Annotated in this window: 55 protein-coding genes, 1 other RNA gene and 1 pseudogene (2 of these 57 only partly in view); 14 read left to right on the plus strand and 43 right to left on the minus strand. The window is 65.6% G+C overall.

What is annotated here, in order from left to right; all coding sequences use genetic code 11:
- Nucleotides 1–491, plus strand: partial view of a multidrug efflux RND transporter permease subunit gene (locus tag AB5S05_RS09560; protein ID WP_369287279.1) — the 3' end only. The gene continues 2575 nt to the left of window position 1, outside the view; the window shows 491 of its 3066 coding nt (coding positions 2576–3066); its start codon lies off the left edge, out of view; it ends in the stop codon at nucleotides 489–491.
- A gap of 78 nt (nucleotides 492–569) precedes the next feature.
- On the opposite strand, the gene AB5S05_RS09565 is transcribed toward AB5S05_RS09560, so the two are convergent.
- From AB5S05_RS09565 to AB5S05_RS09590, 6 genes are all read right to left on the minus strand, one after another.
- Entirely contained in the window at nucleotides 570–794 is a 225-nt protein-coding gene (locus AB5S05_RS09565) for a hypothetical protein (RefSeq protein WP_369287280.1), read from the minus strand.
- Nucleotides 791–1480 (minus strand): lipopolysaccharide kinase InaA family protein, encoded by a 690-nt coding sequence (locus tag AB5S05_RS09570; protein ID WP_369287431.1) that lies wholly within the window; start codon nucleotides 1478–1480, stop codon nucleotides 791–793. Before AB5S05_RS09570 ends, AB5S05_RS09565 begins: the two co-directional genes overlap by 4 nt.
- A gap of 410 nt (nucleotides 1481–1890) precedes the next feature.
- Nucleotides 1891–3543, minus strand: coding sequence for a chaperonin GroEL (gene groL, locus AB5S05_RS09575; RefSeq protein WP_369287281.1), 1653 nt, complete (start codon nucleotides 3541–3543; stop codon nucleotides 1891–1893).
- 48 nt (nucleotides 3544–3591) lie between these two features.
- Nucleotides 3592–3885: a co-chaperone GroES gene (locus AB5S05_RS09580; protein WP_090447605.1), complete on the minus strand. Its 294-nt coding sequence runs from the start codon at nucleotides 3883–3885 to the stop codon at nucleotides 3592–3594.
- Nucleotides 3886–4211: 326 nt separating this feature from the next.
- A complete protein-coding gene (locus AB5S05_RS09585; RefSeq protein WP_369287282.1) occupies nucleotides 4212–4697 on the minus strand; it encodes an FxsA family protein in 486 nt (161 codons plus the stop codon).
- A gap of 96 nt (nucleotides 4698–4793) precedes the next feature.
- Complete coding sequence (locus AB5S05_RS09590; RefSeq protein ID WP_369287283.1) at nucleotides 4794–5510, minus strand: HugZ family pyridoxamine 5'-phosphate oxidase; 717 nt, start codon at nucleotides 5508–5510, stop codon at nucleotides 4794–4796.
- 103 nt (nucleotides 5511–5613) lie between these two features.
- Between AB5S05_RS09590 and AB5S05_RS09595 the strand changes: the two genes are divergently transcribed.
- Nucleotides 5614–6372 carry an SDR family oxidoreductase gene (locus tag AB5S05_RS09595; protein WP_369287284.1) on the plus strand — a complete coding sequence of 253 codons (759 nt, stop codon included), beginning with the start codon at nucleotides 5614–5616 and terminating at the stop codon, nucleotides 6370–6372.
- Between the two features lie 85 nt (nucleotides 6373–6457).
- Here AB5S05_RS09595 and AB5S05_RS09600 read toward each other — a convergent pair whose 3' ends face one another.
- Nucleotides 6458–7462 carry a DUF481 domain-containing protein gene (locus tag AB5S05_RS09600; RefSeq protein ID WP_369287285.1) on the minus strand — a complete coding sequence of 335 codons (1005 nt, stop codon included), beginning with the start codon at nucleotides 7460–7462 and terminating at the stop codon, nucleotides 6458–6460.
- A gap of 231 nt (nucleotides 7463–7693) precedes the next feature.
- Between AB5S05_RS09600 and AB5S05_RS09605 the strand changes: the two genes are divergently transcribed.
- Together AB5S05_RS09605 and AB5S05_RS09610 are read left to right on the plus strand one after the other, a co-directional pair.
- Nucleotides 7694–8050: an MGMT family protein gene (locus AB5S05_RS09605; RefSeq protein ID WP_369287286.1), complete on the plus strand. Its 357-nt coding sequence runs from the start codon at nucleotides 7694–7696 to the stop codon at nucleotides 8048–8050.
- A 43-nt stretch (nucleotides 8051–8093) separates the two neighbouring features.
- On the plus strand, nucleotides 8094–9638 hold the full coding sequence (locus AB5S05_RS09610) for an AmpG family muropeptide MFS transporter (protein ID WP_369287287.1): 1545 nt from the start codon (nucleotides 8094–8096) through the stop codon (nucleotides 9636–9638).
- A 43-nt stretch (nucleotides 9639–9681) separates the two neighbouring features.
- Here AB5S05_RS09610 and AB5S05_RS09615 read toward each other — a convergent pair whose 3' ends face one another.
- Together AB5S05_RS09615 and AB5S05_RS09620 are read right to left on the minus strand one after the other, a co-directional pair.
- Nucleotides 9682–10509: a mechanosensitive ion channel family protein gene (locus tag AB5S05_RS09615; protein ID WP_369287288.1), complete on the minus strand. Its 828-nt coding sequence runs from the start codon at nucleotides 10507–10509 to the stop codon at nucleotides 9682–9684.
- A 116-nt stretch (nucleotides 10510–10625) separates the two neighbouring features.
- The gene (locus AB5S05_RS09620) at nucleotides 10626–11105 is read right to left on the minus strand and encodes a YajQ family cyclic di-GMP-binding protein (protein ID WP_369287289.1); all 480 of its coding nucleotides are present in this window, start codon (nucleotides 11103–11105) and stop codon (nucleotides 10626–10628) included.
- A gap of 113 nt (nucleotides 11106–11218) precedes the next feature.
- Between AB5S05_RS09620 and AB5S05_RS09625 the strand changes: the two are divergent.
- From AB5S05_RS09625 to AB5S05_RS09640, 4 genes and pseudogenes are all read left to right on the plus strand, one after another.
- Nucleotides 11219–12217: pseudogene (locus AB5S05_RS09625) on the plus strand (GGDEF domain-containing response regulator); the annotation flags it as partial.
- A 72-nt stretch (nucleotides 12218–12289) separates the two neighbouring features.
- A complete protein-coding gene (locus AB5S05_RS09630) occupies nucleotides 12290–13201 on the plus strand; it encodes a putative 2-dehydropantoate 2-reductase (RefSeq protein WP_369287291.1) in 912 nt (303 codons plus the stop codon).
- Nucleotides 13202–13249: 48 nt separating this feature from the next.
- Nucleotides 13250–15268: an ATP-binding protein gene (locus AB5S05_RS09635; RefSeq protein WP_369287292.1), complete on the plus strand. Its 2019-nt coding sequence runs from the start codon at nucleotides 13250–13252 to the stop codon at nucleotides 15266–15268.
- Nucleotides 15269–15270: 2 nt separating this feature from the next.
- Nucleotides 15271–15852: a cob(I)yrinic acid a,c-diamide adenosyltransferase gene (locus AB5S05_RS09640; protein ID WP_369287293.1), complete on the plus strand. Its 582-nt coding sequence runs from the start codon at nucleotides 15271–15273 to the stop codon at nucleotides 15850–15852.
- Between the two features lie 7 nt (nucleotides 15853–15859).
- Here the strand turns inward: AB5S05_RS09640 and AB5S05_RS09645 are convergent, their stop codons facing one another.
- From AB5S05_RS09645 to AB5S05_RS09670, 6 genes are all read right to left on the minus strand, one after another.
- Entirely contained in the window at nucleotides 15860–16753 is an 894-nt protein-coding gene (locus AB5S05_RS09645) for an RluA family pseudouridine synthase (RefSeq protein WP_369287294.1), read from the minus strand.
- A gap of 63 nt (nucleotides 16754–16816) precedes the next feature.
- Entirely contained in the window at nucleotides 16817–17212 is a 396-nt protein-coding gene (locus tag AB5S05_RS09650) for a diacylglycerol kinase (RefSeq protein ID WP_369287295.1), read from the minus strand.
- Nucleotides 17202–17936, minus strand: coding sequence for a lipopolysaccharide kinase InaA family protein (locus AB5S05_RS09655; protein WP_369287296.1), 735 nt, complete (start codon nucleotides 17934–17936; stop codon nucleotides 17202–17204). The genes AB5S05_RS09650 and AB5S05_RS09655 overlap by 11 nt, the downstream gene beginning before the upstream one ends.
- Before the next feature lies 1 nt (nucleotide 17937).
- Entirely contained in the window at nucleotides 17938–18627 is a 690-nt protein-coding gene (locus AB5S05_RS09660) for a class I SAM-dependent methyltransferase (protein WP_369287297.1), read from the minus strand.
- A gap of 86 nt (nucleotides 18628–18713) precedes the next feature.
- A complete protein-coding gene (locus AB5S05_RS09665; RefSeq protein ID WP_369287298.1) occupies nucleotides 18714–19982 on the minus strand; it encodes a sensor histidine kinase in 1269 nt (422 codons plus the stop codon).
- A complete protein-coding gene (locus AB5S05_RS09670; RefSeq protein WP_369287299.1) occupies nucleotides 19972–20655 on the minus strand; it encodes a response regulator transcription factor in 684 nt (227 codons plus the stop codon). Before AB5S05_RS09670 ends, AB5S05_RS09665 begins: the two co-directional genes overlap by 11 nt.
- Nucleotides 20656–20868: 213 nt before the next feature.
- Between AB5S05_RS09670 and AB5S05_RS09675 the strand changes: the two genes are divergently transcribed.
- Nucleotides 20869–21618, plus strand: coding sequence for a phosphatase PAP2 family protein (locus AB5S05_RS09675; RefSeq protein ID WP_369287300.1), 750 nt, complete (start codon nucleotides 20869–20871; stop codon nucleotides 21616–21618).
- Nucleotides 21619–21649: 31 nt separating this feature from the next.
- Here the strand turns inward: AB5S05_RS09675 and AB5S05_RS09680 are convergent, their stop codons facing one another.
- From AB5S05_RS09680 to AB5S05_RS09700, 5 genes are all read right to left on the minus strand, one after another.
- Nucleotides 21650–22591 carry a Nudix family hydrolase gene (locus AB5S05_RS09680; RefSeq protein WP_369287301.1) on the minus strand — a complete coding sequence of 314 codons (942 nt, stop codon included), beginning with the start codon at nucleotides 22589–22591 and terminating at the stop codon, nucleotides 21650–21652.
- On the minus strand, nucleotides 22588–23220 hold the full coding sequence (locus AB5S05_RS09685) for a glutathione S-transferase family protein (protein WP_369287302.1): 633 nt from the start codon (nucleotides 23218–23220) through the stop codon (nucleotides 22588–22590). Before AB5S05_RS09685 ends, AB5S05_RS09680 begins: the two co-directional genes overlap by 4 nt.
- Before the next feature lie 138 nt (nucleotides 23221–23358).
- Entirely contained in the window at nucleotides 23359–24576 is a 1218-nt protein-coding gene (gene argJ / locus AB5S05_RS09690; protein ID WP_369287303.1) for a bifunctional glutamate N-acetyltransferase/amino-acid acetyltransferase ArgJ, read from the minus strand.
- Between the two features lie 148 nt (nucleotides 24577–24724).
- Nucleotides 24725–27460: a preprotein translocase subunit SecA gene (secA, locus tag AB5S05_RS09695; RefSeq protein WP_369287304.1), complete on the minus strand. Its 2736-nt coding sequence runs from the start codon at nucleotides 27458–27460 to the stop codon at nucleotides 24725–24727.
- A 117-nt stretch (nucleotides 27461–27577) separates the two neighbouring features.
- Complete coding sequence (locus AB5S05_RS09700; protein ID WP_369287305.1) at nucleotides 27578–28504, minus strand: M23 family metallopeptidase; 927 nt, start codon at nucleotides 28502–28504, stop codon at nucleotides 27578–27580.
- 80 nt (nucleotides 28505–28584) lie between these two features.
- Here AB5S05_RS09700 and AB5S05_RS09705 point away from each other — a divergent pair, with 80 nt between their 5' ends.
- Nucleotides 28585–29040, plus strand: a complete 456-nt coding sequence (locus AB5S05_RS09705; RefSeq protein ID WP_369287306.1) for a DciA family protein — start codon at nucleotides 28585–28587, stop codon at nucleotides 29038–29040.
- Nucleotides 29041–29132: 92 nt separating this feature from the next.
- Here AB5S05_RS09705 and lpxC read toward each other — a convergent pair whose 3' ends face one another.
- The 18 genes from lpxC to rsmI all read right to left on the minus strand — a co-directional run bounded on the left by lpxC (nucleotide 29133) and on the right by rsmI (nucleotide 48543).
- On the minus strand, nucleotides 29133–30044 hold the full coding sequence (lpxC, locus tag AB5S05_RS09710) for a UDP-3-O-acyl-N-acetylglucosamine deacetylase (RefSeq protein WP_369287307.1): 912 nt from the start codon (nucleotides 30042–30044) through the stop codon (nucleotides 29133–29135).
- A 112-nt stretch (nucleotides 30045–30156) separates the two neighbouring features.
- Nucleotides 30157–31341, minus strand: coding sequence for a cell division protein FtsZ (gene ftsZ / locus AB5S05_RS09715; protein ID WP_369287308.1), 1185 nt, complete (start codon nucleotides 31339–31341; stop codon nucleotides 30157–30159).
- Between the two features lie 43 nt (nucleotides 31342–31384).
- On the minus strand, nucleotides 31385–32632 hold the full coding sequence (gene ftsA / locus AB5S05_RS09720; RefSeq protein WP_369287309.1) for a cell division protein FtsA: 1248 nt from the start codon (nucleotides 32630–32632) through the stop codon (nucleotides 31385–31387).
- A gap of 20 nt (nucleotides 32633–32652) precedes the next feature.
- Nucleotides 32653–33510, minus strand: a complete 858-nt coding sequence (locus AB5S05_RS09725) for a cell division protein FtsQ/DivIB (RefSeq protein WP_369287310.1) — start codon at nucleotides 33508–33510, stop codon at nucleotides 32653–32655.
- A gap of 3 nt (nucleotides 33511–33513) precedes the next feature.
- Nucleotides 33514–34464 carry a D-alanine--D-alanine ligase gene (locus AB5S05_RS09730; RefSeq protein WP_369287311.1) on the minus strand — a complete coding sequence of 317 codons (951 nt, stop codon included), beginning with the start codon at nucleotides 34462–34464 and terminating at the stop codon, nucleotides 33514–33516.
- Nucleotides 34461–35906: a UDP-N-acetylmuramate--L-alanine ligase gene (gene murC, locus AB5S05_RS09735; RefSeq protein ID WP_369287312.1), complete on the minus strand. Its 1446-nt coding sequence runs from the start codon at nucleotides 35904–35906 to the stop codon at nucleotides 34461–34463. Before murC ends, AB5S05_RS09730 begins: the two co-directional genes overlap by 4 nt.
- Entirely contained in the window at nucleotides 35899–36969 is a 1071-nt protein-coding gene (murG, locus tag AB5S05_RS09740) for an undecaprenyldiphospho-muramoylpentapeptide beta-N-acetylglucosaminyltransferase (RefSeq protein ID WP_369287313.1), read from the minus strand. Before murG ends, murC begins: the two co-directional genes overlap by 8 nt.
- Nucleotides 36959–38215, minus strand: a complete 1257-nt coding sequence (gene ftsW, locus AB5S05_RS09745; RefSeq protein ID WP_369287314.1) for a putative lipid II flippase FtsW — start codon at nucleotides 38213–38215, stop codon at nucleotides 36959–36961. Before ftsW ends, murG begins: the two co-directional genes overlap by 11 nt.
- Nucleotides 38215–39561: a UDP-N-acetylmuramoyl-L-alanine--D-glutamate ligase gene (gene murD / locus AB5S05_RS09750; RefSeq protein WP_369287315.1), complete on the minus strand. Its 1347-nt coding sequence runs from the start codon at nucleotides 39559–39561 to the stop codon at nucleotides 38215–38217. Before murD ends, ftsW begins: the two co-directional genes overlap by 1 nt.
- 6 nt (nucleotides 39562–39567) lie before the next feature.
- Nucleotides 39568–40650 (minus strand): phospho-N-acetylmuramoyl-pentapeptide-transferase, encoded by a 1083-nt coding sequence (gene mraY / locus AB5S05_RS09755; RefSeq protein ID WP_369287316.1) that lies wholly within the window; start codon nucleotides 40648–40650, stop codon nucleotides 39568–39570.
- Nucleotides 40651–42030 (minus strand): UDP-N-acetylmuramoyl-tripeptide--D-alanyl-D-alanine ligase, encoded by a 1380-nt coding sequence (locus tag AB5S05_RS09760; RefSeq protein ID WP_369287317.1) that lies wholly within the window; start codon nucleotides 42028–42030, stop codon nucleotides 40651–40653.
- A complete protein-coding gene (locus tag AB5S05_RS09765) occupies nucleotides 42023–43486 on the minus strand; it encodes a UDP-N-acetylmuramoyl-L-alanyl-D-glutamate--2,6-diaminopimelate ligase (protein WP_369287318.1) in 1464 nt (487 codons plus the stop codon). Before AB5S05_RS09765 ends, AB5S05_RS09760 begins: the two co-directional genes overlap by 8 nt.
- Nucleotides 43486–45216 (minus strand): peptidoglycan D,D-transpeptidase FtsI family protein, encoded by a 1731-nt coding sequence (locus AB5S05_RS09770; RefSeq protein WP_438943562.1) that lies wholly within the window; start codon nucleotides 45214–45216, stop codon nucleotides 43486–43488. The genes AB5S05_RS09765 and AB5S05_RS09770 overlap by 1 nt, the downstream gene beginning before the upstream one ends.
- Nucleotides 45213–45506: a cell division protein FtsL gene (ftsL, locus tag AB5S05_RS09775; protein ID WP_369287319.1), complete on the minus strand. Its 294-nt coding sequence runs from the start codon at nucleotides 45504–45506 to the stop codon at nucleotides 45213–45215. The genes AB5S05_RS09770 and ftsL overlap by 4 nt, the downstream gene beginning before the upstream one ends.
- A complete protein-coding gene (rsmH, locus tag AB5S05_RS09780; RefSeq protein ID WP_369287320.1) occupies nucleotides 45503–46450 on the minus strand; it encodes a 16S rRNA (cytosine(1402)-N(4))-methyltransferase RsmH in 948 nt (315 codons plus the stop codon). The genes ftsL and rsmH overlap by 4 nt, the downstream gene beginning before the upstream one ends.
- Nucleotides 46447–46902, minus strand: a complete 456-nt coding sequence (gene mraZ, locus AB5S05_RS09785) for a division/cell wall cluster transcriptional repressor MraZ (RefSeq protein WP_369287321.1) — start codon at nucleotides 46900–46902, stop codon at nucleotides 46447–46449. Before mraZ ends, rsmH begins: the two co-directional genes overlap by 4 nt.
- Before the next feature lie 308 nt (nucleotides 46903–47210).
- Nucleotides 47211–47569: RNase P RNA component class A (gene rnpB, locus AB5S05_RS09790), an RNA gene on the minus strand.
- A gap of 41 nt (nucleotides 47570–47610) precedes the next feature.
- On the minus strand, nucleotides 47611–48543 hold the full coding sequence (rsmI, locus tag AB5S05_RS09795) for a 16S rRNA (cytidine(1402)-2'-O)-methyltransferase (RefSeq protein ID WP_369287322.1): 933 nt from the start codon (nucleotides 48541–48543) through the stop codon (nucleotides 47611–47613).
- A 64-nt stretch (nucleotides 48544–48607) separates the two neighbouring features.
- On the opposite strand from rsmI, the gene AB5S05_RS09800 reads away from it, so the two are divergent.
- Genes AB5S05_RS09800 through AB5S05_RS09815 form a run of 4 tightly spaced genes read left to right on the plus strand, consistent with a single transcriptional unit; the run spans nucleotide 48608 to nucleotide 51938 of the window.
- Nucleotides 48608–50422, plus strand: coding sequence for a penicillin-binding protein activator (locus AB5S05_RS09800; RefSeq protein WP_369287323.1), 1815 nt, complete (start codon nucleotides 48608–48610; stop codon nucleotides 50420–50422).
- Nucleotides 50413–50784, plus strand: coding sequence for a YraN family protein (locus tag AB5S05_RS09805; protein WP_438943565.1), 372 nt, complete (start codon nucleotides 50413–50415; stop codon nucleotides 50782–50784). Before AB5S05_RS09800 ends, AB5S05_RS09805 begins: the two co-directional genes overlap by 10 nt.
- 30 nt (nucleotides 50785–50814) lie before the next feature.
- Nucleotides 50815–51408 carry a phosphoheptose isomerase gene (locus AB5S05_RS09810; protein ID WP_369287325.1) on the plus strand — a complete coding sequence of 198 codons (594 nt, stop codon included), beginning with the start codon at nucleotides 50815–50817 and terminating at the stop codon, nucleotides 51406–51408.
- On the plus strand, nucleotides 51405–51938 hold the full coding sequence (locus AB5S05_RS09815) for a BON domain-containing protein (RefSeq protein ID WP_369287326.1): 534 nt from the start codon (nucleotides 51405–51407) through the stop codon (nucleotides 51936–51938). Before AB5S05_RS09810 ends, AB5S05_RS09815 begins: the two co-directional genes overlap by 4 nt.
- A 44-nt stretch (nucleotides 51939–51982) precedes the next feature.
- Here the strand turns inward: AB5S05_RS09815 and AB5S05_RS09820 are convergent, their stop codons facing one another.
- From AB5S05_RS09820 to petA, 5 genes are all read right to left on the minus strand, one after another.
- Entirely contained in the window at nucleotides 51983–52393 is a 411-nt protein-coding gene (locus AB5S05_RS09820; RefSeq protein WP_369287327.1) for a ClpXP protease specificity-enhancing factor, read from the minus strand.
- A 16-nt stretch (nucleotides 52394–52409) separates the two neighbouring features.
- Complete coding sequence (locus tag AB5S05_RS09825) at nucleotides 52410–53027, minus strand: glutathione S-transferase N-terminal domain-containing protein (RefSeq protein ID WP_369287328.1); 618 nt, start codon at nucleotides 53025–53027, stop codon at nucleotides 52410–52412.
- 91 nt (nucleotides 53028–53118) lie between these two features.
- The gene (locus AB5S05_RS09830) at nucleotides 53119–53901 is read right to left on the minus strand and encodes a cytochrome c1 (protein ID WP_369287329.1); all 783 of its coding nucleotides are present in this window, start codon (nucleotides 53899–53901) and stop codon (nucleotides 53119–53121) included.
- Entirely contained in the window at nucleotides 53901–55112 is a 1212-nt protein-coding gene (locus AB5S05_RS09835) for a cytochrome b (protein ID WP_369287330.1), read from the minus strand. Before AB5S05_RS09835 ends, AB5S05_RS09830 begins: the two co-directional genes overlap by 1 nt.
- Nucleotides 55112–55342 carry the final stretch of a ubiquinol-cytochrome c reductase iron-sulfur subunit gene (gene petA / locus AB5S05_RS09840; RefSeq protein WP_369287331.1) on the minus strand. 363 nt of this gene lie beyond the right edge of the window, so only the last 231 of its 594 coding nucleotides appear in the window; the start codon falls outside the window, past its right edge — the gene reads right to left on this strand; the stop codon is at nucleotides 55112–55114. Before petA ends, AB5S05_RS09835 begins: the two co-directional genes overlap by 1 nt.

The raw sequence follows: 55342 nt of genomic DNA on the forward strand, positions 1-55342 counted from the left end.
TGGTCCTGGCCGCGCAGTTCGAGAGCTTCCGCGACCCGCTGGTGATCCTGGTCACGGTGCCGCTGTCGATCTGCGGGGCACTGGTGCCGATTTTCCTCGGTTTTTCCAGCCTGAACATCTATACCCAGGTGGGCCTGGTGACCCTGATCGGGCTGATCAGCAAGCACGGCATCCTGATCGTCGAGTTCGCCAACCAGTTGCGCCGCGACCAGGGCCTGAGCGTGCGCGAAGCCATCGAACAAGCCGCGGCGATTCGCCTGCGACCGGTACTGATGACCACGGCCGCCATGGTCTTCGGCATGCTGCCGCTGATCCTCGCCAGCGGCGCCGGTGCGGTCAGCCGCTTCGACATCGGCCTGGTGATCGCCACCGGTATGTCGGTGGGCACCCTGTTCACCCTGTTCGTCCTGCCCTGCGTGTACAGCCTGCTGGCCAAGCCGGACGCAGCGCCAGCGCCGGCGCCGGCGCCACAAGCCATGAGCGCCCACTGAGCAGGCGCAAAAAAGCCGCTCACCGCGTGCCGGTGAACGGCTTTTTCGTTGCCCAGCCTGGCCGGCTGGCGATCTCGCTCAGCCTTGCGGCCCCATGCCCTGGGACAGACCGAACATCAGCAGCAGCAGGTCCTGGTCCGGGTGAAGCTGCTCGGCCATGCCGATCTTGGCCGGCAGCGGGCAGTAAGCCAGTCCCTTGCCGCTGAGCACCGCGGGGCCGGGTTCATGCCAGGCGGCGGCGGCCAAGGTCGCCACGCCCAGCGCAGCGACGAGGAACAAACCTCGAGCAATTTCTAACTTCATGATTGCAACCCCTTGATAGCGCTGCCAAACGCTTGTTGGTAACAGTAGATCAAGCGCGCCCAGTCGCCAGCGGCCCACGACGAATGGCGTTTGAGTTGCAACATGTCGTGGCGCGCGGCCCGCTGTCGACTGAGGCGCCGCCGGCTTTTCTCCAGGTCGAGCAACGCGGTCTCGATTTCAACCTGCGCCCCGACCTGCTCGACGCGCACGAACACATGCTTCTGGTACAGGCATCCATGCTGCCAGCCGGCTCGATGAAACCGCGCCAGCATCTGCGCGATCTGCTCCAGCAGGCGATGATTGACCTCGGGACCAAAACGCTCGCGCCCGCCCTCGGCGTACCAGCGATTGACCTCCTGAAAGCCTTCTAGTTCCTCCGACACCAGCAGCCCGCGCCAGGTGCCGGCGGCGTCTTTCCGGACCTCGCAGAACAGCAGGTTGGGCGCCTTGACCCCAATCCGCGCCAGCGCCAGCAGGGCATCGCGCTCGCGCAGCACGGTCGGGCGACCGAGGGGATGGCGCAGGCTGCGGTAGAAGTGGCCGACCTGGCGTTTGGCATAGAGCACCCGCCCTTGCTCCAGCTGCAGGCGCTGTACACCGCTCTCGCCGCCGCGACGCCGATTCGGCTCCTCGACCCACTCACCCTGAAGTTGCCACCACTGCTCGAACGCCATCGCTGCTGTCATCGAATTCACAACCCTTGTCCTACCAAAAACCAAGCGAACCTCGCCGCGACCGGACCCAGAATGGTCCATGGCGGTCACCCACGGTAACAAAAGGTTCACCCTGTAACCCCATGGAACGACCGCCGGAGCAGTCTTCGCGCAGGCGGGCAGGCCAGGCACCAGGGTGCTATCGGCCCGCTGTGCCGGGGTATTGGCGCCGACCCGCGGGCCGGCGAGAAGCAATGGGACGCAAGTTTCACGCCATGACTCTGGCGCCGCAGGCCGGCGCACCCGCATGCCGGCCCCCTTGTCAGGGCGCGGAGCCATCCCACGGGCGCGGCGCCCAGGTGCCGAAGCGCTGGGCAGCAGACAAAAAAAACCCCGCGCCAAGGGCGCGGGGTTTTTCGGTGTTTCCGGGAAGGCCGGTCGGCTTACATCATGCCGCCCATGCCGCCCATGCCACCCATGCCACCCATGTCCGGCATGCCACCGCCGGCCGGCTTGTCGTCGGCGGCATCGCCGACCATGGCTTCGGTGGTGATCATCAGGCTGCCGATCGAGGTAGCGGCCTGCAGCGCGGAACGGGTGACCTTGGCCGGATCGAGGATACCCATCTCGATCATGTCGCCGTAGACACCGGTCGCCGCGTTGTAGCCGAAGTTGCCTTCGCCTTGCTTGACCTTGTCGACCACCACGCTCGGCTCGTCACCAGCGTTGGCGACGATCTGGCGCAGCGGCGCTTCGACGGCGCGACGCAGCAGCGCGATACCGACGTTCTGGTCTTCGTTGTCGCCCTTCAGGCCGGAGATGGCCTGCAGTGCACGCACCAGGGCCACGCCACCGCCAGGTACCACGCCTTCTTCCACTGCCGCGCGGGTCGCGTGCAGGGCGTCTTCGACGCGGGCCTTCTTCTCTTTCATCTCGACTTCGGTACCGGCACCGACCTTGATCACGGCAACACCGCCGGCCAGCTTGGCCAGACGCTCTTGCAGCTTCTCCTTGTCGTAATCGGAGGAAGTGTCTTCGACCTGCTTGCGGATCTGCGCCACGCGCGCTTCGATGTCGACCTGCTGGCCGGCACCGTCGATGATGGTGGTGTTTTCCTTGCTCAGCACGACGCGCTTGGCGTTACCCAGGTGCTCCAGGGTGGCGCCTTCCAGGCTCAGGCCGACTTCTTCGGAAATCACGGTACCACCGGTCAGGATGGCGATGTCCTGCAGCATGGCCTTGCGACGATCGCCGAAGCCCGGCGCCTTGACCGCAGCGACCTTGACGATGCCGCGCATGTTGTTGACCACCAGGGTGGCCAGGGCTTCGCCTTCGACGTCTTCGGCGACGATCAGCAGCGGACGACCGGCCTTGGCGACGGCTTCCAGCACCGGCAGCATTTCGCGGATGTTGGAGATCTTCTTGTCGACCAGCAGGATCAGCGGGGTCTCAAGCTCGGCCACCATGGTGTCCGGCTTGTTGATGAAGTAAGGGGACAGGTAGCCGCGGTCGAACTGCATGCCTTCGACGACCGACAGCTCGTTCTCCAGGCCCGAGCCTTCCTCGACGGTGATCACGCCTTCTTTACCGACCTTCTCCATGGCTTCGGCGATGATGTCGCCGATCGAGCTGTCGGAGTTGGCGGAGATGGTGCCGACCTGGGCGATGGCCTTGGTGTCGGCGCACGGCTTGGACAGCTCCTTGAGCTCCTTGACGATGGCGATGGTGGCCTTGTCGATGCCGCGCTTGAGGTCCATCGGGTTCATGCCGGCAGCCACGGCCTTGAGGCCTTCGCTGACGATGGCCTGGGCCAGTACGGTAGCGGTGGTGGTGCCGTCACCGGCTTCGTCGTTGGCCTTGGAAGCGACGTCCTTGACCAGCTGCGCGCCCATGTTCTCGAAGCGGTCTTTCAGCTCGATTTCTTTGGCGACGGAAACGCCGTCCTTGGTGATGGTCGGAGCGCCGAAGCTCTTCTCGAGAATCACGTTGCGACCTTTCGGGCCCAGGGTGGCCTTCACGGCGTCAGCCAGGACGTTAACACCGGTGAGCATCTTCTTGCGGGCGGAGTCGCCGAATTTGACTTCTTTAGCAGCCATGTTGATTGATCCTTAAATTCTTGACGGTTGAACGGAGATTCGCAGGAATCAGGCTTCGATGACGGCGAGGATTTCGCTTTCGCCCATCACCAGCAGGTCTTCGCCGTCGACCTTGACGGTGTTGCTGCCCGAGTAAGGGCCGAACACCACCTTGTCACCGACCTTCACGGCCAGCGGGCGAACTTCGCCGTTGTCCAGCACGCGACCGGTGCCGACGGCGACGATCTCGCCCTGATTCGGCTTCTCGGCAGCGGAGCCCGGCAGCACGATGCCGCCTGCGGTCTTGGTTTCTTCTTCGCTGCGACGGATCACGACGCGGTCATGCAGAGGACGAAGCTTCATTGTCGATCTCTCCCAGTAGGTTGTTTTCATCGGCCGGTGCCTTCACCGGCGGGTTAGCAAAATCCGGCGGTGCCGGTTGCGTGCCGAGGCGATCGCTACGACCAGTCACTCGACTGCCCCTATCGACTACCCGCGCCACGCTGAAGTCTGTTCTGCCGAAACCGGCAGAAAACCTTGCGGTGTCCGCTACATAAGGGCGTACAAGGGGATTTCAAGGGCAGGCGAGGAAAATTTTTTCGCCGCCGAACGAACGCCGGCGCTGCCCCGAGCGCTCTCGAGGCCAGACCAACAGGACCGGCCAAATGGCAGGGTCACGGCCGGCGGAACTAGTCGCGGCGCTCGTACTCGCCCTCGATCACATTCGGTCGGGGCGCGTCCGGTCGAGCCGCGTCCGGCCGAGCCGAACCTGGCCGAGTCTGCCTGGCCAGCTCATCGGCGAAGGCCCGCTGGCGCATGGCCTGCTCGGCGGCACGCTGGCGCAGCTTGTTGACCAGCAGGCGGCGGGTAAAGGGGATCAGGCAGAACACACCGAAGATGTCACTGATGAACCCCGGCAACAGCAGCAGACCGCCACCGAGCGCGATCGTCAGGCCCTCGAGCATTTCCTGTTCGGGCAACTCGCCGCGCGCCAGCTTCTCGCGAGCGCGCCAGGCCGTCGCCAGGCCAGCGACCCGCAGCAGGACGCTCCCCAGGATCGCGCTGCCTATCACCAGCAGCAGGGTCGGCAACACGCCAATCGCACTCCCCACCTTGATCAGCAGGGCCAGCTCGACGATCGGGAACAGCAGGAACAACAACAGAAAAACGCGCATCAAGGATTCCTTAGCGGAAGAACGGCTTCCAGTAAGAGTGAAATAGGGGGTCGCCGGGCTAATTCAAGCCGGCTCCTCGCCGCTGGTCGGCAAGAGCTACGCGCGAGCCAGCTGGATCAGGGCCTGCCGCACCTCGGCGGGAGTGTTGCAAGATGTTGGGAATGCCAGCCAGTGCAGGCTCTGGCCGATACGCAGGTGGAAGCCCTCGCTGTCGATCCCGACCATCTGCGCCGCCTCCTGGCCAGGCAGGTCGGCCAGCTCGACGTAATGGGCAATGGCGGCGGCATGGTCCTGGTTCATGTGCTCGAGCATGCCCTGTTCCGTCTCATCGCCAGCACCGGCTGCCGCGGCGAAGGGGTTGGCCAGGGCCACCTGGTCCAGCCAGTGGATCGCGCCGAAGCCGCCGATATAGCGCCAGCGCACCGGTTCCAGACGCCAGAAATCGAAGTCATGCGCCCGATGGTAGTCGCGCGACTGGGGGAAAAAGCGGTAATAACGCAGTGCGGCCGCCTCGATCTCGTCTTGGTCACACAATTGTCGCGCTTCGGCGAGCAGAGTGAGACGGCCGACCGCCTGCACATCCTCGGCGCCGCGCTCGCCCACCAGCAACGAGCACTTGGCGTCCTGCCTGAGGTTATGGGTGTGCTGGGCGATACGGCTGATCAGGATCAGCGGGCGCCCCTGGGCATCCAGGCAGTAGGGCACCACCGATCCGAACGGAAAGCCCGGCATGGCTTGCGAATGGGTGGAGAGCACCCCCCGGTATTCCTTGAGCAGCAATTCTCGGGCATGCTTGCCGGCTTTCACGCTCACCTTATGACTCCTCGCTTAGAATTCGTCACGAACGGACAGGTGCCTAGAATAGCGGTTTGCGGGCACCAGCGGGGCAAACGCACTACTTCGAGGGGATATCGCGATGCAACTGCAAGATAAAGTGATCATCATCACCGGCGGCTGTCAGGGCCTGGGGCGGGCCATGGGCGAATACCTGGCCGGCAAGGGCGTAAAACTGGCCCTGGTCGATCTCAACCAGGAAAAACTCGACCAGGCCGTGGCCGCCTGCAAGGCGCTTGGCGTCGAGGCACGCGCCTACCTGTGCAACGTCGCCAATGAAGAGCAGGTGACCCACATGGTCGCCCAGGTGGCCGAGGACTTCGGCGCCATCAATGGCCTGGTGAACAACGCAGGTATCCTGCGCGACGGCCTGACCATCAAGGTCAAGGACGGCGAACTGAGCAAGATGAGCCTGGCCCAGTGGCAGTCGGTGATCGACGTCAACCTGACCGGCGTGTTCCTCTGCACCCGCGAGGTGGCGGCGAAGATGATCGAACTGAAGAATCAGGGCGCGATCGTCAATATTTCTTCGATCTCCCGCGCCGGCAACATGGGCCAGGCCAACTACTCCGCGGCCAAGGCCGGGGTCGCCGCCGACACCGTGGTCTGGGCCAAGGAGCTCGCGCGCTACGGCATTCGCGTGGCCGGCGTCGCCCCGGGCTTCATCGAGACCGAGATGACCCTGAGCATGAAGCCCGAGGCGCTGGACAAGATGACCGCCGGCATCCCGCTGCGGCGCATGGGCAAGCCGGACGAGATTGCCCACTCGGTGGCCTACATCCTGGAGAACGACTACTACACCGGTCGTATCCTGGAGCTGGACGGCGGCCTGCGCCTGTAACCCCAGCACTGCCAAGCCATAACCAAGAAGCCCCGCAACTGCGGGGCTTCTTGGTTATGGTCGCCGTCCACAGGACGGGTTCGGCTTACCAACCGACGCCGAAGCCCAGGCTGTAATGGGTCTCGTCCACGTCACCTTGCGAGCCGCTGACCAGGTCCTTCTCGGCTTTCATGTTCAACGAGGCCCAATCGGTCATCTTGTAACGCAGGCCCGCCTCGGCATCCAGGGTGTACTCGGCGACATTGGTCAGCGGCTTGCCCAGCTCGCCACTGCTGAACAGTTCCACCGACCTGCCGATCAGGTAGCGGTTGTAGTCCCACTTGGCGCCCAGGGCGTAGAAGTCGTCCTCGTCGCCATCGGCGTAGCGATAGTCGCTGCGGTTGAGTAGCCCGGCCACCGAGAATGCCCCCAACTGGTTGTCCCAGAACTGGTAACCCGGACCACTGCCGACCGTGCGCTGGCGCGCCAGCTCCTCGAGCTGGTCATGCTTGTATTCCAGTCGCCCCTGCCAGAACCAGTGCTCGTCGAGGAAGCGGTCCAGGGCGTACTCGGCATTCCAATTGTCGGTGGCCACCACCCCGTCCTGGTACTCGCGGTTATAACCGGCCTCGCCGTTGTGCCGCCACAGGCCGTGGCGCGCCTGGGTCTTGAGATCGACGTCATAGTCGTCGGTATCGCTTTCGGCCCGCTTGTAGTCCAGCGCCGCGTCTATATTGCCCCTCCAGGTCCAATCCTCGACCAGCGGCTTGGGCTTCATGATCTGGCGGATGCTGGCCAGCTCGATGGTGCGCGGCGCCTCGCCATTGGCCAGCACCACCTTGCCCGGTTCGGCGGCGTGCAGGGACTTGGCGCGTTCGCCGACCTGCGCATCCTCCTTGATCAGCAGCTCACGGTCGCTTTCCAGGGTGGCGACCTTGCGCCAATCCAGGGCGATGGCGCCGCCATAATCGGTTTGCAGCAGGAGTTTGCCTCCGTCGAAGAACTTGATCTGGCCGCTTAGGCGATCGCCATTCTTCAGCCACACGGTATCGGCCAGCAGGGGGGCGGCTGTCAGGGAGAGGGCTAGGCACAGCAGGGTTCTGGAAAACATGGGACGAGGACTGTTTGGCTGAGCGAAAAAACCGGGCATTATCCGTAGGTCCGGCACCTGAGCAAGGACTGACCGTCGGAATCCGGTCGAGTTCAACCCGCCCGCCTGAGCAGCCGTAGACCCTGGCGAGCCCCCCCGGAACTCAGGCCGCCACCTGCCCTCCAATCGATCGGGCCCGACGGCAACTGCAAGGGTGGATTTATGGGTGCCGGTAACGGCAGGATGGGGGGCATGAACGATCGACACGCATCAGGGCCGAGCGCCAGCCACGAGGCCCGCCGCGAGGCGCTCTACGCCGTGCTGGCCCAGGTTCCCGCCGGCAAGGTGGTCAGCTACGGGCAACTGGCCGAAATGGCCGGGCTCGGCCGCGCCGCGCGCTGGGTCGGCCGCACCCTTGGCCAGTTACCCGACGGCAGCCGCCTGCCCTGGCATCGGGTGCTCGCCGCCGGCGGGCGCCTGAGCCTGCCCGCCGGCAGCGTTTCGGGCGAAGAGCAACGGGCACGCTTGCGCGCCGAAGGCGTGCTTATCCATGCCGATCGCGTGGATATCCGACGGCACGGCTGGCGCCCGACGGAGCACAGCGGTTAGAGTGCGCCCTTTATTAGCTCATCCCCAGGCTGACTCCCGCCCAATGCCTCGTAAAAGCTGGCGCGATGCGATCGCTGCCTACTCCAGCCCCGCCACGCTGGTGCTCCTGCTGCTCGGCTTTGCCGCCGGCCTGCCCTATATGCTGGTGTTCTCGACGCTATCCGTCTGGCTGCGCGAAGCCGGCGTGGCCCGCGAGACCATCGGCTTCGCCAGCCTGATCGGCCTGGCCTATGCCTTCAAATGGGTCTGGTCGCCGCTGCTCGACCAATGGCGCCTGCCATTGCTCGGGCGCATGGGCCGGCGGCGCTCCTGGCTGGTCCTGTCCCAGGTGCTGATCGCCACCGGCCTGGCCGGCATGGCCCTGTGCGACCCGCAGACCAAGCTGACCTGGCTGATTTCCCTGGCGGTGCTGGTGGCCTTCGCCTCGGCCACCCAGGACATCGCCATCGACGCCTACCGCCTGGAGATCGTCGAGCAGACCCGCCAGGCCGCGTTGGCCGCCAGCTATATGGCCGGCTACCGGGTCGCGGCCCTGCTGGCCACCGCCGGCGCGCTGTATTTCGCCGAAGGCTTCGGTTCCACCGTGCAGCTCTACCAGCATGGCGCCTGGGCCGGCACCTACCTGGTATTCGCCCTGCTGATGCTGCCCGGCCTGGCGACCAGCCTGTGGATGCGCGAACCGCCGGTGCCGCTGAAGACCCAGTTGGACGCCGCCCGCTACGGTTTCACCCACCAGATCGTCTCGGTGCTGGTGCTGATCGTCCTGCTGATCTCGGTGCCGGCGATGTTCACCCAGCTCTACTACACCGATTTCGCCAGCGTGGTGCGCGGCGAAGCGAGCATGCTCGACCTGCTGCTGGTCGACCGCGCCTTCCTGCGCGCCCTGCTCTACACCATCCTCACCGGCCTTTGCCTGTCGAACATGGGCCGGCGCGGCCTGGCGCCGGTGCTGACCCCGGTCAACGACTTCATCGTCCGCTACCGCTGGCAGGCCCTGGTACTGCTCGGCCTGATCGCTACCTACCGGATGTCGGACACTGTGATGGGGGTGATGGCCAACGTCTTCTATATCGACCAGGGCTTCACCAAGGACCAGATCGCCAGCGTCAGCAAGCTGTTCGGCCTGTTCATGACCCTGTTCGGCGCCGGCGTCGGCGGGCTGCTGATCGTGCGCTTCGGTATCCTGCCGATCCTGTTCATCGGCGGCGCCGCCTCGGCGGCGACCAACCTGCTGTTCCTGATGCTGGCCGGCATGGGCGCCAACCTGCAGATGCTGATCCTGACCATCAGCGCCGACAACTTCAGCGCCGGCCTGGCCACCGCGGCGTTCGTCGCCTACCTGTCGAGCCTGACCAACCTGAAGTTCTCCGCCACCCAGTACGCCCTGCTCAGCTCGATCATGCTGCTGCTGCCGCGGCTGATCGGCGGCTACTCCGGGGTGATGGTGGAGAACCTCGGCTACGCCCAGTTCTTCCTCGCCACCGCCCTGCTGGGCGTGCCGACGCTGGTGCTGATCGCCCTGCAGTGGCGCCGCGAAGGCCCGCAGGCCAATGGCTCGAGCCCGGCGGCGCCCCCCGAGCAGGCATGAAAAAGCCCCGCAATCGCGGGGCTTTTTCGTCGCATTGCACGCCTCAGCCGGCTTGCACCAGGTGCACCACCCGCTGCGGGAACGGGATGCCGATGCCGGCTTCGGTCAAGCGCTCCTTGGCCAACTCGGTGAAGCCGAAGGTCACCGGCCAGTAGTCGGCGGTATCCACCCAGACGCGCAACGACAGGTTGACCGCGCTGTCGCCCAGACCGGTGACGAACACCACCGGCGCCGGGTCGCGGTGCACCCGCGGATCCTCGGCGATCTGCAGCAGCACATCGCGCGCCTTCTTGATGTCGCTGGAGTAGTCGATCCCCAGGTTGATGTCGGCGCGGCGCCGCGCTTCGCGCGAGTAGTTGGTGATGTGACCGTTGGACAGGCTGCCATTGGGCACTATCACCACCTTGTTGTCGGCGGTCTTCAGGGTGGTGTGGAAGATCTCGATGCTGTCCACGCTGCCCGACACGCCCTGCGCCTCGATCCAGTCACCGGCGCGAAACGGGCGGAACAGCATGATCAGCACGCCGCCGGCGAAGTTCGCCAGGCTGCCCTGCAGGGCCAGGCCGATGGCCAGGCCGGCGGCACCGATGACGGCGATGAACGAGGTGGTCTCCACGCCGATCATCGAGGCCACGCTGACCAGCAGCAAAACCTTGAGGACGATACCGGCCAGGCTGCCGATAAAGCCGTTCAAGGCGCGGTCGACGTTGCGCTTGTCCATCAGCCCGCGGACTTTGCGGGTCAGGGAGTTGATCAGCCACCAACCGACCAGCAGGGTGAGCAAGGCCAGGGCCAGCTTGCCGCCGTAGTTCAACAGCACCGGCAGCCAGGTCTCGGACATCTTCACCAGTTGTTCGACACTCATTTCCATCGGGTAACTCTCCATTCAACGCCTAAAACGCAACCGCCATGGCAGGCCATGGCGGTCATATCACTCGCACAGCGGGTGCGACGCCGAAGCGCCGCCGGGGTTCAATGTCGCGCGAATCAATCGCGGAAATTGTTGAACTGCAGGGGCATGCCGAAATCCTTGGCACGCAGGACCGCGATCGCCTCTTGCAGGTCGTCGCGCTTCTTGCCGGTGACGCGCACCTGCTCGCCCTGGATAGCCGCCTGGACCTTGAGCTTGCTGTCCTTGATATGGGCGACGATCTTCTTCGCCAGCTCCTTGTCGATGCCCTCGCGCAGGATCACCTCCTGCTTGACGGTCTTGCCCGAAGGGTAGGCGTCCTTGAACTCCAGGCACTGCACGTCGATCTTGCGCTTGACCAGGCTGAGCTTGAGAATCTCGAGCATCTGTTCCAGCTGGAAATCCGCGTCGGCGGTCAGGTTGACGGTCAGTTCCTTGAGCTCGAAACTGCCTTTGCCGCGCAGGTCGTAGCGCCGCTCAAGCTCCTTGATGGCGTTGTCCACGGCGTTGGTGACTTCGTGTTTGTCCAGCTCGGACACCACGTCGAACGAGGGCATGGGCTTCCTCCAGATAGACGGCGCGACCCAGATCACGGAAGGGACACGCCTGGCTTGACGGTAAAAAAACCCCGCCATTATATATCCCTAATGCCCCATACTGCCCGGCGAAGTGCCGAGTTCCTGCGACTTCCCAGCGAGCCCTCCCTATGTCCGACCCCCATCTCAGCATCCTGGTGGTGGATGACGCCAAGTTCTCCAGCGCCATGATCGGCCGCGCCCTGAGCCAGGCCGGCTACCAGGACGTGCGCTTTGCCAGCAGCGCCGCCGAGGCGATTCGCCTGCTCGAGCAGCGTCCGGCCAGTGTGCTCCTGGCCGACTGGCTGATGCCGGAAATGGACGGCCTGGAGCTGACCGGACGGGTGCGCCAGCTGGACGAAATGGCCGACCACTACACCTACATCATGCTGCTGACCGGCAAGGAGGGCGACAACGTGCTGGGCGAGGCCTTCGACCGCGGCGTCGATGACTTCGTCAGCAAGGCGGCAATGAACGAGCAACTGGTGCCGCGGGTGTTCGCCGCCGACCGGCTGTGCAATACCCTGCAGCGCCTGCTTCAGGAGAATCGCCTGCTCAGGCAGAACATCGCCAGCCTGGAACAGCGCAACCTGGTCGACTCGCTCACCGGCCTGGGCAATTCGCGCTACCTGCGCCAGAAGCTGCTCGACAGCCTGCGCCAGATCGAATCCCGCGGCGGCGCCCTGTGCTACCTGCTGATCGGCCTGCATGAAGCCGCCGCGCTGCAGCGCAAGTACGGCAGCGGCTTCTACGACGAACTGCTGCACGGAGTCGCCCGGCGTCTGCAACAACTGGTGCGGCCACTGGACATACTGGTGCGCCTGGACGACACCCACTTTGCCTTGGTTACCCTGCTCGACGACCTGCAGGAGTGCTCGCCGAGCAGCTTCAAGCGCCTGCACGAGGGCCTGAACCTCAAGGCCTTCAAGACCAGCGAAGGCTTCATCAGCCTCAAGGCCGGCATCAGCCTGGTCGGCCTCGACAGCAAGGCCCTGCCCCTCGATCCGCACAGCCTGCTCGAACAGGCGCAGGCGCTGTTGCCCCAGGCCTATGCCAGCGGCCGCGTGGCGGCCATGCGCCTGCCCGCGCCTTGATCACCCGGCCATTTGCCGGCAGGCTCGGCAAGCGCTAGGCTGCCGGCACCCACTCAATCAGCGAGGAGCGCCATGACCTGGCACGTACTGGGCGCCGGTAGCCTCGGCAGCCTGTGGGCGGTGCGCCTGGCCCGCGCCGGCCTGCCGGTGCGCCTGATCCTGCGCAACGCCGAGCGCCTGGCCAGCTACGAACAGGCCGGCGGCCTGACCCTGGTCGAGCCGGAGCATAGCCAGCTGTATCCCCTGGACGCGCAAACCGTGGCTGCGCCCGAGCCCATCGAGCGCCTGCTGCTGGCCTGCAAGGCCTATGACGCCGAGGCCGCCATCACCGAGCTGGCACCGCGCCTGGCCCCAGGCGCGGAGCTGATCCTGCTGCAGAACGGTCTGGGCAGCCAGGACGCCGTGGCGGCCCGGGTACCGCAGGCGCGCTGCATCTTCGCCTCCAGCACCGAAGGCGCGTTCCGCGAGGGCGATTGGCGGGTGGTATTCGCCGGCCACGGCCACACCTGGCTGGGCGACCCGCAGAACCTGGCCGCACCGCCTTGGCTGACCGAACTCGAGCACGCCGGTATCGCCCACGACTGGAGCCTGGATATCCTTGGCCGGCTCTGGCGCAAGCTGGCCCTGAACTGCGCCATCAACCCGCTGACCGTGCTCCACGACTGCCGCAACGGCGGTCTGGCCGAGCACCCCGCGGAAGTCGCGACCCTGTGCGCCGAGTTGGTCGAGTTGCTGACGACCTGCGGCCAGGCCGACGCGGCCAAGGGGCTGGAACAGGAAGTAAGGCGGGTGATCCAGGCCACCGCGGCAAACTACTCCTCGATGCATCAGGACGTCGCCCAGGGCCGGCGCACCGAGATCGGCTACCTGCTCGGCCATGCCTGCGCCACGGCTCGGCGCCACCGCCTGAGCTTGCCGCACCTGGAAGCCCTGCATGGGCGCCTGCTCGACTCCCTGCGCGCGCGCGGATTGCCCAGCCATTGAGCCGCGCGGTACCCTGCCCACACTTCCGCCACCGCGATTCGCCCGCCCATGTCCTTGCGTCAGCGCCTCGATAACCTCCCGGTCGGCCGCAAACTGCTGGCCGCCCTGCTGGTGCTGCTGGCGGCCGTGCTGCTGGTGGCCAACCTGGCCTTTATCAGCGCGGCCTACTGGATCTCCCAGCAGAGCATGGCGCCCCAGGCGCTGCACACCCTCGGTCGCCTGATCGCCAGTCCCGCCCACAGCCACCAGGCCCTGGCGTCGCCGGCAGCCGCCGAAGCCGTGCTGCAGCTGCTGGATGACTACGAGCCGTTGCGCGCGGCGGCGATCTATGACGACCGGGGGCTGATCATGGCGCAGTTGCAGCGTGGCGCCGCGCTGCCGCTGCCACAGCAACTCGACGGGCTGGTCGGCTGGCGCCGCAGCGAGTACCGCGCCAATCTGCTGCTCGAGCTGCCCCAGGCCGACGGGCGCCCTGGCCACCTGCTGCTGGTCGCCTCCGGCGAGCTGCCGGGTGCCTTCTACACCGGCACCCTCACCGCCAGCCTGGCGATACTCGCCTTCAGCGTGCTGCTCTGGCTGCTGGTGGCCAGACAGGTACGCCGGCTGATCACCCGGCCCATCCGCCGCCTGGAAGAGCTGTCGCGCCAGGTCACCCGCGAGGAGAACTACGCCCTGCGTGCCCGGCGCGGCAACCAGGACGAGATCGGCAGCCTGGCCGATGCCTTCAATACCATGCTGATGCGCATGGAGGGCCGCGAGCAGCAGCTCAAACGCGCCCGCGACGATGCCCAGGCGGCATTCGACCAGGCGCAGAGCCTGGCCGAGGAGACCCGCCACTCCAACCGCAAGCTGGAGCTGGAAGTGCAGGTGCGCAGCAAGATCGAGAAGAAGCTCACCGGCTTTCAGAACTACCTCAACAGCATCATCGACTCCATGCCCTCGGCATTGATCGCCCTCGACGAGCAGCTCTATGTCACCCAGTGGAACCAGGAAGCCAGTGCCCTCTCCGGCACGCCCCTGGCCGAGGCACTCAACCAGCCGGTGTTTCTCGCCTTCCCGCCGCTGAAGCCCTTTCTCGCCCTGCTCAAGTGCACGGTCGAACAACACAAGGTGGAGAAGATCGAGCGGGTCACCTGGACCAAGGACGAGGAACCTCATCACTACGCCCTGACCTTCTATCCACTGTCTGGCAGCGCCGGGCGCGGCGTGGTGATCCGCATCGACGACATCACCCAGCGCCTGAACCTCGAGGAGATGATGGTGCAATCGGAGAAGATGCTCTCGGTCGGCGGGTTGGCCGCGGGCATGGCCCACGAGATCAACAACCCGCTCGGCGCCATCCTGCACAACGTGCAGAACATCCGCCGGCGGCTGTCACCGGACCTGCAGAAGAACCGTGACCAGGCCGAGCTGATCGGGGTCTGCCTGCAGGCCGTGGATCGCTACCTGCAGGCCCGGGAAGTGCCGCGCCTGCTCGACGACATCCAGCAGGCCGGCACCCGCGCGGCGAGGATCGTCTCGCACATGCTCAGCTTCAGCCGGCGCAGCAACCGCCAGCTGGCGCCCTGCCTGCTGCCGGCGCTGATCGATCAGGCCCTGGAAATCGCCAGCAACGACTTCGACCTGACCGAAAGCTTCGACTTCAAGAGCCTGGTCATCCAGCGCGACTTCGACCCCACGCTGGGCCCGGTCCCGGGTACCGCCAATGAGCTGGAGCAGGTGCTGGTCAACCTGCTGAAGAATGCCGCCCAGGCGATCCACCAGCGCGAACAGCCGAGCTCGCCCGGCCAGATCACCCTGCGCACCCGCTCCGCACCACCCTGGGCGGAAATCCAGGTGGAAGACAACGGCATCGGCATGACCGAGGCGGTGCGCAAGCGCATCTTCGAGCCCTTCTTCACCACCAAGGAGGTTGGCCAGGGCACCGGCCTGGGCCTGTCGGTGTCTTATTTCATCATCACCAACAACCACAAGGGGCAGATGGAGGTGCACTCCACCCCGGGCCAGGGCAGCTGCTTCACCCTGCGCCTGCCATTGGCCACCACCCCCGACGCCACAGGTCTGTGAACATGGGTTATCGACTGTCGAAGATTTACACGCGTACCGGCGATGCCGGCGAAACCGGCCTGGCCGATGGTCGCCGGGTGCCCAAGGACCACCCACGGGTGGAGGCCATGGGCGAACTGGACACCCTCAACAGCCAGCTCGGCCTGCTGCTGGCCGAGCTGGCCGAGCAACAGGCCGCGTGCCCCGGCCTGGACGAGCTGATCGAGGTCCTGGCGCCCTGCCAGCACCGCCTGTTCGACCTCGGCGGCGAAATGGCAATGCCCGAGTACCAGGCCCTGCAGGCGCACGAAGTCGAACGCCTGGAGGCGGCCATCGATCGCTGGAACGAGGAGCTCGGCCCACTGCAGAACTTCATCCTCCCCGGCGGTTCCCGGCTGATCGCCCAGGCCCACATGTGCCGCAGCCTGGCGCGCAACGCCGAGCGCCGCTGCCAGCAGCTCAATGCGCTGGAGCCGATCCGCGGCGTCGGCCTGGCCTACGTCAATCGCCTGTCCGACCTGCTGTTCGTCGCCGCCCGGCTGATCGCCCGGCGCCAGGGCGTCGACGAGGTGCTGTGGCAAGCGGCGCCCAAGCAGGCGGATTGAACAGCGCTCAGGTCAGACTCAGGCGACTCTCGAAGCGCCGCGCCTCACCGCTTAGCGGATCGACGAAGGCCAGGCCGCGGGCCAACAGCTTGAGCGGCTTGGCGTAATCGTCCGGCGCCCCCTGCTCGGCGCTCACCTCGGGATAGAAGGGGTCGTTGCAGATCGGCGCCCCCAGCGCCGCCAGGTGCACGCGCAACTGATGCTTCTTGCCGGTCACCGGATAGAGCGCATAGCGCCAGAGTGCGCCAAGGCGCTGGAGCAGCTCGATGCGCGTCTCGGTATTGGGCGTACCGGCCACCTCCTGCATGCGGAAGAAGGGCTCGCCGGCCTCCAGGCGCGTCCTGCGCACCAGGGGCAACTCCAGCTCCGGCAGGGCGGGCGCCAGCGCCTCGTAGCACTTGTCCATCAACCGCTCGCGAAACAGCGCCTGGTACTGGCCGCGGCTGCGCGGGTTGGTGGAGAACAGCACCAGCCCGGCGGTATGCCGGTCGATGCGGTGCAGCGGCACCAGGTCGGCGTTGCCCAGGCGCTTGGCCAGGCGCGCCTGCAGGGTCTGCTCGACGTAGTCGCCGGCCGGCATCACCGGCAGGAAATGCGGCTTGTCGGCCACCAGCAGGTGTTCGTCGACATACAGCACCTGCTCGGTGAACGGGATCGGCGTCTCTGCCGGCACTTCGCGAAAGTAATGCACGCGCATGCCGGCCCGATAGGGATGCTGCGGGCCGAGCGCACGGCCCTCGGCATCCAGCACCCGCCCCCGGGCCATGCGCTGCAGCCAGACCTCGCGGGCGATCGCCGGGAAGTGCGCGCACAGGCAGTCGAGCACGCAGGCCCAGTCGCCCGACGGCAGGTGCAGGGTGCTGGGGCGCATATTGGAGGGAGAACGGGCGGATACGGACATGAGGACACTCGCGACGGCAGGCGACTATTAGGCCGCAGCCGCCGCGCCGGCGTCAAAGCGGGGTTACAGCAAGATCACCGCCCAGACCAGGGTGATCAGGCACAGGGCGACCAGCTGCGCGGCGCTGCCCAGGTCCTTGGCCTGCTTCGACAGGGGGTGCAGTTCGAGCGAGATCCGGTCCACCACCGCCTCGATCGCCGAATTGAGCAACTCGACGATCAGCGCCAGCAGGCACACGGCGATCAGCAGGGCCCGCTCGACCCTGCCGACCTCCAGGCAGAACGCCAGAGGAATCAGCAACAGGTTGAGGGCCAGCAGCTGGCGAAAGGCGGCCTCGCCGCGGAACGCCGCCAGCAGCCCCGCCCATGAATAAGTACCGGCCTGAAGAATGCGGCGCCAGCCAGTCTTGCCCTTCAGGCCGGCGGCGTCGGTCGCGACGGTCAGTGACTCAGGTTTCATCGGGATACTCGGTAAACAGCTGATAGTAATCGACCAGTCGCCGCCAGTCAGCATCCGGCATGCCGGCGCGATGGCGATGCAATTGGGCCATGTCGCGACGCGCGGCCGTGCTGGCAGACCAGTAGCGGCGACACTTCTCCAGGTCGAGCAGGGCTACCTCGACCCCGTCGCCCGCCGCTCCAGTGCCAGGCCTGATGAAGATATGCTTGGGATACAGGCAGCCGTGCCGCCACCCGGCCCGGTGCAGGCGGCTGAGCACCAGCGCCAGCTGGCGCAACACCGGTTGGCGCAACATCGGTTGTCGCAACATCGGTTGGCGCAACGCCGACTCGCTTGCCGCGGCGTCGGCATACCACTGTTCCAGGCTGACAAAGCCGTGCAGCGCCTCGCTGACCAGCAGCGCACGCCACTGGCCGGCGCGCTTCTGCGCACCGGCATAGACCAGGCGGGGCACGCGGATACCCAGTTGTTCCAGCGCCTGCATGGCCTCCAGCTCGCGCAACACCGTGGGCCGCCCCAAGGGCCGGCGCCAGGAGCGGTACAGGTGGCCAACCTGGCGCTTGATATACAGCAGCCGGTCGGCCTTGTCGCGTAGCCGCTGCACGCCACTCTCGCCACCGCGACGCCGGTTCGGCGCTTCCACCCACTCACCGCGCAGCTGCCACCAGCGCGCGAAGACGCCGTCCGTATCGCCGCCCGGCGCGGTTGTCAGCTGTGCGCTCATCTCATTCGCCCTTGCGCAGTACATAGACCCGCCACATGGCATAGCCGGGTAGGAAGTCGCGATGCCCGAGGATGTCGAAGCCGACCTGGGCAAACTCCGCCTCGATGGTCGAGCGGGCGACCACGAAGCGATTCCGATTGTCCGTGGCGCGCCCTGCGGCCGTCCGCCTGGCCTCCAGGCGGCGGCGCTTCCAGGCCTTGTAGTTGCCGTCCACCCACAGCGAAACGATCAGGGTGTCGCGGGTCACCCGCTTGAACTCGCGCAGCATGCTCAGGCGGTGCGCGGGGTCGGCGACATGGTGCAGCAGGCGCATGCAGAAGATGCTGTCGACCGCATTGTCGCCCAGGTCGATGGCAAAGGCCGACGTCTGGAAGGTCCTGACCCGGGCGACGACGGCCTCGGGCTGGGCCGCCAGGGCGGTGGCCAGCATGTCCTTGGAGTTGTCTGCGGCGAGGATCACCCGGTTGTCCTGCTCGGCCAGCAGCGGCCAGAAGCGTCCGGCGCCGCAGGGCAGGTCGAGGACCAGATTGGGCTCACCCGCCAGGCTCAACGCCTGCCGAGCCAGCTGCTCGTCACGCCAATGCGACAGGCGCCGGGCCAGGCCATCCTGGTGTTTGTGCAGGTACTCTTGGGCGTGCTCGCGGTCATACTTGCGCGAGAACGCCAGTTCGATGGTCTTGTTGGTCGACATGGCAGCCGGCTCCGAGGAGGATCGGCCACCAAACTAGCGACGGCGGCATCACACCGCCGTCAAAAGGATGTGAAGAAAACGTGAGATCAGCCGCGCAGGTTGATCTCGAAGGCGCTGCCCCGGGGCGACAGGTCACGCACGCTGACCCGCCAGCCCTGGTGCACGCAGATCCGCTTGACCAGGGACAGGCCCAGCCCCAGGCCTTCCCCGCGCGACTGCAGGCCACGGACGAAGGGCTGGAACATCCGCTCCTGTTGATCCGAGGGAATGCCGACGCCGCTGTCCTCGACGCGAAAGCCCCCCTCCTCCAGAATCAGGCGCACGCCCCCCTGCTCGGTGTAGTGCAGGGCATTGCGCAGCAGATTCGACATCACCGTACGCAGGAAGCTGAGGTTGTACAGGGCCGTGTCGCGCCCGCGCTCGATCAGCTCGAAACGCAGCCCCTTCTCCTCGATCAAGGGCGCCCAGCGCCTGCTCTGCTCCTCGGCCACGGTGGCCAGGGTGGCGCTGCCGCCCTGGCTGGCCTCCTCCTGGCGGGCCCGCGCGAGGATCAGAAAGGTCTGCACCAGATCGCCCATCTCCTCGCTCGCCCGGGCGATGCGCTGCACCTGTTCGCGCTGGCGGGCATCGAGATTGGGGGCCACCTCCAGCAGTTCGCAGGAACTGGCGATGACCATCAGCGGGGTGCGCAGCTCGTGGCTCACATCGCTGGTGAACAGCTGCTCGCGCTCCAGGGTGCGACGCAGCTGGCCCAGGGTACTGTCGAAGGCCGCCGCCAGATGGCCGACCTCGTCGTCCGGATAATCCGGCGCCAGGGCCGGCGCCAGCGGATGCAGCTGGTCGCGGTGGCGGACCTGATTGGCCAGGCGGATCACCGGCGCCATGACCCGCCGGGCCAACAGCCAGCCGAGGCCCCAGGCGGCCAGCACGCTGAGCAGGAAACCGGCCAGCACCACGCCGAACAACAGCTGCTCGCGCGCCTCGAACTCCTGCTGCTCCTGCACCAGCAGAAACGCCTGGTCGCCGCGGCTGCGCTTGTAGGCGTAGAAGGCCTCGTCACCCTCGAGCACCTCGGAAAATCCATCGGGAACGCCGGCGAACTGCTCCGGCAACTCGAAACCGGGCACATTCGCCGCGAAGAAACGGGTGCCGGAATCCAGCTTGAGCGGCTTGTCGCCTTGCACCCCCTCGTCGATCACGGTGCTCAGTTCCCGGGCCATATCCTGGGACACCAGGTGCTCTTCGACGAAATGCACGATGCCGACGATGCTCAGCGAGAAGACCCCGCTGACCGCCAGGGTCATCAACACGAAGGCGATGACGATGCGCCGCAACAACGGCTGTTTAGACACCATCGGCAGACTCCGCCAGACGGTAACCCACGCCGTGGATGGTGTGCAGCATGGGTTTGCCGAATGGCTTGTCGAGCACCTGGCGCAACTGATGGATGTGGCTGCGCAGGCTGTCGCTGTCCGGGCAGTCGTCCCCCCACAACGCCTCTTCGAGCACCTCACGGCGCACCACCGCCGGGCTCTTCTGCATCAGCACGGCCAGCAGCTTCAGGCCCAGCGGGTTGAGTTTGAGCGGTTGCCCAGCGCGGCTGATGTGCAGGGTATCGAGGTCGTAGACCAGCTCACCGACCTGCAGCTGGCGCTTGCGGCTGCCCTGACTGCGACGCAGGATGGCCTCGATGCGCGCCACCAGTTCAGACAGGGCGAAAGGCTTGAGCAAGTAGTCGTCGGCCCCGGCATTCAAGCCCCGCAGGCGGTCATCCAGGGCGTCGCGGGCAGTCAGCATGATGATCGGCGTGTCGCAGCGGGCATCCTCGCGCAGGCGTTTGCACAACTGATAGCCGTCCATGCCCGGCAGCATGATGTCGAGCACGATCAGGTCGTAGTGTTCGGTCGCGGCCAGGTGCAAGCCGCTCAGGCCATCCTGCGCGCAATCGACGCTGTAGCCCTTGAGGGCCAGGTAATCGAGGACGTTGGCGAGGATGTCGCGGTTATCTTCCACCACCAGAATTCGCATCGTTGTTTGCCCCTTCCCAAGCTGCCTTGACGTTTTTTTCACACGGGCGTGACAGGCCACTCACAGCGCCCCGCACAGACTGCACCGCGCTGCCCCGAGCGCGATCATACGATGCGTCGCTCACGTTTGTCTGATTCGGCCCGCCTGCCCGATGTGACCGGGCCATGGCCACGACGAAGCAGGCCACTCCACTTGCCCTCAAGGATCCAGCGCATGCCGACCGACGCCTTGCCTGCCACGCGACCGTTCAATTTCCACCTGGGCTTTGGCCTGCCCGTGGCCATCATGCTGGTATTGCTGCTGGCCGACCCCACCGGCCTGGACTTCGCCATCGCCCACTGGGCCTATGACCCGCAGACCGGCTTCATCGGCCGCCACAGCCGCTTCCTCGAAGACATCCTGCACGACCGCGCCAAGCAGGCGGTGATCCTTATCGGCCTGCTGGCAATCGTCGGTTTCGTCGTCAGCCTGCTGATCAAATCCTGGCGCCACTGGCGCCGGCCGCTGGGTTACCTGGTGCTGGCGATGGGCCTGTCGACCAGCTACGTGACGCCGGTAAAAGCCCTGACCGGGGTGCACTGCCCCTGGAGCCTCAGCGAGTTCGGCGGCCAGGAAACCTATACCCCATTGCTCAGCCACCGCGCGCCTACCGACAAGCCGGGCCGCTGCTGGCCCGGCGGCCATGCCACCGCCGGCTTCTCGCTGTTCGCCCTGTTCTTCGTGCTGCGCGACCGGCGCCCACGCCTGGCCAAGGCTGCGTTGTACCTGGCGCTGGCCCTGGGCATCAGCTTCTCGGTCGGGCGCATGCTGCAGGGTGCGCACTTCTTCTCGCACAACCTGTGGACCGCGCTGTTCGACTGGCTGATCAGCCTGGGCTGCTACCGCCTGCTGCTGTACCGGCCGGCACTCGCCCCGGCCGACGCTCTCGCGGCGCCGGCGGAAACCGGCGTAGCGGCAGGCTGAACAGCGCCCCCGGCCCGACCGCCCCAGCGGATCAGCCCGGCCAGAATGCCCGAATGCCGGCCACGCCCTGGGCGCCGACCGCCCAGGCCCGTTCGACATCCGCCGGAGCGACACCGCCGAGCAGGTACGCCGGCCGATTGCAGCCCTGCAGCAGCTCGCCGGCCCGCTCCCAGCCGAGCGGCTGCGCCTGGGGATGGGTCTGGGTTGCCTGTAGCGGCGACAGGGTGACGAAGTCCACCGCCATCTGCTCGGCCAGGCGCAGCTCCTCGGCGTCGTGGCAGGATGCCGCCAGCCAGCGCGCAGTCGGAAAGGGCCGCCCGCCTGCCGCATAGCTCCGCAGTTGCTCGGCGGTCAGGTGCCAGCCGGCGGCGGGGAAATCGCCGAGCCACTCCAGCGGCCCCTTGAGCATCAGCTGCGCCTTGCCCGCGCACAGCCCCTGGATGTCCACCGCCAGGTCGCGGTACTGGGCATCGAACATGCCCGGGGCGCGCAGCTGGATCAGTCGGATGCCCGCCGCCAGGGCCTCGCGCACGCCCTGCAGCAAGGCCTGCGGCGGCAGTCCCTCGGGCGTGATCAGGTAGCTGTCGGGTAAGCGCGCGGCGGCGACGATTGGCTGGTTGGCAGCCGGGAATTGGTAGTCGGCGAGCTGTCGCGGCTCGACCCAGGCCAGCGGTTGCCCCTCGGCGCCATGGGCTTCGCCGGCGAAGGCGGTGACCTCCCAGATATCCAGCAGCACCTGCTTGTCCGGGTAATCATGACGCACCTGGATCAGTGGCCGGGCGGCACGCGGGCTAATCCCCAGCTCCTCCTGCAGCTCGCGATCCAGGGCATCGCGCACCGCTTCGCCCGCCTCCACCTTGCCGCCCGGAAACTCCCACAACCCGCCCTGATGCTGGTCGTCCGCGCGGCGGGCGATCAGGATCCGACCGTCCTGCCCGCGGATCACCGCCGCCGCCACATGAATGCGCTTCACCCCAGTCGCTCCTCCTGCGCCGCCTGGTACCAGCGCTGGAAGGCCGGCCACTTATAAACGGTGGCGACATAGGCCGCCGCTACCTCAGGCAGCTCGACCCGGTAGCTGCGCAGCCGCGCGGCCACCGGGGCGAAGAAGGCATCCGCCAGACTGGCATGGCCGAACAGGTAGGGACCATCCTGGCCAAACCTGGCCCGGCACTCGGTCCACAGCTCGCAGATGCGCTGGATATCGGCCCGAGCCTCGGCCGGAATTGCCTCCAGTGCCTGGTCGCGCTGCAGGTCCATGGGCAGGTGCGTGCGCAGCGCGGCGAAACCGCTGTGCATCTCCGCGCAGACCGAACGGGCCACGGCGCGGGCATACTCGCCGCGCGGCCACAGGTAGGCCTCGGGGAAGCTCTCGGCAAGGTACTCGCCGATCGCCAGGGAATCCCACACCGGCCCCTCTTCGGTCTCCAGCAACGGCACCTTGCCGGTCGGCGAGTGCGCGAGGATGCGCGCCTTGCTGTCCGCCTGGTACAGCGCAATCAACAGCTCGGAATATGGCGCCTCGGCCAGTTCCAGGGCCAGGGCCGCACGCAGCGACCAGGACGAATAACGCTTGTTGCCGATGATCAGGGTCAGGGACATGTCGGTGCTCCATGCACAGCAGCTTGCCAGGGGTATCGATCGACCTTAAAAGGCACGGGCCCCAATAGCAAATTCCCGTTGTTCATGGGGCCATGAGCAACGGGAATAGCGCTTGTGCAGCGATCCGGACGAGTGCGATCAGGTGCGGTATTCGGCGTTGATCTTGACGTATTCGTGGGACAGGTCGGTGGTCCAGATGGTCTCGCTGCAACTGCCGCGGCCCAGCTCGATGCGGATGGTGATTTCCTCCTCGGCCATCACCGCCGCGCCCTGCTCCTCGGTATAGCTGGCCGCGCGGCAGCCGCGGCTGGCGATGCACACCTCGCCGAGAAACACATCGATCTTGCTGACGTCCAGCTGCGCCACGCCGGCACGACCGACCGCGGCGAGAATGCGCCCCCAGTTGGGGTCGGAAGCGAACAGTGCGGTCTTGATCAGCGGCGAATGGGCCACCGCGTAGCCGACGTCCAGGCACTCCTGGTGGGTCGCCCCGCCATTGACCTGCACAGTGACGAACTTGGTCGCCCCCTCGCCGTCGCGGACGATGGCCTGGGCCACCTCCATGCACACCGCGAAGACCGCGTCCTTAAGCTTGGCGAACAACTCGCCGCTGGCCTGGCTGATCTCCGGCAGAGCCGCCTGACCCGTGGCGATCAGCATGCAGCAGTCATTGGTCGAGGTGTCGCCGTCGATGGTGATGCGGTTGAACGATTTGTTCGCCGCGTCGCGCAGCAGGTCCTGCAACACGCCCTGGGCCACCTTGGCGTCGGTGGCGATGTAGCCGAGCATGGTCGCCATGTTCGGCTTGATCATCCCGGCGCCCTTGCTGATGCCGGTCACGGTGACGGTGACCCCGTCGTGGACGAACTGGCGGCTGGCACCCTTGGGCAGGGTGTCGGTGGTCATGATGCCGGTGGCGGCTTCGGCCCAGTGGTTCTCGCCGAGGTCATCCAGGGCCGCCTGCAAGGCGCCCTCGATTTTCTCCACCGGCAGCGGCTCGCCGATCACCCCGGTGGAAAACGGCAGCACCTCGTTCTCATCGACACCGGCCAGCTGCGCCAGCGCGGCGCAGGTGCGCGCGGCATTGCGCAGGCCCGGCTCGCCGGTGCCGGCGTTGGCGTTGCCGGTGTTGGTCAGCAGGTAACGCACCGCACCACTCACGCGCTTCTTGGCCAGGATCACCGGCGCGGCGCAGAAGGCATTGAGGGTGAATACCCCGGCGACGCTGGAACCTTCGGCGCAACGCATCACCACCACATCCTTGCGCCCGGGGCGCTTGATGCCGGCTGAAGCGATGCCCAGCTCGAAACCTGGAACCGGGTGCAGGGTGGACAGCGGGCCAAGACCAACAGCCATAGGGAGCGCTCCTTGTGATGATTAACTGCCGCGCCCTCGGGAGCGCAAGCGAATGCGATGGTAAAACGCCGCGAGCGGCCAGGCCATTCGCGGCGTGTAAAGACAGGCCCCAGAGCCTATCGATTCAGTCTAGATGTCGCCGGTCCGATCAGCTGATCTGGCCGTGACAGTGCTTGTACTTCTTGCCGGAACCACAGGGGCACGGCTCGTTACGGCCAATCTTCGGCTCGGTGCGCACCGGCGCCGCGGCCACCGCGACGTCGCCTTCCTCTGCGCCCGCTTCAGGCTGGGGCAAGGCCGAGGCTGCGGCATGCTGGAACTGCATGCGCTCGGCCAGGGCCTCGGCCTCGCGGCGCAGACGGGCCTCTTCCTCGGCGGGGTCTTCGCGGCGCACCTGGACGTGGGACAGCACGCGGATGGTGTCGCGCTTGATCGAGTCGAGCAATTCCTGGAACAGGGTGAAGGACTCGCGCTTGTACTCCTGCTTGGGGTTCTTCTGCGCGTAGCCGCGCAGGTGGATACCGTGACGCAGGTGGTCCATGGTCGACAGGTGGTCCTTCCACAGGTCGTCGAGGACCCGCAGCAGGATCTGCTTCTCGAAGGTGCGCAGGGCCTCGGCGCTGGCCAGCTCTTCCTTCTCGTGGTAGGCGGCGACCAGTTCCTCGAGGATGCGCTCGCGCAGGGTCTCTTCGTAGAGCTTCTGGTCGTCGTCGAGCCACTGCTGGATCGGCAGCTTGAGACCGAAGCCGGCGAACAGCGCGGCCTCCAGGCCGGGCACGTCCCACTGCTCGGGCAGCGATTGCGGCGCGATGTATTCGTTGATGGTGCCGTCGAGCACTTCCTTGCGGAACTCGGCGATGGTCTCGCCGATCTCCTCGGATGCCAGCAGCGTATTGCGCATGTGGTAGATCACCTTGCGCTGCTCGTTGGCCACGTCATCGAACTCGAGCAGCTGCTTGCGCATATCGAAGTTGCGACCCTCGACCTTGCGCTGGGCCTTCTCGATGGCATTGGTCACCATGCGATGCTCGATCGCCTCGCCGGACTGCATGCCCAGGGCCTTCATAAAGTTCTTCACCCGGTCGGAGGCGAAGATGCGCATCAGGCTGTCTTCCAGCGACAGGTAGAAACGGCTGGAGCCCGGATCGCCCTGACGGCCGGCACGGCCGCGCAGCTGGTTGTCGATGCGCCGCGACTCGTGGCGTTCGGAGGCGATCACATGCAGGCCGCCCGATTCGATGACCTGCTGATGGCGCTTCTGCCAATCGGCCTTGATCTGGGCGATCTGCTCGTCGCTGGGGTTTTCCAGGGCGGCCACTTCGACTTCCCAGTTACCGCCGAGGAGAATGTCGGTACCGCGACCGGCCATGTTGGTGGCGATGGTCAGCGCGCCGGGGCGGCCGGCCTGGGCGATGATCTCGGCTTCCTTCTCGTGGAACTTGGCGTTGAGCACCTTGTGCGTGATGCCTTCCTTATCCAGCAGGCGCGACATGTACTCGGAGGTTTCGATCGAGGCGGTGCCGACCAGGACGGGTCGGCCCTGGGTCTGGCATTCCTTGATATCGGTAATGATCGCCGCGTACTTTTCTTCCTGGGTCAGGTACACCAGGTCGTTGAAGTCCTTGCGCGCCAGGGGCTTGTTGGTCGGGATCACGACCACGTCGAGGCCGTAGATCTGCTGGAACTCGAAGGCCTCGGTGTCGGCGGTACCGGTCATGCCGGACAGCTTGCCGTAAAGACGGAAGTAGTTCTGGAAGGTGGTCGAGGCCAGGGTCTGGCTTTCGGCCTGGATCGGCAGACCTTCCTTGGCCTCGATGGCCTGATGCAGGCCCTCGGACAACCGGCGCCCGGGCATGGTCCGGCCGGTGTGCTCGTCGATCAGCAACACCTGATCGTTCTGCACGATGTATTCGACGTTGCGGTGGAACAGCTTGTGCGCCCGCAGGCCGGCATAGACATGGGTCAACAGGCCCAGGTTGTGCGCCGAGTAGAGGCTCTCGCCCTCGGCCAGCAGGCCGGCCTCGGTGAGCATGTCCTCGATGACCTGGTGGCCCACCTCGTTGAGTTCGACCTGACGGGTCTTCTCGTCGACGGTGAAGTGGCCCTCCTGGGTGACCACGCCCTCTTCCTCCTCGATGTGCTGCTTGAGGCGCGGAATCAGCAGATTGACCTGCTGGTAGAGCTTGGAGCTGTCCTCGGCCTGACCGGAGATGATCAGCGGGGTGCGCGCCTCGTCGATGAGGATGGAGTCGACTTCGTCGATCACGGCGAAATTCAGCTCGCGCTGGAACTTGTCTTCCAGGCTGAAAGCCATGTTGTCGCGCAGGTAGTCGAAACCGAACTCGTTGTTGGTGCCGTAGGTGATGTCGGCGGCATAGGCGGCACGCTTCTCTTCCGGCGGCATGAACGGGGTGACGATCCCCACCGACATGCCGAGGAACTCGTACAACGGACGCATCCAGTTGGCGTCACGGCGGGCCAGGTAATCGTTGACCGTGACCACGTGCACGCCCTTGCCGGACAGCGCATTGAGGTACACCGCCAGGGTCGCCACCAGGGTCTTGCCCTCGCCGGTGCGCATCTCGGCGATCTTGCCTTCATGCAAGGTCATGCCGCCGATCAGCTGCACATCGAAGTGACGCATGCCCATGACCCGCTTGCCCGCTTCGCGCGCCACGGCAAAGGCTTCCGGCAGCAACTGGTCGAGGGATTCTCCTTGGGCCAGACGGGACTTGAACTCATCGGTCTTGGCACGCAGCTGCTCATCCGAGAGCGCAAGCATCTGCTCCTCGAAGGCATTGACGGTCTGCACCGTCTTGAGCATGCGTTTGACTTCACGCTCGTTCTTGCTTCCAAAGAGTTTTTTCAACAAAGGCGCAAACATATCGGCAGGATCTTCCACGCATATGGATGGAGGGCGGCCCGCGAGTCGCCCATGCAGCCCTCATGGCTGCGTGCGAAGGGGGCATTCTACCCGGAAACGCAGATGAGGAAAGCGGCGTTATTCTACGCCGCTGACCCGAGCGATATAGCTGGAGGGGTTGACCACGCGGCCATTCTGGGTCACTTCGAAATGCACGTGATAGCCGGTCGAGCGCCCGGTGCTGCCAACCTTGGCGATGACCTGGCCGCGCTGCACAAGATCACCGACCTGCACCAGGTTGCGCTGATTGTGCGCATAGAGGGTGACGTAGCCGTCGGCGTGACTGATTTCCACGGTATTGCCGTAACCGGAGCGGCGACCAGAGCCGGTCACCACGCCGCCGGCCACCGCGATCACGTCGCTGCCGGCCTTGGCGGCGAAGTCGACGCCTTTATGCACGCTCAAGCGACCGGTCAGCGGATCGCTGCGGCGGCCGAAGGGCGAGGAAATATAGCCGTGCAGCACCGGCCGCCCGGCCAGGTATTCGGCGTCGTCCAGGCGCCGCTCGGCGAGCAGCTGCTCCAGCACCTCGAGCTGCTGCTCGCGACTGTCCAGGCGCAGCGCCAGTTCGTCCAGGGTGCTCATGAAGGGCGGCGGTGTATAGGCGGCATCGGCATAGGGGTCCTCCAGACCGCCCTGACCGACATTCAGGGAGAAGTCGAACTCGCTGGCATCGATATCCGCCAACTCGGTGAGCCGCTCTCCCAGCGCGTCCAGCCGGGTCAGGCGCGCCTGCAACTCGGCGACGTGCACGGCGAAGGCATCCAGCTGACGCTGCGCATCGTCGCGCACCGCCCCGACTTCGGCGCGCTGGCGATCGAGCACCTGATTGATCTGGGCCGCGTCCTGATAAACCGGCGATGGCGGCGCCATCCAGGCGCCGAAGGCGGCCCCGACTGCCAGCGCCAGACCGACCAGCAGCAGCAATCCCAGCGCCAAGCCGCGAATGTCCAGGCTGATCGAACGTGCAGCGCCATGATGGCGACTGAGCAAAATGATCTGCATGACTTTCCCCCTAGGGTGGAACCCAGTTGGCAGCAGGGTTTCTGCTACCATGGCGGCTCCACAATTTCAGGCGTCCTGCCATGACGTTTCGTCCCTTGCCGGCCCGGGCCCCCGCCGCGCTCCTGCGCGAGGCGAAGCCCCTGAAAGCACTGTTCAATCAGGCGCAACGCCTCGATCACTTGCAGCACTTGCTCGACAGCCAGCTGCAACCCGCCGCCCGCGAACACTGCCATCTGGCGTCCTGGCGCGAGGGTTGTCTGCTTCTAATCATCACCGATGGCCACTGGGCCACCCGCTTGCGCTATCAACAGCGACGCCTGCTCAGGCAGCTGCAGGCGCTCGAAGAGTTCGCGACCTTAACGAAGATCATGTTCAAGGTGCAACCGCCGACCGCCCAAAGGCGTGCGCCCGGTCGCACTATCAGCCTGTCCAGCAACGCCGCCGAACACATTCAGGCGACGGCCGAAGGCATCAGCGACCCCAAGCTGCGCGCCGCCCTGGAGCGTCTGGCCAAGCACCACACGCCCGACCAGTAGCCCGGCGTTGCGCGGGGAACGCCTGAGTGAATTGCAGGCAAAAAAGAGGCCACCCCAGGGGTGGCCTCGAAAGGAAAGGAAAGGGTACTGCGTTATACGGCCGCAACCGGGCGCATATAGGAAATAGGTGCAGTCAGGGCGTCATCGAAAGTGACCATTTCCCAGGCATCGGTCTGCTCGATCAAGGTGCGCAGCAACAGATTGTTCAGCGCGTGCCCCGACTTGAAACCACGGAACTCGCCGATCAGGCTGTTGCCCAGCAGGTAGAGGTCGCCGATGGCATCGAGGATCTTGTGCTTGACGAACTCGTCCTCATAACGCAGGCCGTCTTCGTTGAGCACGCGGTACTCGTCCACCACGATGGCGTTGTCCACGCTGCCACCGAGTGCCAGGTTCTGCGAACGCAGGAACTCGATGTCACGCATGAAGCCGAAGGTGCGCGCCCGGCTGACTTCCTTGACGAAGGAAGTGCTGGAGAAATCCACACTGGCCGACTGCGTACGGTTGCGGAACACCGGATGATCGAAATCGATCTCGAAGCTCACCTTGAAGCCATCGAAGGGCAGGAAGGTGGCGCGCTTGTCGCCCTCCACCACAGTCACTTCGCGCTTGATGCGGATGAACTTCTTCGCCGCTTCCTGCTCCTGCAGGCCGGCGGATTGAATCAGGAATACAAAGGGACCAGCGCTGCCGTCCATGATCGGCACTTCGGACGCGGAGAGCTCGACGTAGGCGTTATCGATGCCCAGGCCTGCCATGGCCGAAAGCAGATGCTCTACCGTATCCACCTTGACGTCACCATTGACCAGGGTGGTCGACATGGTGGTTTCACCGACATTACCCGCATGCGCGACTATGTCCACCACGGGATCGAGGTCGGTACGACGGAACACGATACCGGTGTCCACGGGTGCCGGCTTCAGGGTCAGGTATACCTTCTCCCCGGAATGCAGGCCGACGCCAGTGGCGCGGATGATGTTCTTCAGGGTGCGTTGTCTGATCATGGCTTTGGCCGCTATAGCACTAGTTGCGAATTGTTTTCAACAATGGCCGGCGATAATAGCAGAACCGGCCTTTGCTGAACACCAATCACCCCAATACTCCTGATACATTCCATCAATCGGCCTGACGACGCAGAAAGGCCGGGATGTCCAGGTAATCCAGGTCGTCCTGCGGGTTCAACTTGGCCGCAGTGGCCGCCCCGGCATGGCTCTGACGCTGAACGGTCGGGCGCTCGTAGTCCTTGTAATTGACGCTTTGCTCGCTGCGCGTCGGCGCGGGCTGGGCGACGACTGGCGCGCTGACCTGCACGGTATTGTCGATAACCTTGACCGGCTTCTCGATTTTCGCGCCCAGGCCGGTGGCCACCACGGTGACGTGCAGCTCGTCGCGCATGTCCGGATCGATCACGGTACCGACCTTGACGGTGGCGTGCTCGGAGGCGAACTGTTCGATGATGTTGCCGACGTCGGAGTACTCGCCCAGGGAAAGGTCGGGACCGGCGGTGATGTTGACCAGGATGCCGCGCGCGCCCTGCAGGTTGACGTCTTCCAGCAGCGGGTTGCGGATCGCCGCCTCGGTGGCTTCGCGAGCCCGGTTCGGACCGCTGGCGCAGCCGGTGCCCATCATCGCCATGCCCATCTCGCTCATCACGGTCTTCACGTCGGCGAAGTCGACGTTGATCATGCCCGGACGCTTGATGATGTCGGAGATGCCGCGCACGGCGCCGGCCAGCACGTCATCGGCCTTGGCGAAGGCCGACAGCAGGCTGGCGTCCTTGCCGAGGATGGTCAGCAGCTTCTCGTTGGGGATGGTGATCAGCGAGTCGACGCTGTCGGCCAGGGCGCGAATACCCTCCTCGGCGATCTGCATGCGCTTGCGACCTTCGAACGGGAACGGACGGGTCACCACCGCCACGGTGAGGATGCCCATCTCCTTGGCCACTTCGGCGATCACCGGGGCGGCGCCGGTGCCGGTGCCACCGCCCATGCCGGTGGTGATGAAGACCATGTCGCAGCCCTGCAGCACTTCGGCGATGCGCTCGCGGTCCTCCAGGGCGGCCTGGCGACCGACCTCCGGATTGGCGCCGGCGCCCAGGCCCTTGGTCACCCCGGTGCCGAGTTGCAGCACGGTGCGCGCACCGATATTTTTCAGGGCTTGCGCGTCGGTGTTGGCGCAGATGAACTCGACGCCCTCGATGTTGTTCTTCGCCATGTGGTTGACGGCATTACCGCCGCCGCCACCGACTCCCACTACTTTGATAACGGCACTTTGTGGCACGTTGTCTACGAGTTCGAACATTTTATTTCTCCTTTCCCTTTCTAGTTGTAACGCCTACCGCAAATCAGAAATTGCCCTGTACCCAGCGCCGCAGGCGCTCGAATACCGGAGTCTTGTTTTCATCGGCATAACCGCCGATGGCAGACATGGAGATGCCGTCTGCCTGCTTCTGCAGGCCGTACAGCAACAGGCCCACGCCCGTGGAATAGATCGGGTTGCGCACCACGTCGGCCAAGCCCTTGACGCTATGCGGCAGGCCCAGGCGCACCGGCATGTGGAAGATCTCCTCGGCCAGCTCGACGGCCCCTTCCATCTTCGCCGTGCCACCGGTGAGCACGATCCCGGCCGGGATCAGGTCTTCGTAGCCGCTGCGCCGCAGCTCGGCCTGGATCAGGGTGAACAGCTCGTCGTAGCGCGGCTCGACCACTTCGGCCAGGGACTGGCGTGACAGGTCGCGCGGCGGCCGGTCACCGACGCTGGGCACCTTGATGGTCTCGCCGGCGCCGGCCAGCTTGGCCAGGGCGCAGGCGTAGCGGATCTTGATCTCCTCGGCGTACTGGGTCGGCGTACGCAGCGCCATGGCGATGTCGTTGGTGACCTGGTCGCCGGCGATCGGGATCACCGCGGTGTGGCGGATCGCCCCCTCGGTAAAGATGCAGATGTCGGTGGTGCCGCCGCCGATGTCGACCAGGCACACGCCCAGTTCCTTCTCGTCGTCGGTCAGCACCGCATAGGCCGAGGCCAGTTGCTCGAGGATGATGTCGTCGACTTCCAGGCCGCAGCGGCGCACGCATTTCTCGACGTTCTGCGCGGCGTTCACCGCGCAGGTCACCACATGCACCTTGGCCTCCAGGCGCACGCCGGACATGCCCAAGGGCTCGCGCACGCCTTCCTGGTTATCGATCACGTAATCCTGCGGCAGGGTATGCAGCACCCGCTGGTCGGCCGGTATCGCCACCGCCTGGGCCGCATCCAGCACGCGCTCGAGGTCCGCCGAGCTGACCTCGCGATCGCGGATGGCGACGATGCCATGGCTGTTGAGGCTGCGAATGTGGTTGCCGGCCACGCCGACGAAGGCCGAGTGGATACGGCAGCCGGCCATCAGCTGCGCCTCCTCCACCGCGCGCTGGATCGACTGCACGGTGGACTCGATATTGACCACCACGCCCTTCTTCAGGCCACGCGAGGGGTGGGTGCCGATGCCGACGATTTCCAACTGGCCATCGGCCGTCACCTCGCCCACCAACGCCACCACCTTGGAGGTGCCGATGTCCAGGCCGACGATCATCTTGCCGCTCTGCACGTTTGCCATCTTGCTTGCCTTCTCCTGATTCACTGCACGGCGGCGGCTTGCGCCGCCGTAGGCGCGACCGGCTCACGCCACGCCACGGCCAGGCCGTTGGCGTAGCGCAGGTCGATCCGCGCGATATTCGCTTGTTGCGCTTTCAGCGCCTTGTCGTAGATGGCACTGAAGCGGCGCATCTTCTCCACCAGATGATCGCGGCCCAACAGCAACTCGATCCCCTCCCCCGTGGAGAGGAACCAGCTGCCGCGCGCGCGCAGCTCCAGGCGCGCCACGGAGAATCCCAGAGGCCGCAGCATCTGGCTGAGCACCTGGTACTGCTGCATGACCCGCTGCTGCGCCCGCTTGGGGCCGAACAGCTGCGGCAAATTCTCGTAGTGCGCCAGCTCCCTCGGGGCGAAAGCCTGCCCCTGGTTGTTGAGCAGGGACTCCTCGCCCCAGCGGGCGACAGGCAGTTGCTCCTCCAGGCGCACCAGCACCTGATCCGGCCAGACGCGACGCACTTCGGCACTGGCGATCCAGGGCATCTGTTCCAGTTCGTGGCGCATGCCGAGCAGATCGACACTGAAGAAGCTCGCCGTGACGAAGGGCGCGATGCGCTGCTGCACCGCCTGCTGGCTGATATAGCTGAGATCGCCCTCGACACTGATCCGGGCGATCGGCCGGTCGGCATAGGGCAGCAGGCGCTGGGCCAGCTCGTAGGCACCGAGGCCCAGCACCAGCAGCATCAGCGGCCAGGTCACTCGCTTGACCAGCCCCAGGTTCGGCTTGGGCAGGCGCACGCTGATCGGCTCCTTGGCCACCAGACGGCTGGCGCCGCGCGGCACAGGCTTGCCGCGCGCGGGCGCGCGGGCCGAGCCTGGCTGATGACGCAGAGCAGCGCCCATGGTTTAACCCCTCGCCTCGAGGCTGTCGGCCAGTATCGCCAACACCAGTTGCTGGAAATCCAGGCCGGCGGCCTGGGCCGCCATCGGCACCAGGCTGTGGTCGGTCATGCCCGGTACGGTATTGACCTCCAGCAGCCAGAACTGACCGGCAGCGTCCTGCATCACGTCGACCCGCGCCCAGCCCTGGATACCGACCGCCTCGCAGGCCTGCAGGGTGAGACACTGCAACTCCTCTTGCTTGGCGGCCTCCAGGCCACAGGGAATGCGGTACTGGGTGTCATTGGCCAGGTACTTGGCGTCGTAATCGTAGAAACTGTGCGGCGTGCCCAGGGCAATCGGCGGCAGCACCTGGCCACGCAGCACCGCGACGGTGAACTCCGGGCCATGGATCCACTGCTCGACCAGCACCTGCGAGTCGTAGCGAATAGCGTCGGTCCACGCAGCGATCAGGGCTTCGACATCGGCCACCTTGGCCATGCCGATGCTGGAGCCCTCGTGGGCCGGCTTGACGATCAGCGGGAAGCCCAGCTCGGCCGCAGCCGCGCGGCAGTCCTCGGCGCTGCTCAGCACCGCATGGCGCGGCGTCGGCAGGCCGAGGCTCTGCCAGACCTGCTTGGTGCGCAGCTTGTCCATGGCCAGGGCCGAGGCGAGGATGCCGCTGCCGGTATAGGGAATGCCGGCGCATTCGAGCAGGCCCTGCATGCTGCCGTCTTCGCCACCGCGGCCATGCAGGACGATGAAGGCGCGGTCGATCTTCTCGCCGCTCAGGCGCTGCAGCAGGTCGTCGCCGACGTCGATGCCGAAGGCGTCCACGCCGGCGGCCTGCAGTGCGTGCAACACCGCCCGCCCGGATTTCAGCGACACCTCGCGCTCGGCGCTCTTGCCGCCGAACAGCACGGCGACCCGGCCGAAGGCGCTGGGCGGCACTTGCGATTTCAGGCTCTCGGCGCTCATTTGGACTCACCTTCGGCCGCCGCGAACAGCGGGCTTTGCAACAGTTGCGGGGCCAGGCCGCCGATATCGCCGGCACCCTGACAGAGGAGGATGTCGCCGGCGCGCAGCAGCGGCTTGATCAGCGGCGCCAGCTCGATGCCGCGCTCGATGTAGATCGGGTCGAGCTGGCCACGCTGGCGGATGCTGTGGCACAGATGACGGCTGTCGGCACCGGGAATCGGCTCCTCGCCGGCCGGGTAGACCTCCATCAGCAGCAGCACGTTGGCATCGGCCAGGACCTGGACGAAGTCGTCATACAGGTCGCGGGTACGGCTGAAGCGATGGGGCTGGTAGACCATCACCAGGCGCCGTTCCGGCCAGCCGCCGCGCACCGCCTTGATCACCGCGGCGACTTCGCGCGGATGGTGGCCGTAGTCGTCGACCAGCATCACCTCGCCGCCGTCGACCGGCAGCTCGCCGTAGACCTGGAAGCGCCGGCCGACACCCTGGAAGCCCGACAGCCCTTGAACGATGGCCTCGTCGCTGATGCCTTCGTCGGTGGCGATGGCGATGGTCGCCAGGGCGTTGAGGACGTTGTGATTGCCCGGCATGTTGACCGACACCTCGAGCGGCTCGCGCTCGCGACGCAGCACGGTGAAGTGGGTCAGCATGCCCTGCTGACGCACATTGATCGCGCGCACATCGGCCTCTTCGGCAAAGCCGTAGGTCATGGTCGGACGGGCGATCTGCGGCAGGATCTCGCGCACCACCGGGTCGTCCACGCAGACCACGGCCAGACCATAGAACGGCAGGTTGTGGAGGAACTCGACGAAGGTCTTCTTCAACTTGTTGAAGTCGCCCTCGTAGGTGCTCATGTGGTCCATGTCGATGTTGGTGACCACCGCGACCATCGGCTGCAGGTGCATGAAGCTGGCATCGCTTTCGTCCGCCTCGGCGATCAGGTAACGGCTGCTGCCGAGCTGGGCGTTGGTGCCGGCGGCATTCAGGCGGCCACCGATGACGAAGGTCGGGTCCAGGCCACCGGCGGCGAACACCGACGCCAGCAGGCTGGTGGTGGTGGTCTTGCCGTGGGTACCGGCGACGGCCACACCGTGACGGTAGCGCATCAGCTCGGCGAGCATCTCGGCCCGCGGCACCACCGGGATGCGGCGCTCCAGGGCGCTGGCGACTTCCGGGTTGGCGGTGTTGATGGCGCTGGAGACCACCAGCACATCGGCACTCGCGGCGTTCTCGGCGCTATGGCCGATGAAGATCTGGGCGCCGAAGGTTTTCAGGCGCTCGGTCACCGCCGAGGCCTTGAGGTCGGACCCGGACACCTGGTAGCCGAGGTTGAGCAGCACCTCGGCGATGCCGCACATCCCGGCGCCACCGATGCCGACGAAGTGAATGCGGCGGATGCGGCGCATTTCCGGCTGCGGGAAGGCCTGCGCACGTTCAGTCATGGGCCACCTCCAGGCAAATCTCGACCACGCTGCGGGTTGCATCCGGCTTGGCCAGGCGACGCGCGGTGCGCGCCATGTCGTTCAATCGTTCAGGGTGCATCAAGACCTCGTTCAACCGCGCCGCCAATGCGGCAGCGTCGGTGCTACGTTGTGGCAGAAGGACGGCGGCGCCCTCTCTGGCGAGAAAGTCGGCATTGCGCGTCTGGTGATCGTCGATCGCGTGGGGCAGTGGCACCAGCAGCGACGGCAACCCGGCCGCCGCCAGCTCGCTGACGGTAAGGGCCCCCGCCCGGCACACCACCATGTCGGCCCAGGCGTAGGCCTGGGCCATGTCCTTGATGAAGGGCGCGACCTGCGCTTCGACGCCAGCCGCGCGATAACGTTCGCCGGTGATCTCGGCGTGCTGCTTGCCCGCCTGATGGAACACTTCCGGGCGCACCCGCTCCGGCACCTGGGCGAGTGCTTCGGGCAGCAACTTGTTGAGCGGTTCGGCGCCCAGGCTGCCGCCGAGGATCAGCAGCCTGGCCCGGCGATTGCGCAGCGCCGCCCGCGGGGTTTCCAGGAACAGCTCTTCGCGCACCGGATTACCCGTGGTGCGGCGTTTGGCGCTGGCGGCGAAGGTGTCCGGGAAGGCCTCGCAGACCCGACTGGCAAAGGGCACCAGGCTGCGGTTGGCCGTGCCGGCCACGGCATTCTGCTCGTGGATGATCAGCGGTGCACCACAGAGCCTGGCCGCCAGCCCACCGGGGCCGGTGACATAGCCGCCCATGCCCAGCACACAGACCGGCTGCAGCTCGCGCACCACCTTGCGCGCCTGCCACAGGGCCTTGAGCAGCTGCACAGGCGCCTTGAGCAGGGACAGCTTGCCCTTGCCGCGCAGGCCGCTGACCTGGATCAGGTGCAGCGGCAAGCCGGCCGCCGGCACCAGCTCGTTCTCGATGCCGCGCGGCGTGCCCAACCAGTGCACCTGATAGCCGCGCGCCTGGAACTCGCGAGCACAGGCCAGCGCCGGGAACACGTGGCCACCGGTGCCGCCTGCCATGATCAGCACATTACCGCGCATGGACCACCTCCGCGGGAGAGCCCGCCTCGGGGAAGCCCGCCTCGGGGAAGCCCGCCTCGGGAAAGTCGGACTCCTGGAAGTCGACATCCTCGCTGCCCAGCTGGGTGCGGCGCTCCCACTCGATGCGCAACAACAGCGCCAGGCTGACGCAGCAGATCACCAGGGAGCTGCCACCGTAGCTGAGGAAAGGCAGGGTCAGGCCCTTGGTCGGCAGCAGGCCGACGTTCACCCCGATATTGATCAGGAACTGGCCGATCCACAGGAATGCCAGGCCGTAGGCCACATAGGCGGCGAAGAACTGCTTGGCCTTCTCCGCCCACAGGCCGATATACAGGGCGCGCACGCTGACGAAGACGAACAGGCCGACGGTGCTCAGCGCGCCCACCACGCCCAGCTCTTCGGCGAGCACCGAGAAGACGAAGTCGGTGTGCGCTTCCGGCAGGTAGAACTGCTTCTGGATGCTGTTGCCCAAGCCGACGCCGAACCACTCGCCGCGGCCGAAGGCGATCAACGCCTGGGTCAGCTGATAGCCGGAGCCGAACTGGTCGGCCCAGGGGTCGGTGAAGGTGATCAGGCGTTGCAGGCGATACTCCTGGGTCTGCACCAGGACGAAGACCGCGCCGACCGCCAGGGCGACCATCAGGCCGAAGCGCAGCAGACCGACACCGCCGAGGAACAGCATGGCCGCGGCCGACCCCATCATCACCACGGTGGCACCGAAGTCGGGCTCCAGCAGCAGCAGCCCGGCCATCGGCAGCAGCACCACGAAGGGCTTGAAGAAGCCGGCCCAGCTCTCGCGCACCTCTTCCTGGCGGCGCACCAGGTAGCCGGCCAGGTACACCACCACGAACACCTTGGCGATCTCCGAGGGCTGCACGTTGAAGGCGCCGAAACCGATCCAGCGCATCGAGCCGTTGACCTCGCGGCCGATTCCCGGCACCAGCACCAGCACCAGCAAGCCGAAGGCGGCCAGCAGCAGCAGGCCGCCGAAGCGCTGCCAGGTGGCCAGCGGGATCAGCAGCACCACCCCGGCGGCCCCCAGGCCGATCACCAGGTAGATCAGGTGGCGCAGCATGTAATAGAGCACATTGCCGGTATTGACTGCCGCCACCTCGGTGGAGGCCGAGGAGATCATCACCAGCCCCAGACCGAGCAGCGCCAGGCAACCGGCGAGCATCGGGAAATCCAGGTCCGGGCCACGGCGGCCGAACAGCGGGGACGGGTAAGGACGCAGCCAGGCAAGCATCAGACGAGCGCCTCCACGGCTTGGGCGAACAGACGTCCGCGTTCTTCGAAGTTCTTGAACATGTCCAGGCTGGCACAGGCCGGCGACAGCAACACCGCATCGCTTGGCTGGGCCAGAGCGCTGGCGCGTTGTACCGCCTCGGCCAGGCTAGCCACGCGAACCAGCGGAACGGCGTCGCCCAGGGCGCTGGCCAGGCGCTCGGCGTCGCGGCCGAGCAGAATCACCGCACGGCAGAAACGCGCGACCGGTGCGCGCAGGGCGGAGAAATCGGCGCCCTTGCCATCGCCACCGGCGATCAGCACCAGCTTGCCGGCGATGTCCGCGCCCAGGCCGTCGATGGCCGCCAGGGCGGCGCCGACGTTGGTCGCCTTGGAATCGTCGTAGTAGGCCACGGCCTTGCGCTCGCCGACCCACTGGCAGCGATGGGCCAGCCCGCTGAAGCGCTTGAGGGTTTCCAGCATCGCCGCCATCGGCAGGCCGACCGCATGGCCCAGGGCCAGGGCGGCCAGGGCATTGGACTGATTGTGCGCGCCGCGAATGCGCAGCTCGCGCACCGGCAGCAACGCCTCGAACTGGTACGCCAGGTACTTCTCGCCCTGCTCCTCGAGCAGGCCGAAGCGCTTGAAGTCCGGCTTGCCCAAACCGAAGCTCCAGCACGGCACTTGGTCGGCGATCAGCGGCCGCGACAGGGCGTCGTCGCGGTTGACCACCACCTGGCGGGCGCCGCGGAAGATGCGGTGCTTGGCCAGGTGATAAGCCGCCAGGGAGTCATAGCGGTCCATGTGGTCTTCGCTGATGTTCAGGCAGGTGGCGACCTCGGCATTGAGCTGCTCGGTGGTCTCCAACTGGAAGCTCGACAGTTCCAGCACATAGAGCTCGACCTCGTCGCTCAGCAGATCCAGCGCCGGGGTACCCAGATTGCCGCCCACGGCCACCTTCCTGCCAGCCGCCGCGGCCATCTCGCCGACCAGGGTGGTGACGGTACTCTTGGCATTCGAACCGGTGATCGCCACGATTGGCGCCTTGGCGTGACGGGCGAACAGGTCGATGTCGCCCGACAGCTTCACCCCGCGCGCCGCCGCAGCCTGCAGGGCCGGGGTGGCGACGGCCAGGCCCGGGCTGATCAACAGCTCGCTGGCGCGACAGAGGAACTCCACGTCCAGTTCGCCGCAGCGCACCTCCACCTGCGGGAACTGCTCACGCAAGGTGGCCAGCTCCGGCGGATTGTCCCGCGTGTCGACCACGGCAAAGGGCAATCCCCGCTGCGCCAGGAAGCGCACCAGGGACATGCCGCTCTTGCCGAGGCCGACAACGATGCGGAACTGGTCGGAAGCGATCAACGACACTGTCTATTACCTCAGTTTCAGGGTGGCAAGGCCGATCAGCACCAGAATCACGGTGATGATCCAGAAACGCACGATCACCCGCGGCTCCGGCCAGCCCTTGAGTTCGAAATGGTGGTGGATCGGCGCCATGCGGAACACCCGCTTGCCGGTCAGCTTGAAGGAGGCGACCTGGATGATCACCGACAGGGTTTCCATGACGAACACCCCGCCCATGATGAACAGTACGATTTCCTGGCGCACCACCACGGCGATGGTGCCCAGCGCGGCGCCCAGTGCCAGGGCGCCGACATCGCCCATGAACACCTGGGCCGGGTAGGTGTTGAACCAGAGGAAGCCCAGGCCGGCACCGACCAGTGCGGCGCAGAACACGATCAGCTCGCCTGCTCCCGGCACGTAGGGGATGAACAGGTATTCGGCGAAGTTCACGTTGCCCGACAGGTAGCAGAAGATACCCAGGGCGCCCCCCACCATCACCGTGGGCAGGATTGCCAGGCCATCGAGGCCGTCGGTCAGGTTCACCGCGTTGCTCGAGCCGACGATGACCAGGTAGGTCAGCACCACGAAGCCTGCGCCCAGGGGGATGCTGACATCCTTGAGCAGCGGCAGGATCAGGGTGGTTTCCACCGGGCTCTGCGCGGTCACATAAAGGAACAGGGCGGCGGCCAGACCGAATACCGACTGCCAGAAATACTTCCAGCGACTCGGCAAGCCGCGGGAGTTCTTCTCGATCACCTTGCGATAGTCGTCGACCCAGCCGATGGCGCCGAACAGCAGGGTGACGGCCAGCACCACCCACACATAGCGGTTGCTCAGGTCGGCCCAAAGCAGGGTGCTGACCGCGATGGCGGAGAGAATCAGCGCACCGCCCATGGTCGGCGTGCCCTTCTTCGACAGGTGCGACTGCGGTCCATCGTTGCGCACCGACTGGCCGATCTGGCGAATCTGCAGGGTGCGGATCATCCACGGCCCCAGCCACAGCGACAGCGCCAGCGCCGTCAGCACGCCGAGGATGCCGCGCAGGGTCAGGTACTGAAAGACCGCGAAGCCCTTGTGGAACTGTTGCAGGTACTCCGCCAGCAGCAGCAGCATTTAGTGACTCTCCCCGGATGTGCCACACAGCGCCGCCACGATCTGTTCCATCGCGGCGCTGCGTGAACCTTTGATTAGAATGGTGGTGTCGCCCTGCTCGGCGCCGAGCGCTTCGATCAGGCTGGCTCGATCGGCGAAATGCCGGCCAGTATTCCCGAATGCCGCAACCGCATGGGCCATCAGCGGACCGACCGCGTAGAGCGCATCGACCTTGCCGGCGGCATAGCCACCCACTTCACGATGCGCCTGTTCGGCCCAGTCCCCCAGTTCGCCCATATCCCCGAGCACCAGCACGGTGCGCCCGGAGAAGCCGGCGAGTATATCAATGGCCGCGCAGATAGAGGCAGGGTTGGCGTTGTAGCTGTCGTCGATCACCCGCACGCCGTTGCTCGCCAGCTGCGCCACGGCGCGGCCCTTGACCGGTTGCAGGTTTTCCAGGCCCGCCTTGATCGCGACCAACGGTACTTTCAGGGCATGAGCGGCGGCGGCGGCCGCCAGTGCGTTGGCGACGTTGTGCTCGCCGAGCAGATTGAGCTGGATGCGGGCCTGCCCCGCCGCACAGTGCAGGGTGAACGCGGGACAGCCGCGCGCATCGCGGGACAGGTCAGAGGCATGGAAGTCCGCCGCGGGATTGCTCAGGGCGAAGGACAGGATCCGGTGCGCGCCCGCTCGCCGCTGCCAGGTGGCGAAGGCCTTGTCGTCGAGGTTGAGTACCGCGACCCCGCCCTCGCCCAAGCCTTCGAGGATTTCGCCCTTGGCCTGGACGATCTTCTCCGGGCCGCCGAACTCGCCGACATGGGCGGTGCCGGCGTTGGTGATGATGGCCACCTGGGGCTGGGTCAGGCCGACCGTATAGGCGATTTCACCGACATGGTTGGCGCCCAGCTCGATCACCGCGGCTACATGCTCGGGGCTCAGCTCCAGCAGGGTCAGGGGTGCGCCCAGCTCATTGTTCAGGTTGCCGCGGGTCGCCAGAACCGCATCGGCGCGCTCGGCGAAGGCGTCGCGCAGGATGCTGGCGAGCATTTCCTTGACCGTGGTCTTGCCGCTGGAGCCGGTCACGGCCGCCAGGGGTCCCTGGAAGGCCTGGCGATTGAGGGCACCGAGACGCCCGAGGGCGGCGCGGGTGTTTTCCACCACCAGCAGCGGCAGCGGCGGGTTGGCCACTTCGCGCTCGACCAGGGCCGCCACCGCGCCTTTGCCGGCGACATCGTCCAGGTAGGCGTGGCCATCGAAACGCGGGCCGGTCAGGGCGATGAACAGCTGGCCCGGCAGGATCGCCCGGCTGTCGGTGCTGACGGCCGCAAAGCGGCGATCCTCACCGACCAGCCGTCCACCCAAGGGGCCGGCCACTTCACTCAGTCTCAGCGCCTCAAGCATGAGCCACCTCCCAGGCGACCAGAGCCTTGGCGGCCTCGTCGAGGTCGGAGAACGGCAGCCGCTCGCCATTGACCTCCTGGTAGTCCTCATGGCCCTTGCCCGCCAGGACCAATACATCGCCGGCCTTCGCCTCGGCGATCAGCTGGGCAATCGCCGGGCCACGGCCATGGGCGAAGCGCACCTGCTCGGGCGCCAGGAAGCCGGCACGAATATCGTCGAAGATCTGCTCGGGCGCTTCGGTGCGCGGGTTATCGTCCGTGACCAGCACCACATCGGCCAGACGCTCTGCGACCGCGGCCATCAGTGCGCGCTTGCCACGATCGCGATCGCCGCCGCAACCGAACAGGCACAGCAGACGGCCCTGAACATGCGGCCGCAGGGCCTCGAGAACCTTCTCCAGGGCATCCGGGGTGTGCGCGTAGTCGACCACCACCAGGGGTTGCTTGCTACCGCCCAGACGCTGCATACGGCCGACCGGCCCCTGCAGCCGCGGAAGCACCTTGAGGATCTCGTCCAACGGGTAATCCATGCCCAGCAGGCTGCCGACAACCGCCAGCAGGTTGCTCAGGTTGAAGCGGCCGAGCAGCGAGCTGCGCAGGCTGCCCTCGCCGCGCGGGGTGACCAGCCTGGCGCGCACGCCCTGTTCGTCGAACTGGGCGTCACGGCAATACAGGTAGGCCTCCGGGTCTTCCAGGCTGTAGCCGATCAGGCGCGACTCGCGCTTGTCCTGCGCCAGCTTGCGCCCGGCGGCATCGTCCAGGTTGAGCACCCGGCAACGCAACCCGGGCAGACTGAACAGCATGGCCTTGGCCTCGGCATAGGCTTCCATAGTGCCGTGGTAGTCCAGATGGTCACGCGACAGATTGGTGAACACCGCGACATCGAAAGCCAGCGCCGCCACCCGGCCCTGATGCAGGCCATGGGAGGACACCTCCATGGCCACCGCACGGGCGCCGGCCATCTTCAGATCGGCCAGGGTCGCCTGTACACCGACCGGGTCCGGGGTGGTATGACGTCCCAGCGCCAGGGCGTTGTAGAAGCCGTTACCGAGGGTACCGATGATGCCGCAGCGCTCGCCAAGCAGGTCCAACGCCTGGGCCAGCAACTGGCTGACACTGGTCTTGCCGTTGGTGCCGGTGATGCCGATCAGGTGCAGGCCGCGGCTCGGCTCGCCATAGAAACGCCCGGCGATGGCCGACAGCTGCCGCGCCAGGCCCTTGATCGGCACCAGCTCGGCCCCCTCGACGCCAAACTCCGGCGCGCCCTCGGCCTCGAAGGCCACAGCCGCCGCGCCACGCGCGACGGCATCGGCGATATGCAGCCGGCCATCGAGCTGGATGCCCGGCACGGCAAGAAACAGATCGCCCGGACGCACCTTGCGGCTGTCCAGGGTCAACTCACGCACCAGCACCGAACTGGCAGCCTGAGGCAATAATTGATTGAGCGGCATGGGCATCAGATACGCCCTCCCTTACCTGTGTTCAATGCCAGCGACTGTTCTTCGACAGGCGGCAGGTTGTCGGGAACCACGTTGAGAAGGCGCAGTGCACCGGCCATCACTTTGCCGAACACCGGGGCCGACACCAGGCCGCCGTAATACCCCCCCTTGCTGGGCTCGTCGATCACGATGGCCACGGCGATGCGCGGATCCTTCATCGGACCGAAACCGGCGAACAGGGAGCGGTAGGCATTCTCCGTGTAGCCCTTGGCGCCCACGGTGGCCTTGCGTGCGGTGCCACTCTTGCCGGCGACGTGGTAACCGGGTACCTGGGCGCGAAACACCCCGCCCGGCGCCTCGATCACCTGCTGCAACATGCCTTGCAGGGTCTCGGCGATCGCCTGCGGGATCACCTGCACGCCCTCGGACTGCTGATCGACCCGGGTCAAGGACAGCGGCACGTTGCGCCCGTCATTGGCCAGCGAGGAATAGGCGTGGGCCAGCTGCACAGCGGTCACCGACAGGCCGTAGCCGTAGGACAGGGTGGCGGTCTCCGCCTTGCGCCAATTGCGGTAGTTAGGCAGGTTGCCGACCCGCTCGCCGGGGAAACCCAGGCCGGTATCCTGCCCCAGGCCCACCTGCTGCATCACCGAATAGATGGACTCGCCGCCGATATCGAAGGCGATCTTGCTCATGCCGACGTTGCTCGACTTGATCAGGATGCCGGTCAGGTCGAGTGGCCCGCTGGCGCGTGAAACGTCCTTGATGGTGTACTTGCCGATCCGCAACGAGCCCGGATAGACATCCACCGTATCGCTCGGTTTCCAGCGCCCGCTGGCCAGAGCCGCGCTCATCGAGAAGGGCTTCATCGTCGAGCCCGGCTCGAACACGTCGATCATCGCCCGGTTGCGCATGGCCGCCGGCTGCAGACTGCGACGGTTGTTCGGGTTGTAAGTCGGTTGGTTGACCATCGCCAGCACTTCGCCGGTCTTCACGTCGAGCATCACCAGGCTGCCGGCCTTGGCGCCGAACTCGACCAGGGCGTTGCGCAGCTCGCGATGGGCCAGGTACTGCAGGCGCAGATCGATGGACAGCGCCAGCGCCCTGCCGGCCTTGGCATTCTGGGTCACCTGGACGTCCTTGATCAGCCGCCCGCGACGATCCTTGAGCACCTGGCGCTTGCCCGGCACACCAGCCAGCCACTCGTCGAACGCCAGCTCCATACCCTCGCGGCCGCGGTCGTCGATGTCGGTGAAGCCGACCACGTGCGCCACCACCTCGCCGGCCGGATAGAAACGGCGGAACTCCTCGAGGTCATAGACGCCGGGTATCTTCAGGTCCAGAACGCGCTGCCCTTGCTCCGGCATCAACCCGCGCACCAGGTACATGAACTCGCGCTCGGCATTGGCCTGCAGGCGCTCGGCAAAGGCCTTCGGCTCCTGACCCAGGGCCTTGGCCAGATCCGCCCAGCGCGCCTTGGCGCCCTGCAGCTCCTTGCCATTGGCCCACAGGGTCATTACCGGCGTGCTGACGGCCAGCGGCTCACCATTGCGGTCGGTGATCAGGCCGCGGTGCGCCGGAATCGGAATGTGCCGCACGCTGCGCGCATCACCATGGGCCTGGAGGAAATCCCGGTCGATGACCTGCAAGTCGACGATGCGCCAGCCGATGGCTCCGACCATCAGCGCCAGAAGCACCAGCACCAGGCGGAACCGCCAGGGATAGAGTGCCCCCTCGAGCTTGATCATGGCGCCACCATGCGCACTTCGATCGCATCGGGAATGCGCATGCCCAGGCGCTCGCTGGCCAAGGCCTCGATGCGGTTATGCGCGGTCCAGGTACTCTGCTCGAGGATCAAGCGCCCCCACTCCGCCTGCGCCTTGTCGCGCACGCTCAGCTCGGCATACAGATCATTGAGCAGCTGACGGCTCCAGTGGGCGCTGTAGGAAACCGCCAACGCGGAGCCGAGCACGACCACGAACAGCACCAGCATCAGCAGGCTGCCAGCGGGCAACGGCCTGGCGAAGACGGCGCTCATCGGACCTTCTCCGCAACCCGCATGACCGCGCTGCGCGAACGCGGATTGACCTTCAGCTCGGCCGGCGAGGCGTACTGCGGCTTGCCGATCAGCTTCAGACGCGGTTCGAATGCCTTGGGGATGATCGGCAGGTCGCGCGGCAGCTTGTCGGCCTCGCCCTTGGCATGCTTGCGCATGAACTGCTTGACGATGCGATCCTCGAGCGAGTGGAAGCTGATGACCACCAGCCGCCCTCCCACCTCAAGGGTCTCCAGCGCCGCATCCAGGCCTTGTTCCAGATCGCCCAGTTCGTTGTTGATATAGATGCGCAGACCCTGAAATGCCCGAGTCGCCGGATTCTTGCCCTTCTCCCAGGCAGGATTGGCTACCGTCAGCACCTGGGCCAGGTCGGCGGTGCGCTCGAACGGCTGCTCGGCACGACGCTGCACCACGGCACGAGCCATGCGCTTGGCAAATCGCTCCTCGCCATACTCCTTGAACACCCGGGCGATCTCATCTTCGCTGGCACTGGCGATCCACTGCGCCGCGCTGACACCGCGCGTCGGGTCCATGCGCATGTCCAGCGGGCCATCGTTGAGGAAGCTGAAACCGCGCTCGGCATCGTCCAGCTGCGGCGAGGAAACCCCAAGGTCCAAGAGGATACCGCTGACCTTGCCGGCCAGGCCGCGGACAGCCGCCTCCTCGCCAAGTTCCGCAAAACTGCGCTGCACAACGACAAAGCGGCCGTCTTCGGCCGCCAGCGCATTCCCCGTCGCAATCGCCAGGGGATCTTTGTCGAACCCCAGCACCCGACCATCCGGCCCGAGCTTTTCGAGGATCAGCCGACTGTGCCCCCCGCGCCCAAAGGTGCCATCCAGGTAGCAACCATCGGAGCGCACGGCCAACCCCTCGACAGCCTCGTCGAGCAGTACGGTGATATGGCGGAACTCGCTAGTCGTAGTCACAGGATCAGGTCACGTAGTTCGTCGGACAAGGCACCCGGCTGCTTGATGGCTGCCAGATCGGCATCGGCCACGGCATTCCAGGCATCCTCATCCCACAGTTGAAATTTATTGAGCTGGCCGACCAACATCGCGCGCTTGTCCAGCTTGGCGTACTCGCGCAGGCGCGGCGGCACTAGGAAGCGACCGCTGGCATCCAGTTCCAAGTCGACGGCATTGCCGATCAGCAAACGTTGCAGGCGGCGGTTCTCCTCGCGAAAGGAGGCCAGCTCACGCAGCTTGTTCTCGATTATCTCCCACTCGGCCAGCGGGTAGACACAAAGACAGGGGTCAATGGCATCAATGGTCACGATGAGCTGGCCAGCACAACGCGAAACGAGCTCATCGCGATACCGACTTGGCATCGCGAGTCGCCCCTTGGCGTCGAGACTGATGGCGTTAGCTCCGCGAAACACGGCCGCGCTCCCCTTTTATTTAGCTGTCCATGCCCAAAAAAACCCACTTCGTGCCACTTCTTACCACCTGCGCACACTATAGGAATGCGCACACCCCACCGTCAAGGCGAGCCAAGAGGGAAAAATCCTTATAGAACGGAGATTTAGCGAATACACGAGGGGGCCGGGTGCAGCTTTAACGGATGGCGGCGAGGTAAAAAACAGCCAGCACAACAAGCTGAACCACACACTTAAAGTGATTTATTAAGAGTAAGATTTTTTCGATCTAGAAATGCGGGGATTGAGGGCCAAGCGGACGAGAAGGAAAGGTGGAGAGTCGATCTGTAAGCCGGGTTCTGTCGAGGACAGTCATTCCTCTACGACGTACATCACTGCACGCCTTTAGCAACCTACCCGGTTCCAGCGCGGGCCACGCCAATGGAACCCTATTTGGTCTTGCTCCGAGTGGGGTTTGCCTAGCCACGGACTGTTACCAGCCGCGCGGTGCGCTCTTACCGCACCTTTTCACCCTTACCGGCGCCGAGGCGCTTAGGCGGTTGTTTTCTGTGGCACTTTCCGTAGGCTCACGCCTCCCAGGCGTTACCTGGCACTCCGCCCTATGGAGCCCGGACTTTCCTCCCCCGCATCTCGCAGAACGAAACACGGCAGCGACTGTCCGATCGACTCTCCGCCGCCAAGGGTACCGGCACTGACTGCATAGGACAAGGCTTAAGCACCCTGCTGACGCTCCAGGGCCGCCTGGTAGAGCAGGTTCTTGCGCACCCCGGTGATCTGCGCGGCCAATGCCGCGGCGCGCTTGAGCGGCATTTCCTCGAGCAACAATTCGAGCACTCGCAGCGCCTCGGCGCTGATCGCCGCCTCATCCTCGGGCGCCTGCCAGCCCGCCACCAACACCACGCACTCACCCCGCTGCTGGTTGCTGTCGGCCGCCACCCAGTCACGCAACTCGGCCAGCGGCAAGCCCTTGAGGGTCTCGAAGGTCTTGCTCAGCTCGCGCGCCAGCACAGCAGGACGCTCGGCGCCGAAGACCGCCTGCATATCCTCCAGGCATTCGAGAATGCGATGCGGCGCCTCATAGAAAATCAGGGTACGCGGCTCTTCCCTGACCTGCTCCAGGCGCGCGCGCCGCCCGACCGCCTTGGCCGGCAGAAATCCCTCGAAGATAAATCGATCGGACGGCAGGCCGGCGGCCGACAGGGCGGCGATCAGGGCGCAGGCACCAGGCACCGGCACTACCGTGATGCCCGCGGCACGCGCCTGACGCACCAGGTGATAGCCGGGGTCGGAGATCAGCGGAGTGCCCGCGTCGGAGATCAGCGCCACATCATCGCCCGCCTGCAGACGGGCGAGAAAACGTCCGCCCTCATTGCGCTCGTTGTGCTCATGGCACGCCGCCAGCGGCGTGGTGATGCCGAAGTGCTGCATCAGGCGCGCGGAGTGGCGGGTATCCTCGGCGGCAATCAAGGCCACATCCCTGAGCACACGCAGGGCACGGGCACTGATGTCATCGAGATTGCCGATCGGCGTTGCGACTACATATAAGGTTCCAGGCAGGGAATTCGAAGCCCCGGGTACAGTCACAGGACAAACCTCTTCAAGTCGCGAAAACGCGCATTGTAGCCCGATTCTCGGCAGCGACATCGCGCCGCCGCCCGGGCTTGGGTACAATTCGACGCTCATTTGATCAAGTATCAGGAACGCTTACATGATCGCCTGCCTGCGCCCGCTCTCCGCCCTCTGCCTTGCCGGCCTGCTGGTCGCCTGTGCCGGCTCGCCCACATCGTCCGGCCTGGGTGAACTGCCGCGCACCCCGCAAGCCAGTATCCAGCAGCTGCTGCAACAAGCCGGCGACAGCCAGTCGGAGCAGGCCAACCTGCTGCGCCTGTCGGCGGCGAACCTGGCCTATGAACAGAAGAAATTCGCCCGCGCAGCCAGCATTCTCGACCTGGTAGCGCTGGACGATCTCAAACCAGCGGCCCAGGTCTACGCCAGAACACTGACCGCAGAACTGGCTCTGGCACGCGACATGCCGAAGGCCGCACTCAAGGCCCTGGCCCATCCCAGCCTGGCCCACCTGGCCGAATTGCCGGTCGAGCAGCAGGTGCGCAGCCAGTTGGCCCGCGCCACAGCCCTGCAGAAGGACGGCCAGCCCCTCGCCGCCGCACGCGAACGGATCTTCATCGCTCCCCTGCTGCACGACCAAGCCGCTCAGAGCAACCATGAAGCCATCTGGACACTGGTCTCGAGCCTGCCGGCCGAACAGCTGCAGGCAACCGGCGACAGCGACCTGAGCGGCTGGCTGGCCCTGGCCCGCGCCGCCAAGAGCAGCGGCACGCTGCGGCAACAGCAGGCGGCGATCGACGACTGGCGCGCGACACATCCCGCACACCCCGCCGCCGCGCAACTGCCACAAGCGCTGAGCCAGCTGCAGGAGCTGTCCAGCCAGCCGCTCACCGAGATCGCACTGCTCCTTCCGCAGGACGGCCCGCTGGCCTCGGTGGCCCGAGCGTTGCGCGATGGCTTTCTCGCCGCCCATTACCAGGCGCAGCAGGCCGGACAGAACCCACCCAACATCCAACTCTACGACAGCTCGAACCTGCGCTCGCTGGACCAGTTCTATCAGCAAGCCCAGGCTGCGGGCGTGCAACTGGTCGTCGGCCCCCTGGAGAAGCCCCTGGTCACCCAGCTGGGGACACGCGAGCAACTGCCAATCACCACCCTGGCCCTGAACTACAGCGAAGCGGGCCAAGAAGGCCCCGCACAACTGTTTCAGTTCGGCCTGGCCGCCGAAGACGAGGCCCGCGAAGCCGCCCGCCGCGCCTGGGCCGACGGCATGCGCCGGGCCGTAGCCCTGGTGCCGAACGGCGACTGGGGCGACCGTGTCCTGGCCGCCTTCCGCCAGAGCTGGGAGCAATCCGGTGGCAGCCTGATCGCCGCCGAGCACGTCGACCAACCGGTGGAGCTGGCCCAACAGATCGCCGACCTGTTCCAGCTGCGGCAGAGCGAAGCCCGCGCCAAGCGCCTGCAGAACACCCTCGGCGTGGCCCTGGCCGCACAGCCCACCCGACGCCAGGATGTCGATTTCATTTTCCTCGCCGCCACCCCGCAGCAGGCCCAGCAGATCAAGCCGACGCTGGCCTTCCAGTACGCCGGCGATGTGCCCGTCTATGCCACGTCCCACCTGTACACCGGCAACCACAGCGAAGCCCAGTACCTCGACCTCAATGGCATCCGCTTCTGCGAAACCCCCTGGCTCCTTGATGTCAACGACCCACTGCGCCAAGAGGTCACCCGCCAGTGGCCGCAAGCCGGGGGCAGCCTCGGCCGCCTGTATGCCATGGGCGTAGATGCCTATCGCCTGGCACCGCGCCTGGATCAGCTCAAGATGCTACCGGACAGCCGCATCGAGGGCCTGTCCGGCAGCCTCAGCCTGAATCCGGCGCAGCGCGTCGAGCGCCAGCTGCCTTGGGCAGAGTTCCGTGACGGCCAGGTGCAACGACTGCCCGACACATTCAATTGACCAGCACCCAGGCACGCGGCCAGGCCGCCGAAGCGCTGGCCCGCGCGCATCTGGAACAGCGCGGACTGCGCCTCTTGGCGCAGAACTGGCACTGCCGCCGCGGCGAGCTCGATCTGGTCATGCTCGACGCCGATACAGTAGTATTCGTCGAGGTCCGCTACCGGCGGCACACCGCCTGGGGGGGCGCGATCGAGAGCGTGGATGCGCGCAAGCGCGACAAGCTGACGATCGCCGCCACGCATTTTCTGCAACAGCAATCGCGCTGGGCCAAGCACCCGTGCCGCTTTGACGTGATTGCCATCACTGCCGAAGGCAACTCCCCCCCGCAACTGAACTGGATTCAAAACGCCTTTGACACCTGAACAGGCACCCCACTGAAGGTTATCCCCCCAATGGACATGCAAGCCCGTATTCGCCAGCTGTTCCAAGCCAGCATCGAAACCAAGCAACAGGCCATGGACGTGCTCGTGCCGTTCATCGAGCAAGGCAGCCAGGTCATGGTTCAGGCGCTGCTCAGCGAGGGCAAGATCCTCTCCTGCGGCAACGGTGGCTCTGCCGGCGATGCCCAGCACTTCTCCTCCGAACTGCTCAACCGCTTCGAACGCGAACGCCCCAGCCTGCCGGCCATCGCCTTGACCACCGACAGCTCGACCATTACCTCGATTGCCAACGACTACAGCTACAACGAGGTGTTCTCCAAGCAAATCCGCGCCCTCGGCCAGCCTGGCGATGTGCTTCTGGCGATCTCCACCAGCGGCAACTCGGCCAATGTGATCCAGGCCATCCAGGCCGCCCACGACCGCGAGATGACGGTGGTCGCCCTGACCGGCCGCGATGGCGGCGGCATGGCCTCGCTGCTGTTACCGGAGGACGTTGAAATCCGCGTGCCGTCGAAGGTCACGGCGCGCATCCAGGAAGTACACCTGCTGGCCATCCACTGCCTGTGCGACCTGATCGACAGCCAACTGTTCGGGAGTGAAGAATGAAACGCTCGTCACTGTTATTCGCCAGCCTGGCACTGCTCTTCGGCCTGGCAGGCTGCGGCAGCCGCAGCATTGGCAACAAGATCGACGACCAGTTCATCGCCCCCCAGGTCGAGAGCAATATCGCTGCCGCCCATGCAGACCTGACCAGTCCCACCTCGCACATCGTCGTCACCAGCTACAACGGCGTGGTGCTGCTCGCCGGGCAAACCCCGCGCAGCGAGCTCAAGGCCCTGGCCGAACAGGCCACGCGCAGGGTCCAGGGGGTCAACAAGGTCCATAACGAACTGCAGATCCTGCAGCCGACTTCACTGCTGGCGCGCAGCAATGACTCGCTGCTGACCACCAAGATCAAGGCGCAGATGGTTGCCGATGCGACCGTGCCGGGCTCGCGGATCAAGGTCATCACCGAGAACGGCATCGTCTACCTGCTCGGCATCGTTACCCGCCAGGAAGCCGACCAGGCGACCCGCCTGGTGCAGAGCGTCTCGGGCGTACAGAAGATCGTTCGGTTGTTCCAGTACAGCAACTGAGCAGCCAGCCAATAAAAAAGGCGATCACAGGATCGCCTTTTTTATTACTTGACCACCTTCAAGCTGGGTCGTCCGCTGGGTCGCGGCGGCTCACCATCCGGCCCCCGATCGCCAGGCCCATCGGCATCCTCGTCATCAGGAACCGGCGGCTCCAGATCGAAGACCATGCCCTGGCCATTTTCTCGCGCGTAAATCGCGAGCACGGCCGCAGTCGGCACATACAGACTGTGCGCGACGCCACCGAAACGCCCCTCGAAACTGATCGCCTCGTTATCCATGTGCAGATGACGCACCGCGCTGGGCGATACATTGAGGACGATCTGGCCATCGCTGGCGAAGCCGGGCGGGACCTGAACACCATGCAACTCGGCGTTGACCAACAGGTGTGGCGTACAGTCGTTGTCTACGATCCACTCATAGAGTGCACGCACCAGATAGGGACGACTAGAGTTCATAGAGACCTCCTGAACCTTAACGCATGTCGCGCTCAGCAGCCGACAGACTGGCCCGGAAGGCCTCGCGGGCGAACTGACGCTCCATATAATCGAGCAAGGGCTTTGCCGGCTTCGGCAACTCGATGCCCAGCACTGGCAAACGCCAGAGAATCGGCAACAAGCAGCAATCCACCAAACTCAACTCCTCGCTGAGAAAGTACGCCTTATCGGCGAACAGCGGCGATACGCCGGTCAGACTCTCACGCAGTTCCTTGCGCGCCTGCACCCGGGCCGCCTCCTTGCTGCGCGGATCCAGGATGAGATCGACCAGTGCACACCAGTCGCGCTGGATACGATGAATCAGCAGCCGGCTATTGGCCCTGGCGACCGGATAGACCGGCAGCAACGGCGGATGCGGATAGCGCTCATCCAGGTACTCCATCACCACCGTCGACTCGTACAGCGCCAAATCGCGATCCACCAGGGTTGGCAGGCTGGCGTAAGGATTGACCTCCAGCAGCTGCGGCGGACAGCGACCCTGCTCGACACTGATGATCTCGGCGCTGACACCCTTCTCGGCGAGCACGATGCGTACGCGGTGGGAGTAGTGGTCGGCGGGGTCGGAGTAGCAGGCCAACCGATTGGTCACGCCCATGGCGATCCTCCTCGCTGTATTTAGGATTGTAGAAACAGAAAAACCTGCGCGCCCGGGAGGGCGCGCAGGTCAACAACAACGCGACGCCAGATTAATGCACGTCCTTCCAGTACTCGCGCTTGAGCAGATAGGCAAACACGAAGAAGAAGGCCAGGTACAGCAGCACATAGGTGCCGACGCGCTGACTTTCCAGCTTCACCGGATTGGCCGAGTAGGCCAGGAAGGTCACCAGATTCTTGATCTTCTCGTCGAACTCTTCCTCGCTCAGGGCGCCGGTTTTCGGCTCGACTGTCAGTTGATCGCAGGCCTCGTGAGTGATCGGTGTACCGGTCAGCGGGTCGAACTGCTTCTTGCCGTCCTCGACCACCTGAACCTGCTTGCAGCCGATGTACTGGCGACCCTGCAGCCCTGCCAGCACGTTCGGCATACCCACGTTCGGGAACACCATGTTGTTGGCGCCGAGCGGACGGGTCTTGTCCTCGTAGAAGCTGCGCAGGTAGGTATACAGCCAGTCGGTGCCACGCACGCGGGCCACCAGGGTCAGATCGGGCGGCGCGGCGCCAAACCAGGCCTTGGCATCGTCGGACTTCATGCCGATCTTCATGTGGTCGCCAATCTTGGCGTCGCTGAATACCACGTTTTCCAGCATCACCTCATGGGGGATGCCCAGGTCGTCAGCCACACGCTCGTAGCGCTGGAACTTGGCGGCGTGGCAGCCCATGCAGTAGTTGGCGAAGGTACGCAGACCATCCTGCATGGCGGCCTTGTCGGTCAGGTCGATCTCGACCTGATCCAGTTCTACGCCATGGCCGCCTGCAGCAAAGGAGAAGGCTGGCAGCGCAGCGATAATAAATGCAGCGAATAGCTTTTTCATCAGCCCGTCACCCTTTCCGGAACCGGTTTGGTTTTTTCCATCCTGGTGTAGAACGGCATCAGGATGAAATACGCGAAGTACAGGACGGTACACACCTGCGACAACAGGGTGCGGCCCGGGGTTGGCGCCAGCACGCCCAGCACGCCGAGGATGACGAAGGACACGCAGAACACCAGCAACCAGACCTTGCTCAACCAGCCCTTGTAGCGCATCGACTTGACCGGGCTACGATCCAGCCAAGGCAGCACGAACAGCACCGCGATGGCCGCACCCATGGCGATTACGCCCATCAGCTTGTCCGGCACTGCCCGCAGAATCGCGTAGAAGGGGGTGAAGTACCATACCGGGGCAATATGCTCAGGCGTCTTGAACGGGTTGGCCTGCTCGAAGTTGGGCTTCTCGAGGAAATAGCCCCCCATCTCCGGGAAGAAGAACACGACCGCACAGAAGACGAACAGGAACACCACCACGCCAACGATGTCTTTCACCGTGTAGTAGGGGTGGAACGGGATACCGTCCAGCGGAATGCCGTTGGCATCCTTCTTCTTCTTGATCTCGACGCCGTCCGGGTTGTTCGAGCCCACTTCATGCAGTGCCAGGATGTGCAGCACCACCAGGCCGAGAATCACGATCGGCAGGGCCACCACGTGCAAGGCGAAGAAACGGTTCAGGGTAATCCCGGAGATCAGGTAGTCGCCGCGAATCCACTGGGTCAGGTCGTCCCCGATCACCGGAATGGCGCCGAACAGCGAGATGATCACCTGGGCCCCCCAGTAGGACATCTGGCCCCAAGGCAGCAGGTAGCCCATGAAGGCTTCGGCCATCAGCATCAGGTAGATCAGCATGCCGAAGATCCACACCAACTCACGCGGCTTCTGGTAGGAACCGTAGAGCAGACCACGGAACATGTGCAGATAGACCACGATGAAGAACGCCGAGGCGCCGGTGGAGTGCAGGTAGCGCAGGATCCAGCCGTACTCCACATCGCGCATGATGTACTCGACCGAGGCGAAGGCCTCCTCCGCCGACGGGGTGAAGCTCATGGTCAGCCAGATGCCGGTGACGATCTGGTTGACCAGCACCAGCAGTGCCAGGGAGCCAAAGAAATAGAAGAAGTTGAAGTTCTTCGGTGCGTAATACTTGCTCAGATGGTCTTCCCACATCTTGGTCGCCGGGAAGCGCGCATCCACCCACTCCATGAACTTACTCATCATGCTTGCTCCTGATCGACGCCGATGACGATCACGTCGTCCGACTCGTACATGTGCGGCGGCACCGGCAGGTTCAGCGGCGCCGGCTGCGCTTTGTACACCCGACCGGCGAGGTCATAGCGCGAACCGTGGCATGGGCAGAAATAGCCCCCCACCCACTCCGGACCGAGATCGGCTGGCGCCACTTCGGGACGGAACGACGGCGAACAGCCCAGGTGCGTACACAGGCC

Source organism: Pseudomonas zhanjiangensis (assembly GCF_041027545.1).
In the GTDB taxonomy this organism is placed as follows: Bacteria; Pseudomonadota; Gammaproteobacteria; order Pseudomonadales; family Pseudomonadaceae; genus Aquipseudomonas; species Aquipseudomonas zhanjiangensis.

Bases quoted from the DNA above. Each gene is read 5' to 3' on its own strand.
- AB5S05_RS09565 (WP_369287280.1), bottom strand. From the start codon at position 794: ATGAAGTTAGAAATTGCTCGAGGTTTGTTCCTCGTCGCTGCGCTGGGC.
- AB5S05_RS09570 (WP_369287431.1), bottom strand. From the start codon at position 1,480: ATGACAGCAGCGATGGCGTTCGAGCAGTGGTGGCAACTTCAGGGTGAG.
- groL (WP_369287281.1), bottom strand. From the start codon at position 3,543: ATGGCTGCTAAAGAAGTCAAATTCGGCGACTCCGCCCGCAAGAAGATG.
- AB5S05_RS09580 (WP_090447605.1), bottom strand. From the start codon at position 3,885: ATGAAGCTTCGTCCTCTGCATGACCGCGTCGTGATCCGTCGCAGCGAA.
- AB5S05_RS09585 (WP_369287282.1), bottom strand. From the start codon at position 4,697: ATGCGCGTTTTTCTGTTGTTGTTCCTGCTGTTCCCGATCGTCGAGCTG.
- AB5S05_RS09595 (WP_369287284.1), top strand. From the start codon at position 5,614: ATGCAACTGCAAGATAAAGTGATCATCATCACCGGCGGCTGTCAGGGC.
- AB5S05_RS09600 (WP_369287285.1), bottom strand. From the start codon at position 7,462: ATGTTTTCCAGAACCCTGCTGTGCCTAGCCCTCTCCCTGACAGCCGCC.
- AB5S05_RS09605 (WP_369287286.1), top strand. From the start codon at position 7,694: ATGAACGATCGACACGCATCAGGGCCGAGCGCCAGCCACGAGGCCCGC.
- AB5S05_RS09610 (WP_369287287.1), top strand. From the start codon at position 8,094: ATGCCTCGTAAAAGCTGGCGCGATGCGATCGCTGCCTACTCCAGCCCC.
- AB5S05_RS09615 (WP_369287288.1), bottom strand. From the start codon at position 10,509: ATGGAAATGAGTGTCGAACAACTGGTGAAGATGTCCGAGACCTGGCTG.
- AB5S05_RS09620 (WP_369287289.1), bottom strand. From the start codon at position 11,105: ATGCCCTCGTTCGACGTGGTGTCCGAGCTGGACAAACACGAAGTCACC.
- AB5S05_RS09630 (WP_369287291.1), top strand. From the start codon at position 12,290: ATGACCTGGCACGTACTGGGCGCCGGTAGCCTCGGCAGCCTGTGGGCG.
- AB5S05_RS09635 (WP_369287292.1), top strand. From the start codon at position 13,250: ATGTCCTTGCGTCAGCGCCTCGATAACCTCCCGGTCGGCCGCAAACTG.
- AB5S05_RS09640 (WP_369287293.1), top strand. From the start codon at position 15,271: ATGGGTTATCGACTGTCGAAGATTTACACGCGTACCGGCGATGCCGGC.
- AB5S05_RS09645 (WP_369287294.1), bottom strand. From the start codon at position 16,753: ATGTCCGTATCCGCCCGTTCTCCCTCCAATATGCGCCCCAGCACCCTG.
- AB5S05_RS09650 (WP_369287295.1), bottom strand. From the start codon at position 17,212: ATGAAACCTGAGTCACTGACCGTCGCGACCGACGCCGCCGGCCTGAAG.
- AB5S05_RS09655 (WP_369287296.1), bottom strand. From the start codon at position 17,936: ATGAGCGCACAGCTGACAACCGCGCCGGGCGGCGATACGGACGGCGTC.
- AB5S05_RS09660 (WP_369287297.1), bottom strand. From the start codon at position 18,627: ATGTCGACCAACAAGACCATCGAACTGGCGTTCTCGCGCAAGTATGAC.
- AB5S05_RS09665 (WP_369287298.1), bottom strand. From the start codon at position 19,982: ATGGTGTCTAAACAGCCGTTGTTGCGGCGCATCGTCATCGCCTTCGTG.
- AB5S05_RS09670 (WP_369287299.1), bottom strand. From the start codon at position 20,655: ATGCGAATTCTGGTGGTGGAAGATAACCGCGACATCCTCGCCAACGTC.
- AB5S05_RS09675 (WP_369287300.1), top strand. From the start codon at position 20,869: ATGCCGACCGACGCCTTGCCTGCCACGCGACCGTTCAATTTCCACCTG.
- AB5S05_RS09685 (WP_369287302.1), bottom strand. From the start codon at position 23,220: ATGTCCCTGACCCTGATCATCGGCAACAAGCGTTATTCGTCCTGGTCG.
- argJ (WP_369287303.1), bottom strand. From the start codon at position 24,576: ATGGCTGTTGGTCTTGGCCCGCTGTCCACCCTGCACCCGGTTCCAGGT.
- secA (WP_369287304.1), bottom strand. From the start codon at position 27,460: ATGTTTGCGCCTTTGTTGAAAAAACTCTTTGGAAGCAAGAACGAGCGT.
- AB5S05_RS09700 (WP_369287305.1), bottom strand. From the start codon at position 28,504: ATGCAGATCATTTTGCTCAGTCGCCATCATGGCGCTGCACGTTCGATC.
- AB5S05_RS09705 (WP_369287306.1), top strand. From the start codon at position 28,585: ATGACGTTTCGTCCCTTGCCGGCCCGGGCCCCCGCCGCGCTCCTGCGC.
- lpxC (WP_369287307.1), bottom strand. From the start codon at position 30,044: ATGATCAGACAACGCACCCTGAAGAACATCATCCGCGCCACTGGCGTC.
- ftsZ (WP_369287308.1), bottom strand. From the start codon at position 31,341: ATGTTCGAACTCGTAGACAACGTGCCACAAAGTGCCGTTATCAAAGTA.
- ftsA (WP_369287309.1), bottom strand. From the start codon at position 32,632: ATGGCAAACGTGCAGAGCGGCAAGATGATCGTCGGCCTGGACATCGGC.
- AB5S05_RS09725 (WP_369287310.1), bottom strand. From the start codon at position 33,510: ATGGGCGCTGCTCTGCGTCATCAGCCAGGCTCGGCCCGCGCGCCCGCG.
- AB5S05_RS09730 (WP_369287311.1), bottom strand. From the start codon at position 34,464: ATGAGCGCCGAGAGCCTGAAATCGCAAGTGCCGCCCAGCGCCTTCGGC.
- murC (WP_369287312.1), bottom strand. From the start codon at position 35,906: ATGACTGAACGTGCGCAGGCCTTCCCGCAGCCGGAAATGCGCCGCATC.
- murG (WP_369287313.1), bottom strand. From the start codon at position 36,969: ATGCGCGGTAATGTGCTGATCATGGCAGGCGGCACCGGTGGCCACGTG.
- ftsW (WP_369287314.1), bottom strand. From the start codon at position 38,215: ATGCTTGCCTGGCTGCGTCCTTACCCGTCCCCGCTGTTCGGCCGCCGT.
- mraY (WP_369287316.1), bottom strand. From the start codon at position 40,650: ATGCTGCTGCTGCTGGCGGAGTACCTGCAACAGTTCCACAAGGGCTTC.
- AB5S05_RS09760 (WP_369287317.1), bottom strand. From the start codon at position 42,030: ATGCTTGAGGCGCTGAGACTGAGTGAAGTGGCCGGCCCCTTGGGTGGA.
- AB5S05_RS09765 (WP_369287318.1), bottom strand. From the start codon at position 43,486: ATGCCCATGCCGCTCAATCAATTATTGCCTCAGGCTGCCAGTTCGGTG.
- AB5S05_RS09770 (WP_438943562.1), bottom strand. From the start codon at position 45,216: ATGATCAAGCTCGAGGGGGCACTCTATCCCTGGCGGTTCCGCCTGGTG.
- ftsL (WP_369287319.1), bottom strand. From the start codon at position 45,506: ATGAGCGCCGTCTTCGCCAGGCCGTTGCCCGCTGGCAGCCTGCTGATG.
- rsmI (WP_369287322.1), bottom strand. From the start codon at position 48,543: ATGTCGCTGCCGAGAATCGGGCTACAATGCGCGTTTTCGCGACTTGAA.
- AB5S05_RS09800 (WP_369287323.1), top strand. From the start codon at position 48,608: ATGATCGCCTGCCTGCGCCCGCTCTCCGCCCTCTGCCTTGCCGGCCTG.
- AB5S05_RS09810 (WP_369287325.1), top strand. From the start codon at position 50,815: ATGGACATGCAAGCCCGTATTCGCCAGCTGTTCCAAGCCAGCATCGAA.
- AB5S05_RS09815 (WP_369287326.1), top strand. From the start codon at position 51,405: ATGAAACGCTCGTCACTGTTATTCGCCAGCCTGGCACTGCTCTTCGGC.
- AB5S05_RS09820 (WP_369287327.1), bottom strand. From the start codon at position 52,393: ATGAACTCTAGTCGTCCCTATCTGGTGCGTGCACTCTATGAGTGGATC.
- AB5S05_RS09825 (WP_369287328.1), bottom strand. From the start codon at position 53,027: ATGGGCGTGACCAATCGGTTGGCCTGCTACTCCGACCCCGCCGACCAC.
- AB5S05_RS09830 (WP_369287329.1), bottom strand. From the start codon at position 53,901: ATGAAAAAGCTATTCGCTGCATTTATTATCGCTGCGCTGCCAGCCTTC.
- AB5S05_RS09835 (WP_369287330.1), bottom strand. From the start codon at position 55,112: ATGAGTAAGTTCATGGAGTGGGTGGATGCGCGCTTCCCGGCGACCAAG.